Genomic DNA, 48,204 nt, shown 5'->3' on the forward strand with positions numbered 1-48,204 from the left:
GCTGTCCTTCGCAACGCACGCGCTGTGCGAGAATGGCAGACGGACCCCGGCGCCCCGAGGCGCCATACCCGACCGACGGAGTGACACCCATGAGCAAGCGCGCCCGCAAGCGTCGCTCGCGCAAGGGCAACGCGGCCAACCACGGCCGCAAGCCCAACGCCTGAGCCCGCGCACGACGCACCACAAGGGGCGGGGACCGATCAACTGATCGGTCCCCGCCCCTTGTGTGTCGGTCGCGCCGCGACTCGCGCGGTGCCGTCGCTCAGTCCGTCAGCCTGACCTGGATCGTGGTGATCCGAGCCATGATCTGGGTCCGCAGCTCGACCGGAGCCTCCTCGCAGGCACACGAGCGCTTCACGAGCGCCTTGAGCGCCTGGTCGAGGTCGTACTCCTTCAGGCAGGGACCGCAGGCGTCGAGGTGCTGCTTGATCTTGGCGGTGTCGTCGGAGGTCATCTCTCCGTCGAGGTACTCGTAGACGCGGTGCAGGACCTCAGAGCAGTCGGAGGCGTTCGGGTCGCTGGCGCTGCTCATGAGTCCGCTCCCTGCGTGGCGAAGCCGCGCTCGGCGGCATACTCGGTGAGCAGCTCGCGCAGCTGACGGCGGCCGCGGTGCAACCGCGACATCACGGTGCCGATGGGGGTGTCCATGATCTCCGCGATCTCCTTGTACGCAAATCCCTCGACGTCTGCGAGGTAGACCGCCATCCGGAAGTCTTCGGGCAGCTCCTGGAGAGCACGCTTGACCTCGGTGTCGGGCAGGTGGTCCAGGGCCTCGGTCTCGGCCGAGCGCAGGCCGGCCGAGGTGTGCGACTCGGCGCGGGCCAGCTGGTAGTCCTCGATCTCGGAGGCGTCGGACTGCAGTGGCTCGCGCTGCCGCTTGCGGTAGGTGTTGATGTAGGTGTTGGTGAGGATGCGGTACATCCACGCCTTGAAGTTCGTCCCGGGCCGGTACTGGTGGAACGCGGCGTAAGCCTTGGCGTAGGTCTCTTGGACGAGGTCCTCGGCGTCCGCCGGGTTACGGGTCGTGCGCAGGGCGGCCGAGTAGAGCTGGTCCAGCAGGGGCATGGCCTCGCGTTCGAACCGCGCCTGCCGGTCCTCGCGGGACTCGGAGGCCACGTCGACGGTGGCGTCGGAGGCGGAGATGTCAGTCATTACCCTCCAGCCTAACGCGGGCGCACCACTGTCGACGGCGGGAGACGCAGCGCGCACGGGACGCTCGTCGGTGAGCACGGGCACAGCCTGCTCCTTCGTCCTGGACGGGTGGTGGGTGTCCTGAGATTCAACCGTGCGGCGCCGCGCCTCATTCCCCGGCCGTATGCCGCGCAGCCGCGCGGCATACGGCCCCGGCCCTGCGCGGGAAGTTTCACAGGCTCCACACAGGCTGACGTCATCGATAGTCCAGCGTCTGCGCCCACTCTGTGCACGACCAACAAAGGAGTGCACGTGCGACGGTGGGTGTCCGGCAGGAAGAAGTGGGTCCCAGCGGTGGCGGCGGTGGTGCTCGTGGCGGCCGGCGTCGGCGGCTGGGCCCTGGTGCGCCCGGGCCAGAGCCAGGCCACGACGACGACGTCGATCACGGCCACGGCGACCGTGGGGACCGTCCGTCAGACCATCGCGACGACCGGGACGCTGGCGCCGGCACAGCGGGCTGACCTCACCTTCCAGGTGTCGGGAACGGTGACGAGCGTGCCAGTGGCGGTGGGCCAGCATGTCGCCGCGGGTGCGACCCTCGCCACGGTGGGCAACACCGACCTGCGCACCTCCGTCGACCTCGCCACGGCCAGCGTCACAGCCGCCGAGGACCAGGTCACCAGTGCGGCCACGGGCACGGCGGCGCAGCAGGCATCCGCGGCTGCCCAGCTCGCGGCGGCTCGCAGCACCCTCGCGCGAGCCCAGGCCAGCCTGGCCGAAGCGACCCTCACCTCCCCCATCACAGGCACCGTCGCGGCCGTCTCGATCTCGCCTGGTGACGTGGTGAGCGGGTCGAGCAGCTCCAGCGGATCGGGCGGCTCGGGCTCGGGCTCGGGCGGCTCCGGCGCGGGCTCGGGCGTGGGGTCAGGTGGATCGGGGGGCTCGTCAGGGGCGGGCGCCAGCTCCAGCAATGCCACCAGCTCGGCACAGATCACTGTCATCTCGACCACCGCCTGGGTGGTGAACGCCTCGGTGGGTGCCTCCGACCTGGCCTCGGTGCACCCGGGCCTGCAGGTGGTCATCACGCCTGACGGCACCAACCAGCAGGTGTTCGGCACGGTGAGCTCGGTCGGCATCATGGCGAGCTCGGGCTCCGCCGGGACGGCTGCCTTCCCCGTGGTGGTCAAGGTGACCGGCAACCCGCCAGGCCTGTATGCCGGTGCCGGCGTCAGTGCCGCGATCGTCGTCAAGCAGCTGGACAACGTCCTGACCGTGCCGACCGCCGCGGTGACCTCGGACAGCAACGGCACCTACGTGACCGTGGTGAAGAACGGTCACAACACCAAGACCAAGATCGTCATCGGCACCGTGCTCGGCGGGTCGACGCAGGTCCTGTCGGGGATCAGCTCCGGCGACCAGATCCTCGTGCGGCAGCTGAGGTTCAACGGCGGGGGCGGCGGCACCACCCAGCGACTGCGCGGAACCGGCGGCGGGGGCGGCGCCGGCGGGTTCGGTGGGGGTGGCTTCGGGGGCGGTGGCTTCGGGGGCGGCGGCGGAGGCGGTGGCGGGCAGGCTCCCGCCGGCAGCGGGGGGAACGGCTGATGAACGCCACCGCCCCGGTGATCCTCAGCCTCCAGGACGTGCGGAAGACCTATGCGACCGGCGCCGTGGCCGTCGATGCCCTTCGTGGGGTGTCGATGGAGGTCGACTCGGGCGACTACGTCGCCATCATGGGTCCGTCAGGGTCCGGCAAGTCGACCCTGATGCACATCATCGGGTGCCTGGACGTGCCGACATCCGGCCGGTACGAGCTGGCCGGCCAGGACGTGAGCGGCATGAGCGAGGCCCAGCTCGCGCACGTCCGCAACGCCCAGATCGGCTTCGTCTTCCAGCAGTTCAACCTCCTGCCGACGCTCACGGCCTGGCGCAACGTCGCCCTCCCCCTCTGTTATGCCGGCGTCCCCGCGGCCCAGCGACGCGCCCGCGCCGTCACGGCCCTGGAGCGCGTCGGCCTCGCCGACCGCGTCGACCACCGCCCGGGCGAGCTGTCCGGCGGCCAGCAGCAGCGCGTGGCCATCGCCCGCGCCCTGGTGACCGACCCCTCGCTCCTGCTCGCCGACGAGCCCACCGGCAACCTCGACAGCACCTCCACCGAGGAGGTGCTGCGCCTGCTCGACGACCTGCATGACAGCGGGAGAACCATCCTGCTGATCACCCACGAGGAGGACGTCGCGCACCGCGCCCAGCGCACGCTGCGCATCCGGGACGGCGAGCTGGACCACCTGCTCCCGGCGGGAGCGCGGGAATGAGCTGGCCAGAGACGTTCCGAGCGGCCATCGAGGCCATCGGATCCCGCCGTCTGCGATCGGTGCTCACGACACTGGGCATCCTCATCGGCATCGCCGCGGTCATGCTCACGGTCGGACTCGGGCAGGGCGCGCAGAACACGGTGCGCGACCAGATCGGCAAGCTCGGCTCCAACCTGCTGATCGTCTCCCCCGGCAGCGTGACGAGCGGCACCGGCCTGCGCGGCGGTCGCGGTTCGGCCTCGACACTGACGACCCGCGACGCGGCGATGTTGAGCGACCGGTCCGTAGCTCCCGACATCTCGAGCCTGGCGCCGGTGAGCAGCGGCTCCTACTCCGTGGTCGCGGGGAGCACCAACTGGACCACCACCGTCGTCGGCACGACCACCGACTGGCCCACAGTGCGATCCCGGACGGTCGACCAGGGCCGCTTCTTCAGCAGCGCCGAGGCCGCCAACGCAGCCGAGGTGGCGGTCATCGGGACGACCACGGCCACCGAGCTCTTCGGAGGGCGCAATGCAGTCGGCCAGAGCATCAGCATCGACGGGTCGACCTTCACGGTGATCGGCGTCCTGGGCTCCGTGGGCTCGACGACGAGCGTGGACGAGGACGACCAGGTCGTCATACCCGGCACGACCTACGCAAGCCGCCTCAGCTCCTCGGGCAACGCCGCGTCGGTCAGCACGCTCTATCTCAAGGCGAGCTCGCAGGACTCGCTCTCCGCGGCATACCAGGAGGCGCACGCAGCGCTGCTTGTCTCCCACCGGGTCACGGCCGCCTCCGCGGACTTCACCATCAGCAGCCAGCAGTCGCTCGTCCAGACCGCAACGTCGACCGACCGCACGCTCACGATCCTGCTGGGCGGCATCGCGGCCATCTCCCTGCTGGTCGGCGGCATTGGCGTCATGAACATCATGCTCGTGTCCGTCACCGAGCGGATCCGGGAGATCGGCCTGCGCAAGGCTCTCGGCGCGACGCCCGGTGCGGTGCGCCGCCAGTTCCTCGCGGAGGCCAGCATCCTGGGACTGTCGGGTGGGGTCCTGGGACTTGCCCTCGGGTATGTCGGGTCGCAGGTACTCCCGCGGTTCCTCAGCCAACCGGTGTCCATCGAGCCTTGGGTCGCGGTAGGCGCGTTGCTGATCTCCCTCGCGATCGGCGTCGGCGCGGGCGTCTATCCAGCCACCCGCGCGGCCCGGCTTGCGCCGATCGATGCGCTGCGAAGCGAATGACTTTGTCTACCAATAGAACTCAGGAGCACCACGCTATGTCTCGTCTCATCCGGCCCGCTTCAGCCCTCGGTCTCGCCTGCGTCGTCGTGCTGTCCGCATGCGGAGCCGGCAGCGGCACGACCGGCGCGACGTCAGCAGGCACCACGTCGCCCACCTCGGCTGCGGGGAACGGCCAGGGGGCTGCCGGACAGGGCCGCTTCCCGGGAGTCAACGGTCTCGTCGCCGCCGTGGACGGCCACACGCTGCAGGTGCAGGGCAACGGGATACAGACGGCCGTGAACTTCACCAGCGCCACGAAGTTCACCGCCGAGCGGGCGGCCAAGCGCAGCGACGTGACGGTCGGCTCGTGCGTGATGGTGCGCAGCGGCTCCTCCGGCCAGAACGCTCCGTCCACCCCGCCGACCACCCAGGTCGCTGCCAGCGTCAGCATCACGCCGGCTGTGGCTGGGAGCTGCACTGCGGGACGCGCCGGCTCCGGAGGGGGCTTCGGCGGAGGGTTCCCCGGCAGGACGGGTGGCACGCCGCCCACCGGGCAGCGGACCGGCAGCGGTCGGTCCGGTGGCTTCCGAGGTGGCGCCTTCGGTCAGGTCACGGCCGTGACGGCGACGGGCTTCGACGTGAAGACCGCGGTCCGCAACGGTGCCGGGGCCGGGACGGCGACGCCGACCACGCGGGTGGTCCACGTGACGACGACCGCCAGCACGACCTACACCCGCACGGCGGCCGCGACCTTCACGGCGGCCGCCGTGGGTACGTGTGTGACCGCAACGGGCACCTCCGACCAGACCGGCGCCCTCACGGCACGGGTCATCAACGTCCGCCCGGCTGTCAACGGTGCATGCAGCCTGGGCTTCGGACGTCCGGCGGGGGCGACGACCAATGGCTGACGTGATGCGGGGGCGCAGGACCCGGCTGGTCGCCGGGGGTCTGGCCGTCGCGGTCGTCCTCGGCGGGAGCCTGGTCGCCCGCGCGATGGCAGCCAGCAACCCCACGAGCGGCGACCGGACGGCGCAGGCCACGCTGGGCAGCGTGGCCCAACGCCTCGACCTCACCGGAACGGTGGAGCAGGTCGACCTGAGGACGGCCAAGTTCGCGGTCCAGGGGACGGTCTCGTCGGTCGCGGTCTCGCTGGGTCAGAACGTCAGGGCGGGACAGGTGCTCGCCAGGCTCGACCCCGCCGACCTCCAGGACGCCGTCACCCAGGCACGGGCCACCTTGGCGCGCGCCCAGGAGTCCCTGGCCGCCGACGAGAGCGGCACGTCGACCGCGTCCGGGTCCGGAGCGTCCGGGTCCGGGCCTTCGGGGTCCACCTCGTCCGGGTCCGGGGCGTCCGGGGCGTCCGCGGCCGGGGCGTCCGGCACCTCCGCGTCGTCCGCACTACCGACGGTCTTCCTCGCACCAGGGACCCATACGGGCAGCACCAGTGGCGCGGGCTCGCCCACAGGTCGCGGCACCGGCCCCACCACCGGTACGGCGCCGACCTCGACGGCATCCGCGCGCCAGCAGGTCCTCAGCGCCCAGACGTCGGTGCGTTCGGCGGAGCAGGCTGCCACCGCCGCCCAGCGCCTGGCCGAGCAGGCCCTGGCCAAGGCGACCACCACGTGCGCCCCCGTTCTGGGTTCGAACGGGTCAGGCGGCCCCGGCCCCTCCCCGAGCGGCTCCCCGACCGGGTCGCCCTCCCCGACCACCTCGGTCCCGACCGGGTCTCCCACCTCCACGTCGACTCCCACCAGCACCGGCACCGGCGGCGGGGCGAGCACGCCGTCCGCCGCTCAGCTCGCAGCCTGCATCCAGGCCCTCACCGCAGTCCGCAACGCGCAGGCCGCAGTGACCACTGCTCAGGTCGCCGTGACCGCCGCGCAGAGTGGCCTCGACGCCGCACAGCGCGCCTGGGAGAAGGCGCTGACCTCGGTCTCAACCTCGACGGGCACCACCGGCTCGCGATCTGGCACCACCGGCTCCCGTTCTGCCACCGCCGGCACGTCGACCTCCCACCAGGGAACCTCGGGCTCCTCCAGCTCCCGGCTGGGTGGCACGTCCGGCACCTCGGCCCGCTCCACCGGCGGCTCATCCTCGGCGGGCTCGTCCTCGACCGGCAGTGCCGCAGCCGCGGCGGCCCGGGTCGCCTCGGACCAGGCCTCCGTCACTCAGGCGGAGCTGAGCTTGGGCAAGGCCGAGGCCAACCTGGCCGACGCCACCCTGACCGCGCCCATCTCGGGAGTGGTGGCCGCTGTGGGCCTGACTCCCGGCACGGCCTCTGGCGGCAGCATCAGCCTCATCGGCTCGGGCGGCGCCACCGTCACCGTCGAGGTGCCCGCGACGTCGATCGCCCGGGTCGCCGCCGGCGAGCAGGTCGACGTCACCCCGCCCGGTGCGCTCACTCCCGTAGCCGGCACGGTGCAGCAGGTCAGCCTCCTGCCAGCCCAGAGCAGCACCACCTCCTCGGTCACGACCTATCCGGTCGTCATCGCCGTCGCCCAGCCCACGCCCACGCTGGCGGCAGGCTCACGCGCCAGCGCCAGCATCCTGCTGGACACGGCCGACGGGGTCATCACCGTCCCGAACTCGGCGATCACCACGACATCTGCGACCACCGGCGTGGTCACCCTGGTCAGCGGAACGACCACCACCCGCACCCCGGTGACCCTTGGCGTCATCGGGGCCACCCGCACCCAGGTCGTCAAGGGCGTCAAGGTCGGCCAACACGTCCTCCTCGCTGACCCGACCCAGCCGCTGCCGACGTCGAGCAGCACGACCACCCGCTTCGGTAACGGTGGCTTCGGCGGCGCGGGCGGGTTCGGCGGTGCGGGCGGGTTCGGCGGCGCGGGCGGGTTCGGCGGCGGGCGCCGCGTCGTCAGCGGCGGGGGCGGCTGACCAGGAGCGGCTCAGCCGAGCGCGGAGAGGAAGGACCGCGCGGCATCGACCACCTCGCGGGGCTCCCTGCCGAAGCTGTGCGTGCCCTGCACCCCGACGACGTATGCCGGGTCCGGCACCACCGCCTGCACCTCGCCTGGGGTGCCGAAGGGGTCTCGCCGCCCCTGGATGACGCGGACGGGCAACCCAGCTTCTATGGGCAGCAGCAGCTCCGGTGCCCGCGAGCGCTCCGGCTGGCCGGGCGGATGCAACGGGAACGCCAGACACAGCACACCCGCCGCGTCCAGCTCGACGGCAGTACGGCACGCGACGCGCGCGCCCGCACTGCGGCCGCCGACCACCACGGGTCCGGGCAGGGCGCCACGTCCCGAGCGCAGCGAGCGCACGATCGGCACCCACGCCTCGTCCAGGGCCGGCGGTCTGCTGGCGACCTTGCGTCCCGCGAGGCGCCAGGGCTGGTCGACGAGCACCACGGCCCAGCCCAGCGACGTCATGGCCTCGGTCACCGCCACGAGGTCGCCGGTCCACCCGGTCCCTCCCGCGCCGTGTCCCAGCAGGAGGGTCGCCGTGGCGCGCGCCGGTCGATAGACCGTGGCTCGTCCCGGACCCTGTGGCGTCTCGATCTGGGTGACCCGGGTGGGCTTCACGCGGTGCCGCCGATGATCTCTCCGGTCATCGGGTCCACGACCCCGTCCAGCTCGTCCTTCCCCGCCGGCTCGACGAGCTGCGGTCCGTTGCTGCGGTTGGACGACACCGCCCGGCCCACGGGGTGAGCCTCGAACCGGCCCGGCTCGGCATACGCCAGCAGGTGCGCGACCTCGTCGCGGTCGGTCATCGTCGGGTCGAGCCAGGTGGCCCAGTCCCCGGGCTCGAGGACGAGCGGCTGCCGGTCGTGGATGCGGTCGAGTCCTGGTTCGGCGGCGGTCGTGATGATCGTGAAGGTGGTCAGCCAGGCCTCAGGGTCCTCGGGGTCGGCAATCGCGCTGTCCCGCCAGAACTCGTACAGCCCCGCGAACGCCACACTGTGCCCGTCCGCGCGGTGCATGAAGAAGGGCTGTTTGCGCGGGTTGCCCTTGGCGTCCTTGGCCACCGGCGACTTCTGCCACTCGTACCAGCCGAGCGCCGGCACCAGGCAGCGCCGGCTCAGTGCGGCTTTGGCAAAGGCGCCCTTCTCCAGGACGGACTCGGCCCTGGCGTTGATCATCCGGGCGCCGATGGCGACGTCCTTGGACCAGCTCGGCACCAGGCCCCACGTGAGCAGTCGCAGCTGGCGCTCGGGCGCCGGCTCACCGGAATACTCCTCGGTGGGCTTCCCGGACCGCGGCACCCGGCTGAGCACGACCGGAGCCTGCTTGCTCGGGGCCAGGTTGTAGTCGGGGGTGCCGGCCGGCGGCGACTGCGGGTTCTTGAGGATGCTGCGCGCCGGGTCGCCCGTGCGGTCCTGGTCGACCTCGAACTCCTCGACGAGCTCGTCGGGGTTGGCGGTGGCTGCATAACGGCCGCACATGGCGGCAAGACTACGTGGACCGGTTGAGCAGCGACGGCGCCCAGGCCATACGGTAAGAAGGAACCGACGTGTCCATCTGCTTGACAGGAGTGACCATGACGCTCGTCCGCCGCGTGGCCCGGCCCATGCTGGCCGCCATCTTCGTCGTCCAGGGTCTGGAGCAGCTGCGCCACCCGTCGGCCCTCTCCGCCAAGGTCTCGCCGCTGGCGGCCCGGCTGGGACCGCTCGGGGTCCCCAACGACCCTGAGCTGCTCGTGCGGGCCAACGGCGCGACCATGGTCGGCGGCGGCGCCCTGCTGGCCACCGGCCGCGTGCCGCGCATCGCCTCGTGGGCTCTGGCCGGGGCCCTCGTCCCCACGACGTACGTAGGCCACCCCTTCTGGGCCGAGAGCGACCCGGCGGCGAAGCGGATGCAGCGCATCTCCTTCCTCAAGAACCTCGGGCTGCTCGGCGGCCTCCTGCTGGCCGCGGTCGACACCGAGGGCCGTCCCGGCCTGGCCTATCGGGCGGGCATGGTCACCGACGCCGCCAAGCGCAACGCCCGCCGGACCCGCCGTGAGGCGAAGCGCGCCGCCCACGCGGCCCGTCGCGAGGCCAAGCTCGCTGCGACCCAGGCGCACGATGCCCTCACCTGACCCCGCGTCAGCCACCAGCGAGACCTGGGCGGCGCCCACTGCCCCTGGGCCGGTCCACGCCGAGGCGGTCCTGCCCGGTAGCAAGTCCCTCACCAACCGCTATCTCGTCCTGGCGGCCCTCTCAGGCAGCACCTCACGGCTGAGACGCCCGCTGCGCTCCCGCGACACGCTGCTCATGGCGCAGGGCCTGCGGCAGCTGGGTGCCGGCATCGACGACGCCACCTCCGACGTCGCCGGCGGCTCGGACTGGATCGTCACGCCTGCCTCCCTCCGTGGCGGCACTCGGGTCGAGTGCGGGCTGGCGGGCACGGTGATGCGCTTCCTGCCGCCCGTGGCGGCGTTGTGCGACGGGCCGGTCGAGTTCGACGGCGACCCCCAGGCGCGGGTACGACCGATGGGTCCTGTCCTGCAGGCCCTCGGCGCACTGGGTGCGCAGGTGGACGACGGAGGGCGCCGCACCCTGCCCTTCACGGTGCACGGCACCGGCCGTATGCCGGGTGGCTCGGTCACCCTCGACGCCTCCTCCTCCTCGCAGTTCGTGTCGGCGCTGCTCCTGGCCGGCGCCCGGTACGAGCAGGGGGTCACCGTCAGGCACGAGGGCCCGCCGGTCCCCTCCGAGCCGCACATCGACATGACCATCGAGACGCTGCGTGACGCCGGGGCGATCATCGACGACAGCGAGCCCGACGTGTGGCGGGTCGAGCCGTCCGAGCTCGTCGGTCTGGACGTCCTCGTCGAGCCGGACCTGTCCAACGCCGCGCCGTTCCTGGCCGCCGCCCTCGTCACCGGTGGCCGGGTCACCGTCCCGGGATGGCCGCAGCACACCACCCAGGCCGGGGACGCGATCCGGGACATCCTCGACGCCATGGGCGCCGACGTGAGCCTCGCCCGCGACGGCCTGACCGTGTCCGCATCCGGCGGCGTCTCCGGCATCGACGTCGACCTCCACGACGCCAGCGAGCTCACCCCGGTGGTGGCGGCCCTGGCGGCGCTGGCCGACTCGCCCAGCGTGATCCGGGGTGTGGCCCACATCCGTGGCCACGAGACCGACCGTCTGGCGGCGCTGGCTCGCGAGTTCGGGGCGCTGGGCGGCCTCGTCAGCGAGACGGAGGACGGTCTGCGCATCTGGCCGGCAACCCTGTCCGGGGGCCTGTTCCACACGTACGCCGACCACCGGATGGTCATGGCCGGCGCCGTGCTCGGACTGCGCGTCCCGGGCGTCCTGGTCGAGGATGTCGGCACCGTGGCCAAGACCATGCCCGACTTCGTCCCGCTCTGGGAACGCCTGCTCGTCGCCGACCGAGACGCCGCCCGCGCATGAGCCGACGCGCCTCGGACTACGACGAGAGCGACGTCCGCATCCGACCCGGCCGACGGGGGTCACGACCCCGGTCCAAGGACCGTCCGGCGCACGACGACGCCCTGCGCGGCATGGTCACGGCCGTGGACCGCGGCCGTTACACCATCCTGGTGGCAGAGGGCGTCGGCGGCGGCGACCAGCCGGAGCGGGTCGTGACCGCCATGAAGGCGCGTGAGCTGGGCCGCAGGGGAATCGTCGTCGGCGACGAGGTCGGGCTGGTGGGTGACACCAGCGGCAACCCCGACGGGCTGGCGCGGGTGGTCCGGGTCAACCCGCGTCGCTCCGTGCTGCGGCGCTCTGCCGACGACACCGACCCGGTGGAGCGCGTCATCGTCGCCAACGCAGACCAGCTCGTCATCGTCTGCGCGCTGACCAACCCCGAGCCGCGACCCAGGCTCATCGACCGGTGCCTGGTCGCGGCCTATGACGCCGGCCTGGCCCCTTTGCTGGTGCTCACCAAGGCCGATCTCCAGGACCCCGGCCCGTTCCTCGCGAGCTATGCCCCGTTGAACGTCCGCCACGTGGTGACGTCCACCGGCAGGTCGGCCTTCGAGGGACTCGAAGCGTTGTACGACCAGCTCGTGGACCGGGTCAGCGTCTTCGTCGGCCACTCGGGCGTGGGGAAGTCCACGCTGGTCAACGGGCTGGTCCCCGCCGCCGGACGGGCCACCGGCGTCGTCAACGACGTCACGGGCCGTGGGCGGCATACGTCCAGCTCTGCGGTGGCGTTGCGCCTGCCAGGGCGGCATGGATGGGTCATCGACACCCCTGGCGTGCGCTCGTTCGGGCTGGCCCACGTGGACCTCGAGCGGATCATCACGCACTTCCCCGATCTCGAACCCGGCACCGAGCGGTGCCCCCGCGGCTGCTCGCACGACGAGCCGGAGTGCGCCCTCGACGCGTGGGTCGGATCGGGTCAGGCCGGTCCAGCCGGGCCGTCCCGGCTGGAGTCCCTGCGCCGGCTGTTGCGGGCGCGCTCCGGCGAGACCGACTGACCCCACACACGGCCTCACACCAATGGCAGCTGCGCGCCAGTACGGCAGGAACTACCTACCGTTTCGACACGCAGCTGCCGTGGTGTGGGAAGACCGCTTCAGCCCAGGGTCAGGCGTCCAGGCTCTGGTCGGTCAGGTCGACCGTCTCGATGATCTCACGGGGAGCCGCGAAGTGGCAGGCCGACAGGTGGCCGCGCACACCGTCGGGTCGCACCTCCAGCAGCGGGATGTCCACCGAGCACTTGTCCTGAGCCTTGAAGCACCGCGTGTGGAACCGGCAGCCCGAGGGAGGGTTGGCCGGCGACGGCACGTCGCCGTACAGCATGATCTGCTCGCGCTTGTCGCGCAGGGTGGGGTCCGGCACGGGAACGGCTGACAGCAGCGCCTGGGTGTAAGGGTGCGTCGGACGCGCATAGATCTCGTCCTCCTCGCCCAGCTCTGCCATCTTGCCGAGGTACATGACACCCACACGGTCGGAGATGTGCCGCACCACCGACAGGTCGTGGGCGATGAACACATAGGCGAGGCCGAGCTCGTCCTGGAGCTTCTCCATCAGGTTGACGACCTGTGCCTGCACCGAGACGTCGAGCGCGGAGACCGGCTCGTCACAGATCAGCACCTTGGGGTTGAGCGCGATACCGCGAGCGATGCCGATGCGCTGCCGCTGTCCACCGGAGAACTGGTGGGGGTATCGGTTGATGTGCTCGGGGTTGAGACCCACCAGGTCGAGCAGCTCCTGCACCGCCTTGCGACGCCCCTTCTTGGGCACGACGTCCGGGTGGATGTCGAAGGGCTCGCCGACGATGTCGCCCACGGTCTTGCGGGGGTTGAGCGACGTGTAGGGGTCCTGGAAGACGATCTGGATGTCACGACGCAGGCGACGCATCGCGCGACCACGCTGGGCGAACATGTCGACGCCGTCGAACGTCACGGTGCCCGAGGTCGGCTCCTCGAGCCGCATCAGCAGGCGGCCCAGGGTCGACTTGCCACACCCCGACTCACCGACGATGCCGAGCGTCTCGCCCTTGTGGAGCTCGAAGCTGACGCCGTCGACGGCCTTGACATGCCCGACGGTGCGACGCAGGACGCCGCCCTTGATGGGGTAGTACTTGACCAGGTCGGTCGCGGTCAGAATGGCCTCAGCCATTGAGGACCTCCTCGGCAAAGTGGCAGGCGGACTCGCGCCCCGGAGCGACCTCACGCAGCGGCGGGCGCTCCGCCGTGCAGATGTCCTGGGCGAACTTGCACCGCGGGTGGAACGCACAGCCGGACGGGATGCGCATCAGGTTCGGGGGAAGCCCGCCGATGGCGGCGAGCTGCTGGCCCTTCTGGTCGAGGCGTGGGATCGACTCGAGCAGGCCCTTGGTGTAGGGGTGACCCGGCTTGCGGTAGAGGTCGAAGACATCCGCCCGCTCGACGATGCGCCCGGCGTACATGACCGCGATCTTGTCGGCCACGTCCGCCACCACACCGAGGTCGTGCGTGATGAGGATGAGCCCCATGTGGCGCTCCTCCTGGAGCTCCTGGAGCAGGGCCATGATCTGAGCCTGCACGGTGACGTCCAGGGCCGTCGTGGGCTCGTCGGCGATGAGCACCGCAGGATCGAGGGCGATGGCCATCGCGATCATGATGCGCTGGCGCATGCCGCCGGAGAACTGGTGCGGGTAGGCCCGCACCCGCTCCTTGGCCGCGGGGATCTGCACGCGCTGCATGAGCTTGACGGCCCGCTCGAGGGAGTCGGACTTGTTCATGCCGCGGTGCTTGCGGAACATCTCCGCGATCTGCCAGCCGACCGGGAACACCGGGTTGAGCGAGGACAGCGCGTCCTGGAAGACCATCGAGATCTCCGGACCCCGGGTCTTGCGGCGCTGCTCGGCCGGCATCGTGAGCAGGTCCTGCCCGCAGTAGCGGATCTGACCCTGCGGGATGACTGCCGGCGGCATGTCGAGGATGCCCATGATCGCCTGGGCGGTCACCGACTTGCCTGAGCCGGACTCGCCCAGGATCGCCAGAGTCTCGCCCTGGTAGAGGTTGAAGTCCACCCCGTTGATCGCCCGGGCGATGCCGTCAGGGGTGTGGAACTCGACGTGGAGGTTGTCCACCTCGAGGAGCAGGCCGTCCTTGGCCTCGTAGGCCGAGTCGGCAGAGGTCTTGGCCGACCTGGATGCAGTAGTCGTCATGGTGTGGGGGTCTCTCCTGCCTCAGCGGGACTTCGGGTCGAAGGCATCGCGCACCGCGTCGCCGAGCATGATGAAGGCCAGAACCGCCAGGCTCAGGAAGAGGCTGGGGAACAGCAGGATGTGCGGGGTGGTGCGCAGCGCGTCGAGGGCATCGGAGATGGCCACGCCCCACGACACCGCGGGAGGCGTCAGGCCGATGCCGAGGAAGCTCAGCGTGGCCTCGACGGAGATGAACACACCCAGGTTGATGGTCGCGACGACGATGACCGGAGCCACGGCGTTGGGCAGCACGTGAGCACGGATGATCCGCCACGGGCTCGCACCAAGGGCTCGCGCCGCCTGGACGTAGTCGTTGGGCTTGACCTGCAGGACGGCCGAGCGCATCAGCCGGGCGATGCTCGTCCAGCCGAAGATCGACAGCACCAGGACGACCTTGCCGACGACGACGAGGTAGGGGCTGTCGGCGTTGTTGGGGAACGTGGCCATGAACAGGATGCCGCCGAGCAGCAGCGGGATCGCGAAGAACACGTCCGTGATCCGCGAGACCACCGCGTCGAGCCAGCCACCGTAGTAGCCGGCGATGGTGCCCATGGCTCCGCCGACCAGTGTGGTGACCAGCGTGGTGAAGACACCCACCAGGATCGAGGCCCGAGCGCCGTAGATGGTGCGCGAGTAGATGTCGTAGCCCTGGATGTCGCGACCGAACCACGCCTTGGAGCTGGGCGTGGCCCGGGCGTCCGCGAGCACGGCGTTGTTGGGGTCGATGTGAGTGAACAGCGACGGCCACGCCGACATCAGCACGAACAGCACGATGAGGATGACCGACACCCAGAAGATCGGGTTCTTCTTCAGGGAACGCCAGGCATCGCTGCCGAGCGACCGCGCGACGTCGTCGCTCTGGGTGGGGCCGGCCTCGGCCGAGACGGCAATCGTCGATGACTCAGTCATGGCTGATCCTCGGGTCGAGCACGCCGTACAGCAGGTCGACGAGCAGGTTGACGAGCAGGAACACCAGCACGAGGATCGTCACCGTGCCCACGACGGACACGCCGTCGCGGTTGTGGATGCCCTGGAACAGGTAGCCACCGACGCCCTGGATGTTGAAGATGCGCTCGGTGACGATGGCACCACCCAGCAGGCTGCCGAAGTCGGCGCCGACGAAGGTGATGACCGGGATGAGGGAGTTCCGCAGCGCGTGGACGCCGATGGTCCGACTGCGGGTCAGTCCCTTGGCGACGGCCGTCCGGATGTAGTCAGCGCGCAGGTTCTCGACCAGGTTGGTGCGGGTCAGCCGCGCGGCATACGCGATCGAGGAGCTGCCGAGCACGAAGGCGGGCATGATCAGCTCGTAGATCGTCCCGTCCGAGGACGTGACGGGGAAGAGGTTCCACTGCACGCCGAGGTAGTACTGCATCGTCTCGCCGATGACGAACACCGGGATCGCGATGACGAAGAGCGTGCTCACCAGGACGAGGTTGTCGATGAACTTGCCCTTGCGTATGCCGGCCAGGACGCCGGCCAGGACGCCGATCGCCCCCTCGAAGATGATGGCCATCAGGGCGAGCTTGGCGGTCGTCGGGTAGCGCTGCGTCAGCTCGTCAGACACCTGCTGGCCGCGGAAGGTCGTGCCGAGGTCGCCCTTGGCCAGGTTGGTCATGTACTTGGCGTACTGGGTCGGCAGGGGGTCGTTCAGGTTGTGCTCGGCGCGAAACGAGGCCACGAAGCCCGGTGAGCACGGTCGCTCACCGCACATGCCGGCGGTCGGGTCACCCGGCAGGGCGAAGACCATGGCAAAAATGATGAACGTGGAGCCAAGCAGCACGGGGATCATCTGAAGGACTCGCCGTATGACGTACTTGTACACGTCACCTCCTCTGGGTTGGCGCCCACGGGCGGGGGTGGTCCCGGTGGCGAAGCTGGACAGAGCCTGACGGGTGCTCTACACCCGAGACGCTCATCACAACATAGTCGTACGAACAGGGAACACACACAGACCCGGGGGTGACCAGTCCGTGCGCGTCCCTGTCATTGGACAGGCCATCGGCCTGCCGGCACTGGGCCGGCAGGCCGACGACGCTGTTTTGCCAGCTCGAGGTGAGCGGGCCAGGTGACCTTACTTCAGCGAGAGGCTGGCAAGGTCGATGGTGCCGAACGCCGTGATCTTGACGTTGGTGACCTTGTTGGACCAGCCGAAGGTGGCGGTGGAGTACCACATGGGGATGACCGGCATGTCGGTCGCCAGGATGGCCTCAGCCTGCTGGTACTTGGCGTTGGCCTGGGCCGGGTCGGTCTGGGCGGCAGCCTCCTGGATGAGCTTGTCGAACGCCGGGTTGCTGTAGTCGCCGTCGTTCGAGGAAGCCTTGGTCTCGTACAGCGGAGCCAGGAAGTCCTCGATGGACGGGTAGTCCATCTGCCAACCGGTGCGGAACATGCCCTTCATCTTGTGGGCGGTGATGAGGCTGCGGAAGGTGGCGAAGTCGACGACCGGGGTCGCGACACAGTCGACGCCGAGCGCGCTCTTGATCGAGTTGCAGGTCGCCTCCGTCCACGCCTTGTGCGAGGAGTCCGCGTTGTAGGAGAGCGTCATCTTCGAGCCCTTGAAGCCACCGGCCTCGTCGAGCAGGGCCTTGGCCTTGGCCGGGTCGTAGACGCAGTACTGACCACAGGCGTTCGCCTTGTAGCCGTCAACGACCGGGGAGACCCAGCCGGTGGCGGGCACGCGGGTGTTGTTGAAGATCTGCTTGACGATCGTCTTGCGGTCGATCGCCTCGGAGATCGCCTGGCGGATCTTCGGGTTGGCGTAGTTCGGGTCGACACTCGTCGGCGCGAACGTGATCGTCTGGATGACACCGACGGGCCGCTGGCTGTTGCGGTTCGGGAGGTCGGTCTTGTACTTGTCATCGATCATGGCGCTGGTCGGGACCGAGTCGGTCACGTCGAGCTGGTTGGCGATCACGTCGTTGTAGGCGGCGTTCTCGTCCTGGTAGATCTTGAACGTCACGTTGTCGAGGTGGGCCGGCCACTTGCCTGCGTAGTCCTTGAACTTCGCGAGCTTGATCTCGGTGTTCTTGGTCCACGAGACGAACGAGAACGGACCGGCGCCGATCGGGTGCTCACCGAACGCCTTGGGGTCGGAGAAGAACGAGTCGGGCAGCGGCGCGAAAGCCGTGTAGCCCAGGCGAACCGGGAGGTTGGAGACCTTGTCGGTCGTCTTGATGGTGAAGGTGTAGTCATCCTTCACGACCAGACCGGACATCTTGTCGGTCTTCGGCTTGGTCTTGCACGCGGCGTCTGCGCACTGCGTGTCGTTGAAGCCGTCGATGGGCTGGAAGAAGTAGCTGTTCTGCTGGGCGTTCGGACCGTAGGCAGCCCAGTTCCAGGCGTCGACGAAGTTCTTGGCCTTGACCTCGGTGCCGTCCTGGAACTTGTAGCCGTGCTTGAGCGTCACGGTGAAGTTCTGGTTGTCGGTCGTCGCGATCTTGTCAGCGATGTCGTTCTCAGGGGCGCCCGTCTGAGCGTTGTAGTGGACGAGCTTGGCCGTGATGGCGTCGATGACGTTGCCGCCGCAGGTCTCGTTGGTGTTGCTGGGAACGAGCGGGTTCTGCGGGTTGCACCCGTGGACCGTGACAGAGCCGCCGGTCTTGGCAGCGGCACTCGAGCTGGAGCTGGAGCTCGAGCCGCCGTTGTTTCCGCCACACGCTGCAGCAAGCAGCGCGACTGCGGAGACACCGGCAACCAAAGCCGCCGTGCGAGCAGTTCCTCGCATTGATGTCCTCCTACTTAGGGGTCAGATCGTTCAGATGAACGTCGGTCCGAGCCACGCACCGGTTTGAGCGCAGCCCTGTAACGCCCAGGGCGTCGTGTTGTGGCACCCATGAAAGAGCACTTGCCGCGCAAACGCGACGATATGAGGCAAGCCGAGACAGAAACGTGATCGTCTTGTAGCAGGGGCGAAGAGAATTCTTCGGCCGATGTCCGTTTTGCCGCCGTATGCCGTCATTTCAGACACATGCGGCCCCTTCACCTCAGTCTCCGAGCTCCGGCGCCCGTCGATGCCGGCACCGCGCGCACGGCGCGTGGGGGGCCGCCGCGACCATCCGACGGGCTAGCGTGAGCGCGTGCCCTCCTATGACGACGACCTGCGCCTCGCCCACGTCCTGGCGGATGCCGTCGAGCGGATCACCATGTCGCGGTTCCGGGCAGAGGACCTCACGGTGGAGTCCAAGCCCGACCTGACCCTGGTCAGTGACGCGGACAAGTCGGCCGAGGAGCTCGTCCGGGCGCAGCTCAAGCGCACCCGCCCGCGCGACGCGGTCGAGGGTGAGGAGTTCGAGACGACGGGGCACGGTCCTCGTCGCTGGGTCATCGACCCGATCGACGGTACGCACAACTTCGTCCGGGGGGTCCCGGTGTGGGGCACCTTGATCTCGCTGGTCGACAACGAGACACCCGTGCTGGGGCTGGTCGCCGCTCCGGCGCTGGGCCGGCGCTGGTGGGCCGCCAACGGGTCGGGTGCGTGGTCCGGCCGCAGCCTCGCCGCGGCCAAGCGCATCCATGTCTCCAAGGTCAGCCGCATCGAGGACGCCTCGCTGTCGTACTCGAGCCTGAAGGGCTGGGGCGCCCTGGAGCGACAGGATGAGTTCCTCGACCTGGCGGACGACTGCTGGCGCACTCGCGCCTACGGCGACTTCTGGTCCTACATGCTCGTCGCCGAGGGCGCCGTCGACATCGCCGCCGAACCCGAGCTCGCCGTCTACGACATGGCCGCCCTCGTGCCCATCGTCACCGAGGCCGGGGGTCGCTTCACCTCGCTGGCGGGCAAGGACGGCCCGTGGGGCGGGAACGCGCTCGCCACCAACGGCATCCTGCATGACGAGGTGCTGGCGCGGATCGGCACGCAGGCGCGCTCCAACCACTGACGCGGTGGGTCAGGCAGGGACGACGCTCACGTCGCCCACCCCGGCGGCACGCAGGCCATCGGCATACGTGGCAGCGTCGCCCACAACCACGATCGTCCACTCCCCCGTGACCCACCGGCCATAGGCACGAGTCAGCGCAGCGGCGTCGAGCTCCTGCATGGCGAGCAGCGTCTGGGTCGTGAAGTGGGTCGTGAGGCCCTCGAGAGCGAGGTTCGCGGCCTCGTCGGCGACGGCGTCGGCCACGGCGAACCGGCCGGGCGCCGTCTTGCTCATGAAGTCGATGCCCGCGCGGACCTCTGCGTCGTCGAAGCCGTCCCTGGCGCCGTTGAGGATGCCGACGAGCAGCGCCACGGACTCGACCGTCGAGTCCGCGCGGACCGAGCCAGAGGTGAGGAACAGCCCACCCACCCGCCGCGGCCGGAAGCCCGAGCGGATCCCGTAGGTGTAGCCCTTCTCTTCGCGCAGCACCGCGTCCACCCGCGCGTTCGGTGACCCACCCACGACGAACGACAGGACCGGGTATGCCGCCCAGCCGCCCTCCGCCCGGCGGTCCGGACCGGACCAGCCGACGACCAGCTCGCTCTGGACCGACCCCGGGCGGTCGACCAGCACCACGCGTGCTGCGTCGCTCGCGCGTCGTGCGAGGGTGGGCGCAGGCGCGATCACCTGGCCGTCGGGCAGCCACGCGCCCAGGGTCGACTCGGCGAGCGCCCCGATGTCGAGGCCCGACAGGTCACCCGCCACCACCAGCGTCGCCCCGAGAGGGCCGACATGACGTCGGTGGAAACCGACGATGTCCCGCCTGGTCATGGCGCGGATCGTCTCGGGCGTGCCGGCGGTGGGACGCGAGGCGCGCTCGCCGGAGTCGTAGTGCGTGGCGAGGAACTCGCGGCCGGCCCGCTGAGGCGCCAGGGCACGCTCCTGCTCGATCTCGGCCAGGCGCGTCTTGAGGTGACGGTCCACCTCGGCCTGGGGGAAGACGGGCTCCGCGAGCGTCTGGCGGAGCAGGTCGAGCGCCTCGGGCAGCTTGGCCTTGGGGACGTCCAGCGCGACCCCCAGGCCGTTGTCACTGACGGAGGCGCCATAGGCGATCCCCTTGCGCTCCAACAGCTCGGCGAACTCCTCGGAGCTGTGCTCGGCCGTACCCTCGTCGAGCAGCCGGGACATCAAGGTCGCCACGCCCTCCACGTCGCGCGGCTCCTCGGACAGCGGGAACGGCACGACGGCGCGCACCGACACGACGTACTGGCCGGGAATGTCGTAGACGAGCAGACCGACGCCGTTGGCCAGCGTGCGACGGGCCGGCTCGGGGAAGGTCCACGGCTCCGGGGGCAGCACCGGCGGGCGCTCGATGGTGGGAACGGTGCTCATGCCGCGTCCTCCTGACGGTCGACGAGGTGGGCGACGACGACGCGGCTCGATGGCCGCAGCCACCGTGCTGCCGCGTCCTGCACCTGGCGCGCGGTGACCGATCTCAGCCGGTCGAGATAGGTGTTGACGAGGTGCGGGTCGCCGTGGAGCAGGGCGTGCTGGCTGATGAGATCCGCACGCTCCTCCTGGCTGGCCAGCGCCGAGAGCCAGCCGCGCTCCGACTGCGCCAAGGCGGACTCGAGCTCGACCTCGGTCGGGCCCTCCTGGGCCAGCCCCTCGAGCTCCTCCAGCACCGCCCGCTCGAGCGCGTCCGGGTCATGCCCTTCGGCCACGTCGATGACGACGAAGCCGAGGGACACCCCGTCGACGAAGCCCATGGCGTGGGCTTGGACGCTGTTGGCAGCCTGCTCGCGCCGGACGAGGCGCTGGACCAGGCGAGAGGTGGTCAGACCCCCGAGGACGTCGACCGCGAGCGAGGCCGCGAAGAACTCCGTGGTGTTCGCGACGGGCAGCCGGAAGGCGAGGTGCAACCGGTCGTTCGGCACGTTGCCGGGGCGGTCGACGCGAACCGGCCCCTCGATCGGCGGAAGCTGCGGCAGGGCCGTGCGGGGAGGCTCAGCGGAGGCGGGCAGAGAACCGAAGTAGCGCTCCGCGGCAGCGAACCCCTCCTCGGCCGTCAGGTCGCCGACGAGGGTGAGCACCGTGGTGTTCGGACCGTAGAACCGGCGGTAGAACGCGTGCACGTCCTCGAGGCTCGCCGCATCGAGGTCCTCCATCGAGCCGATCGTCGGGTGGTGGTAAGGATGCTCGGGCGGGAACACCGCGGCATACACCTCGATCAGGGCCTTGCCGTAGGGGACGTTGTCGTAGCGCTGACGCTTCTCCTCCTTGACCACGTCCCGCTGGTTGTCGAGGTTCGCCTGGGTGACGGCGTCGAGCAGGAACCCGTGCCGGTCGGCCTCCATCCACAGCGCCAGCTCGTAGGCGCCCTTGGGGACCGTCTCGAAGTAGTTGGTGCGGTCGAACCACGTGGTGGCGTTGAGCCGACCACCCTCGGCCATCAGCCGGGTGAAGTGCTCACCCCCTGCGACGTTGCGCGACCCCTGGAACATCAGGTGCTCGAAGAGGTGAGCGAAGCCGGTGCGGCCCGGCGACTCATGGCGAGACCCGACGTTGACCCACAGGTTGACCGTCACCACCGGAACACTGCTGTCGGGAGAGACGACCACCCTCAGGCCGTTGTCGAGGGTGCGCTCGTGGATCGGATAGTCCAGGGGCATGGCGACACCATAGGCGACCGACCCGGCACTAGAGGGTGCGTCCAGCCTCCTCGCGGGCCTGGGCCACCGACTGCGCCGAAGGCCGCTTGTCGGCGGCCACCCGGGGTAGTGAGGGCTGGTAGTCGTCGCCGAGCTTCTCGATCGCGGTGCGGGCGAACACCTGCTGCTCGGTCACGGTCCGCTCCGACCGGCCGCGTCCGACGAAGCTGACCGACCAGTGGAGCAGCGTCGTGATGCGGCTCTTGAACCCGATGATGTAGACGAGGTGCACGGCCAGCCAGAGCACCCAGGCGATGAGCCCGCTGAAGTGGAACCTGCCGATGGAGGCCACCGCGCTGAACCGCGAGATGGTGGCCATCGACCCCTTGTCGTGGTACTCGAACGGCCCCTGCTCGGGCTGGCCCGCCAGGCGTCGCTTGATCTGCTCGGCCGCGTAACGCGCGCCCTGGATGGCGACCTGCGCCACGCCGGGGTAGCCCTTGAGAGAGGCCATGTCGCCGACGACGAACACCTCCGGACGCCCCGGCAGCGTGAGGTCGTCGTTCACCTGCACGCGACCGGCTCGATCGACGGTGGCCTCCGACTGCTCGGCCAGCTGGGCGCCGAGCTCGGACGCCTGCACCCCTGCGGCCCAGACCTTGCAGACCGCCTCGATGCGGCGCGTCGAGCCGTCGGAGTCGCGGACGTCGATGCCGGTGGCGTCGACGCCGACCACCATGGCTCCGAGCTGCACCTCGACGCCCAGCTCCTTCAGCTTGGCGGTGGCCTTGGCACCGAGGTGGTCGCCGAACGCCCCGAGCACCGTCGGCGCTGCGTCCAGCAGCACGATGCGGGCCCTACGGGTGTCGATGCTGCGGAAGTCACGGGGAAGGGTGCGGCGCGACAGCTCGGCGATCTGGCCCGCCATCTCGACTCCGGTGGGGCCGGCCCCGACGACCACGAAGGTCATCAACCGCTCGATCTCCTTGGGGGTGCTCGCCAGCTCGGCCCACTCGAAGGCGTTGAAGATGCGACCCCGCAGCTCCAAGGCGTCGTCGATCGACTTCATGCCGGGGGCGAACTGGGCGAAGTGGTCGTTGCCGAAGTAGGACTGACCTGCACCGGCGGCTACCAGGAGGGTGTCGTAGCGCGTGACGGTCTCGCGGTCGAGCACCTTGGAGGTGACTGTCCTGGCCTCGAGGTCGACCGACGTGACGTTGCCCAGCAGGACGCGCGCGTTGCGCTGGCTGGCCAGCACCTCACGGGTGGCGGGCGCGATCTCGCCCTCGGACAGGATGCCGGTCGCGACCTGGTACAGCAGTGGCTGGAAGAGGTGGTGTGTCGTCTTGGCGATCAGCGTGACGTCCACATCGGCGCGCTTGAGGGCCTGGGTGCCGAAGAGGCCCCCGAATCCGGACCCGATGACGACCACCTGGTGACGGCGTGACTGGGCAACCTCGTGCGTCATGACGAAACACTCTCCTGTCCGGCAAAGCACAACCCTAGCGTGGGCGGCAAGGGTGTCGCGCGCCCGCTACGGGGTCTGGACAGTCATGGTCGGCACGGTGGTCGTGCTCGTGATGGTTCCCCGGGGAGGGGACGTGACCGGCACCCCGGCATGGACGACGGGTATGGCGCGCAACGCGACCATGCCCGGCCAGATGAGCACTCCGGCGGCCGCCGCCGCCGGTGCAACCGAGCCCTACGCACCAGTCAGGTCCCCTTCCCGGGGGAATAGTGCCTCCGACCTGGGATCTCGTACTCCAGCTGCCGCCGAAGCAGTCCAAAAGGACGAGGAGATTTCGGTCAGCAGCCCCAGAGCGCTCACGGGTCCCAGGCACCCGACAGCAACACCCTGGAGAGGCCCTCAGAACAGGCGGTCGGCCCGAGCGGCCTCGGGCTCCTCCAGGGCCAGCAGGAACCGCTTGCGATCCAGGCCGCCCGCGTAGCCCACCAGGCTGCCGTCGGAGCCGATCACGCGATGACACGGCACGATGATGCCGATGGGGTTGCGGGCGTTGGCCGACCCCACAGCCTGGCTCAGGTTGACGTCGCCCAGCGCTCGAGCCAGCTCGCCGTAGGTGCGCGTCTGGCCGTACGGGATCTCGCGCAGCAGCGCCCACACCCGCTGCTTGAACGAGTCACCGTGCGGTGCGAGCGGCACCTCGAAGGTCGTGCGCTCGCCGGCGAAGTACTCCCCCAGCTGCTCACGGACCGCCGCGAAGCCACGGTCGTCGCGCTCACCCTGGTCGGCGGATGGTGGCGCGTGCCTCTGGCTCTCCATCGTGAGCCGCACGAGGGCGCCCTCCTCGGCGACCAGGGTGAGGTCGCCGACGGGTGAGGACACCACGCTGTAGGTGGTCCGCATGCGGTGATGATGCCAGCCGGTGGTGACAGTCAGCCGAGGGGCGCGGGCACCGCACCGGCGACGCGCGCGGCATACTCGCTGGCCTCGTCCGGGGAGGCATAGGTGGTGCGCGGCCAGAAGAAGCCGCGCAGGCCGTCGCCCTTGGTGCGTGGCACCACATGGACATGCAGGTGAGGCACCGACTGCGAGACCACGTTGTTCATCGCCACGAACGAGCCTTGCGACCCGAGCCCGTCCACCATCGCCCCGGCCAGTCGCTGGGCTGCGCCCATGAGGACGGGCAGCAGCTCGCCGGGCAGGTCGACCAGCGTGGGCACGTGGATACGAGGGACGAGCAGGACGTGCCCCTTGAACACCGGCCGGGTGTCGAGGAAACCCAGGGTCAACGGCTCGTCGAGGACCACATGGGCCGGCTGCGACCCGTCGACGATCCGGCAGAAGAGGCAGTCCACGCGGGCGACTCTAGCCCCGCGAGACCGACCGCTTCGGGGGACGCGGGAGGAAGTAGCTCGTGCGCTGCTGGTACGCCTGGTAGCCGGGCCGCTCGGCCATGTGGCGCTCGAGGAGCCGCGCGCCCGTCGCGAACACCAGGAAGTAGGTCATGGCGACCGGCGAGAGGATGGTGAGCACCCCCGGCCATGCACTCGCGGCGACAAGGAAGATGCCCCACCAGACACAGGAGTCACCGAAGTAGTTGGGGTGACGGGTCCACGACCAGAGGCCCCGGTCCATCACGGTGCCCCGGTTCGAGGGGTCGGCCTTGAACGACGCGAGCTGACGGTCACCGAGCGCCTCGAACGCCAGGCCGACCGCCCACAGGAGCGCGCCGATGACGGCGACGAACGGCAGGCCGCGACCCGAGCTCGCACTCACCTGGATGGGCAAGGACACGAACCAGACCGCCAGACCCTGCACGGCGTAGACCTTGCGGACGGCGACGAGGAACGGGTCGCCCGGCTGGTCTGCGAGCATCGCGGCGTAGCGCGGGTCCTCGCCCTTCCCGGCGTTGCGCCGGTGCATGTGGGACGAGAGCCGAAGGCCCCAGGCTGCCACCAGCACCAGCATCACGAGCCTGCGCCACAGCGGTCCGTCACCCACCAGGGCGGCGACCGCGGCCACGACGACGAAGCCCAGACCCCAGGCGGTGTCGACGACGCTGACCCGCCCTTGCCGCCGGCCCTCCACCGCGGTGACGGTCATCATCAGCACCACCGCGACGAACGAAAGCCCAGTGACGGCAAGGAAGTTCGACATCATGAATGTCATGACCACGTACCTGGACGAACGGGCTCGAGCTCGGCGCGGCCCGTATCCGGACGGACCGCGAGGATCTGGTCGACCCCCATCCGGCCGTCCCGGAAGGCCATGGCCCCACCGACGAGATAGAGGCGCCACACCCGAGCGACCTCCAGACCCACCAGCTCGACCGCCGCGTCCCAGTTCGCCTCGAAAGTGTCGTGCCAGGCCTGCACCGTGCGGACATAGTGCTCCCGCAGCGCATGCACGTCGCGCACCTCCAGGCCCGAACCCTCAATGAGGGCAATGGTTTCACCGACCGGACGCATGTGCATGTCAGGCGCGATGAACCCCTCGATGAACGGACCGCCACCGGGGTACCTGCCCCGTCGCGACATCTGCTGGACGAGGACCCGACCGCCGGGACGCACCCTGTCGTGCAGGACCTGGGCATAGGTCGGGTAGTTCCCCTGGCCGACGTGCTCGCCCATCTCGAGGGAGACCACTGCGTCGAAGCCGTCGTCGGGCACGTCACGGTAGTCCTGGAGCCGGATCTCGACCCGGTCCTCGAGACCGCGTTCGCGGATCCGCGCGTCGATGAAGCGCTTCTGCTCGGCCGCGATGGTGACGCCGGTGACCTGCGCGCCGAAGTGCTCCGCGGCATACAGGCTCATAGACCCCCAGCCACACCCGATGTCGAGCAGGCGCGCACCCGGCCGCAGCCCCAGCTTGCGCCCGACGAGCTCCAGCTTGTCGCGCTGGGCGTCCTCGACGGTGTACGACGGGTCGTCCGAGCGCCAGTACGCGCAGGAGTAAGCCATCTGCGGGTCGAGGATCAGCTCGTAGAAGTCGTTGGACAGGTCGTAGTGGTGGTGGATCGCCTCGCGGTCGCGGGCGAGGCTGTGCAGTCGCCCCTTGACCACCGCCTGGCTGGCGGGAGGCGCCAGCGGTCGGCCGAGTGCGCCATGCCGAACAGCGATGCGCAGCAACGTCGCCAAGGCACCAGGCGTCGGCCGTATGCCGGCCAGCCCACGCTCACGCGCGACCTCCCACACGTGCGTCAGGGCCTCCTCGAGCGAGCCGTCCACGTCCACCTCGCCCGTGACGTACGCCTGTGCCGCGCCGAGCTCGCCCGGATGCCTGAGCAGGCGCCGCAGTGCCCGCGCCGACCTCAGCGCCACCTGGGGCGCCCCCAGCGGCCCGGCGGCGCTGCCGTCCCAGGCCGTCAGGCGCACGGGCAGGTCGCCGCCCAGGAAGGGCGCGAGCGCCTGCGCCAGCTCCGGCGCCACCCCGGTGCGCGTCTCGGACCGCGAGCTGCGGACCTGCTCCACGGCGGTCATGCCGCGGCCCGCTCGAGGGTGACCTGCTGGACGTCGAGGTAGCCGGAGCGGAAGCCCGCCCGCGAGTACTCGAGGTAGAAGTGCCACATCCGCACGAACACGTCGTCGAACCCGAGCCGGTGGACCTGAGCGAGCCCGCTGCGGAACCGCTCGTCCCACAGGCGCAGCGTCTCGGCGTAGTGCTGGCCGAAGGAGAGCCGCTCAACCACGCGCAGGCTGGTGTGCTCGGCGGTCACGTCGGTGATCGCCTCGGTCGAGGGCAGGAAGCCACCGGGGAAGATGTACTTGGTGATCCACGTGTAGGTGTACCGCGTCGCCAGCATGCGGTCGTGGGGCATCGTGATCGCCTGGATGGCCACCTTGCCACCAGGAGCCAGCACCCGGTCGATGGTCTGGAAGTACTCCTTCCAGTACTCGTGACCGACGGCCTCGATCATCTCCACCGAGACCACCGCGTCGAACTCGCCCTGGACCGCGCGGTAGTCGAGCAGCTCGACGTCCACGGCGTCCGCGAAGCCGGCCGCGGCCACGCGCTCACGGGCCAGCGCCTGCTGCTCGCTCGAGAGCGTCACGGTGAGCACTGTCGCGCCGCGCGCGGCCGCTCGGATCGCGAGCTCGCCCCAGCCGGTGCCGATCTCGAGCACGCGCGAGCCGGACGCGACCCCAGCCTGGTCGAGCATCCGCTCGATCTTGCGGGCCTGGCCGCTGGCCAGGGCCGACCACTCGGCGGGCTGGGTGGGCCGGCTCTGTTGGACGGACTCGCCGGCCACAGCGACACCGGGTCGCTGGTCGCCGTCGAACAGCGCGGACGAGTAGCTGAGAGTCTCGTCGAGGAAGGTGGCGAACAGCTCGTTGGACAGGTCGTAGTGCCGCGCGATGTTGCCACGCGTGTTGGTGGCGGTGTTGCGTTCGGTGCGTGGCGCCCGGGCGACGTAGAGGGCGCGCAGCCGCTGCAGCGGGGCGGGCACCAGGGTCGCCATCTGGGCCGCGAACACCTGGAGGAGACCGCTGAGGTCCTCGGCCTCCCAGTCGCCGGCCATGTACGACTCGCCGAACCCGATGAGGCCCTTGGCTCCCACCGCGGCGAAGAAGGCGTCCGGACGGTGGATGACCATGAGGGGTGCGCCGTCGTCGCCGCCCCCGATGAGGGCCGTGCCGCCCAGGTCGACGCGCACGGGCAGGCGGTCAGCAGCGGAGCGGAAGACCCAGCGGGCGACCCGAGCCGCGACGCTGCGTCGAGCCCGCGCCCGTGAGTCCGTCAGGTCGGGCCAGCGTGTCGAGTCGATGATGGGGCGCGCGGCGAGACCGGCGGTGGCGGTGGTCACTGGACTGCCTCCTGGGAGTGGGTGGGTCGGGGCTGGACTGGGAGTCGGCGCAGCCACAGGCGTATGCCGTGCCAGCGGATCCGGGCGGAAACGGCGAGGGGTTCGAGGGGCTGGGTGAGCGCGAGCCGCAGGACGGTCCGCGTAGTAGGCGGAAGGGCGCGTCCGGTCAGGCCGGCGACGAACGGGTCGTGGCCTGGGCGCTCGAGGACCACCTGCACCCGCAGCCGGTCGCCGGGGACCGGCACGGTGAGCCGGTAGCTGCCGGACACGTCGTGGAACGGGCTGACATACAGGGCCTTGGCGACCTCGGCGCGTCCGTCCGGGCCCGTGCGGACCAGGTAGGCGTGGCGGTCTCCGTAGGTGTTGTGCACCTCGACCACCGTGCAGACGAGCGCTCCGCCCGGCCCATGGCACCAGAAGACGGAGATGGGGTTGAACACCGCGCCGAGCACCCGCGGCATCGCCAGCATCAGGATGCGGCCGCCTTGGAGGTCGACGCCCTGGGTCTGCAGGAAGGTGTCGATGTTCTGTCGCAGGGTGCGCCGGGGGTCGCCGAGGTGGTCGCGGGACTGGAAGCGGGCCAGTGGGCTCAGCATGCCGAGCCGCGGGAGACGGTCGAGGTCCACGAGCCAGGTGTGGCTGCGGTGGTGGAAGCGGTGCACCAGGGGGTCGGTGCGGGAGTGCGACACGCTCGTCGCATAGATCCGCGTCGCGGGAGAGGCCCTCATGATGCCGCGACCTCGAGCCGCTCGTCGGCGGCGGCCACCTGCCACTTGGCCCCGAGGTGCGCGGCGGCGGCCACGCCCGAGCGCGCCCCGTCCTCGTGGAAGCCCCACCCGTGGTACGCCCCGGCGAAGGCCACGCGGGCCGAGTTCAGCTCGGGCAGACGGCGTTGCGCCGCAACGGAGTCGGGCGTGTAGAGCGGGTGCTCGTACTCCATCGTCTCGATGACGAGCCGCTGGTCGACACAGTCGATGCCGTTGAGGGTCACCAGCAGGCGAGGCCCGTCGACATCCAGCCGCTGCAGCCTCGTCATGTCGTACGTCACCAGGACGCCACCCTCGCGGCCTTCGCGCTGCCAGTAGTTCCACGAGGCGCGCGCACCGGCACTCCTGGGCAGCACCGACTCGTCGGTGTGCAGCTGGGCGACGTTCTGGGAGTATCTGATCGAGCCGAGAACCTCGCGGTGCAGCGGCGTCGCCTCGGCCAACATGGCCAGGGCCTGGTGCGGGTGGACGGCGATGACGACGGAGTCGTAGGCCTCAACCGAGTGGTCATCCTGGACCAGGACCTCCCCGTCCCGCTCGGTGACGGCGCGGACGGGCCTCCCGAGGCGGATCTCGTCGATACCGGCGGCGACGCGCTCGACATACCGCGCCGAGCCACCGGTGACCGTGCGCCAGGTGGGAGACCCGAAGACGGTGAGCATGCCGTGGTGGTCCAGGAACTCGAACAGGTACCGCGCCGGGTACTCCAGGGCCTTGTCGGGGTCACAGGACCAGACCGCCGCCACCAGGGGCTCGAGGAAGAACCGTGCGAAGTAGTCGCTGAACCGGCCGCGCCTCACGAACGACGCCAGCGTCTCGTCCGAGGCCCGGCCGCTGCGCAGCAGCCCCCTCGCCTCCCGGTGGAACCGGCGCACCTCCCCCAGCATGCGCAGGTATGCCGGGTTGGCCAGGTTGCCCGCCATGGGGAACAGTCCGCGCGCACCCTTGGCACCGGCATACTCGAGGCCCTCGTCGTCGCAGCGGACCGACATGCTCATGTCGGACTCCTGGGTCTGCACCCCGAGCTCACGGAACAGCCGGAGCAGCGTGGGGTAGGTGCGGTCGTTGTGCACGATGAAGCCGGTGTCGACCTTGACCACCCGACCGCCCACCTCGACCTCATGGGTGTCAGCGTGGCCGCCCAGCCGGCCGTCGGCCTCGTACAGCGTGACCGGTCCGTGCGCGCTCAGGACGTGAGCGGCCGTCAGTCCGGCGACTCCGCTGCCGATGACGGCGCGGCGTGGTGCGCGCATGAGTACTCCATCTGGGCTGGGTGGGCTGGGTGCAGGGACGAGAGTGGTTCGGCATGAGGGCTCGAACGGATTGGGCCGACCACACCCGACTGCCCTCGACCCCGCGATGGGGTGCTCGCAGGATCGAGGACAGCGTTTGGAGGGGCCGACAGACGTCGGAGCGGTACAGTCAATGTTCAAGGTTTGTCTAAGGTTCTTCCTCGATCATGGCGCAGATTCTGAGACTTGTCCACTGTTTGTCGAGGGTTTGACGCTACGCTGGCCCGATGTACTCCATCCGGCACGCGGCCGCCCTCACCGGGCTGCCCGTGGCGACGCTGCGCGCGTGGGAGCGCCGCTATGGTCTCGTGCAGCCCGGGCGCAGCGAGTCGGGCTACCGCATCTACGACGACCGGGACTTGCAGCTACTCAACGCCATGAAGGCGCTCGTCGCCGCCGGGTGGTCGCCGCGGCTGGCCGCCGAGCACCTCCAGGCCCCCGCTGTCGAGCTCGACGGCCGCGCGTCCGCCGAGCTCGACGGCGACCCGCGCGCCGACACATCCCTCCCCCCACAGCCGGGCGGAGTCCCCATCGACGCACTCTGCGCGGCCGGAGCCGGCCACGATGCCCTGGCTGCGGAGAGGGCGCTCGACGAGACCCTGGCGCTGGCGCCGCTCGACGCGGTGGTCGACCACTGGCTCATGCCTGCGCTGCGGCTCCTGGGCACCGGATGGCAGGACGGGCTCGTCGACGTGGCCGGTGAACACCTCGTGAGCGCCGTCGTGCAACGGCGGCTGGGCGCCGCGCTCGACGCCGCCGGACGAGCGAGCGGGGCGCCCCGCGCTCTGGTCGGGCTGGCACACGGCTCACGGCACGAGCTGGGCATCCTCGCCTTCGCGGTCGTACTGCGGCGAGCCGGGCTCGACGTGGCCTACCTCGGCGCGGACGTGCCCCCCGAGAGCTGGGTGGCCGCCACCCGCAGCCACCGGCCCGCCGTCGTGGTCCTCGCGGCGCCCACGCGCAGCGACGTGGTGCCGGTGCGCGAGACCGTCGCCGCACTGGCTGCCAGCTGCCCCGAGACGCCCGTCTACGTCGGCGGGTCGGCACAGGAGGAGGTCGGGGGCGCGGGCCGACCACTCGGCCACTCGATCCGTCGGGCAGTCGAGGACCTGAGCGCCGCGATCCCGCGACGCTGACCGGTCGGGGGCCTCGCACTTATGTGTGCGAGCGCAATCATTGCGTGATATAGCTGGTCCAGACCCACCAACCCGAAAGGCGGACCTCCATGGCTCCCCAACACCGACGTGTCATCGCCGTCACCGGCGCCTCCGGAGGCATCGGCCGTGCCACGGCCAAGGCCTTCGGGGCGCGCGGGGACACCGTCGCCCTCCTCGCCCGGGGCGAGGAGGGGCTGCGAGCGGCCTGCGCGGAGGTGGAGGCCGCCGGCGGTCGCGCCCTGGCGGTGCCCGTCGACGTGGCCGACCCGGACCAGGTCAACGAGGCGGTGCAGCGAATCGAGGATGAGCTGGGGCCCGTCGACGTGTGGGTCAACGTCGCCTTCACCTCGGTCTTCAGCCCGTTCGACCAGATCACGCCGGCCGAGTTCAAGCGGGTCACGGAGGTGAGCTACCTCGGGTACGTCTACGCCACGATGGCGATCCTGCCCCGGATGAAGTCGCGTGGCCGAGGCACGATCGTCCAGGTCGGCTCCGCCCTCGCCTATCGCGGCATACCCCTGCAGACCGCCTACTGCGGGTCCAAGCATGCGATCCAGGGCTTCCACGAGTCCCTGCGTTGCGAGCTGCTCCACGAGAAGAGCCCGGTCCACGTCACCATGGTGCAGATGCCGGCGGTCAACACCCCCCAGTTCTCGTGGGTGCTGTCCCGGTTGCCGCGGCGCCCGCAGCCGGTGCCGCCCATCTACGAGCCGGAGGTAGCAGCCCGAGGCGTGGTGTATGCCGCGGACCACCCCAAGCGTCGCGAGTACTGGGTGGGTGGCACGACGGCCATGACGCTCATCGCCAACGCGGTGGCCCCTGGCGTGCTCGACCGCTACCTGGCCAAGACCGGCTTCAGCTCCCAGCAGACCGACGAGCCGCAGCCGGCGGACGCCCCGGACAACCTCTGGGAGCCCGCCGACCGGGACCGCGACTTCGGGACGCACGGCCGGTTCGACGGGAAGTCGACCCCGCGAAGCCGCCAGCTGTGGCTGTCACAGCACCACGGCGCGCTCGGGGCCGCCGCGGCGGCCCTGTCCGCCATGGGCGGCCTCTCCTGGGCAGCCGCCCGGCGCAGCCGTTGACGAGGCGGGGCAGCCGGGTGGCCACTGTGAGTGAGGTGGTCCGGCTGGGCTACGGCGTGGCCCTGCTCGTGGACCCCGAGGGGACGGGCCGGAGGATGACGGGAGGGCCGCTCGACGCGCGGGCCACGCTGGCCGCACGGGTCCTCGGAGCTCGCCACGTCGTACAGGCTCTGGTCTCTCTCAGCCACGGCACTCGGCTCGTGCGCCGCATGGGCCAGGCCACCGACCTCCTCCATGCGGCCAGCATGGGCGCCCTGGCGGCATACGACCCCGCACGGCGACGGCAGGCGCTGACCGACGGCACGGTCGCGCTCGCCTTCGCGGCCGCGGGTCAGGTGGGAAGCCCGAGCACGTAGGCTTCCTCGCCGCGCGAGGGCTCACCCGCCGCCTCGGCAAAGGCGCCCAGCGCGGCCGCCAGGGCCTGGCGGCGGCCGGCCGGCATCTCCTCGAGCACCGACTCGATCGCCCCCCGCCGGTAGGCCATGACCCGCTCCACGATGTCCTGCCCCTGCGGGGTCAGCTTCAGGACGAGATAACGACGGTCGGCGGGGTTCTCGGCGCGCTCGACCAGCCCTGCGACGACCAGCCGCTCCACCGTCCGAGTGGCGTTGGAGGGGTGGACGCCGAGTCCCTCGGCCACCTCGCCGAGGTTCAGGCTGCCGCGGGTGGCGACCATCACCAGGACCCGGAACTGGGTGATCGACACCTCCTGCTCCACCTCGGTGATCGACCGGGCAATGATCCCGACCAGGACACGGGTCGCGCGCATGACGGCATCCGCCTGTCCCGCCGTCTCGTTCGGCCCCGTCTCTCGCACCGCCATCCCCGCAGTATGCCAGCCGTTGCGCCCTCACAACGCTTGCGAATCGAAAGATGTCGTGCCACTGTGGAAGTAGTTGCACAAACGCAACGACTGCGCCCTGGACCTAGGAGGCCGAAGTGTTCGGACGCCACAGCTCCCCGACGCCCGCTCGCGTGCCAGTGGTGCAGGGCGAGGTCGCCCACGGCATCGACCGGATGGTGCGCAACGTGCAGACCGGCCACTTCGAGCGCAGCCTCTCCGGGCTGACCGCCGTCGCGGCTCTGGTCACGGCGGCCGAGATCTACTTCGAGCACGACAAGGCCAGCTTCGGCAACCGGCTCATGTGGGCTCCGGTCCTCCTCGGGCCGGTCGGTGCGGTCGCCGGAGTCGCCGGGGTCGCGAGCCACCGTGCCGCCAAGACCGCACTCCCCATCGCCTCCGCGGCCATCGTCGCCAACGGGCTCCAGGGCACCTACCTGCACGCACGAGGGATCAGCCAGAAGCCTGGCGGCTGGTCGAACTGGCGCTACAACATGGAGATGGGGCCACCGCTGCTGGCGCCGCTGCTGGTCACCGTCGTCGGGGGAATGGGCCTGCTGGCAGCGATCCTGCGGAGGGAGCGGTGAGCCGGCGCGAACCGACCCCTCGCCTCCCCCTGGCCGGCCGGGACGAGCGATTCCCGGGGTTCGACGTCCTCGACCAGTCGTCCAGCTGGGACCCCGCCACCTCCTCGGTCGTGTTCGCCCGGCTCGGCAGGTCCCCCGCCGTCCGGTTCTTCGACGAGCACCAGGAGGCCGTTGCGACCGCCCTCTTCGACCAGCTGCTCGACCAGCGGGAGGAGCCCCGGGTGCCCGTCGTGCAGATGGTGGACGCCAGGCTTGCGGAGGCGCAGACCGACGGCTGGCACTTCGACGGTATGCCGCGAGACCAGGACGCCTGGCCGCGGACGTTGGCGTGGCTGGACCGCGACAGCGAGGAGCTCTGGGGCGTTGACTTCGCGCGGGCGGAGTGGGACGACCGCGCGCGTGTGCTGCGACAGGTCCAGCAGCTCGGCGCCGAGCCGTGGCACGACTGGCCTGCGACCCACACCTGGAGCCTGTGGACGCGCTACGCCTGTACCGCCTTCTACTCGCATCCGTACGCGTGGAACGAGATCGGGTTCGCGGGCCCGGCCTACCCGCGGGGCTACAAGAACCTCGGCATCGACCGCCGAGAGCCCTTCGAGGTGGCCGACCACCACCCCGACGACGACCCGATCCAGGAGTGGACCCGGTGAAGGACTCGGCCGTCCGCGGCCGCAACGAGTCGGCGTGGCTTCTCCCGACCTCCCCGGGCACCAACCACGGACTGCGTGAGGGGATGCGCCGATTCGCGGACCACGACGAGGTCGACCTGGTGGTGGTCGGGTGCGGTGCGGGCGGTTCGACGCTCACCCAACGGCTGGCCCGCCAGGGCTGGAGCGTCGTCGTCATGGACGCCGGCCCGTTCTGGGACCCCGAGACCGACTGGGTCAGTGACGAGGCAGGCTCGCACCACCTCTACTGGACCGAGCCGCGGGTCATCTCGGGAAACGACCCAGTTCCCTTGGGCTCCAACAACTCCGGCCGCGGGGTGGGCGGCTCGATGGTCCACTACGCCGGATACACGCCCCGCTTCCACCCGAGCGACTTCCAGACGCAGACGCTCGACGGGGTCGGCGCGGACTGGCCCTTGCGATACGAGGACCTGCGCCCCTACTACGAGGACATCGAGGGTGAGCTCCCCGTCGCCGGAGAGGACTGGCCCTGGGGCGACCCGCACAGCTACCCCCACTCACCGCATCCGGTCTCGGGCAACGGCGAGGTGTTCCAGCGCGGAGCTCTCGCAGCCGGCATCACGACCAAGGTCGGCCCGGTCGCGATCGCCAACGGCCGCTTCGGCCATCGCCCCCACTGCATCTACCGCGGCTTCTGCCTGCAGGGGTGCAAGGTCAACGCCAAAGCCTCTCCCCTGATCACCCACATCCCCGACGCACTGGCCCACGGCGCCGAGGTACGCGCCGACTCGATGGTGACCCGGGTCGAGACGGACGACCGCACCGGACTGGCCACCGGGGTGCACTACGTCCATCGGGGCACCCAGCGCTTCCAGCGAGCGCGCATGGTGGCGGTCGCCGGCTACTCGATCGAGACGCCCCGACTGCTCCTCAACTCCGCGTCCGCCCGCTTCCCCGACGGGCTGTGCAACGAGTTCGACCAGGTCGGGCGCTACCTCATGGTGCAGGGCGCACCACAGACCGCAGGGCGCTTCGAATCCGAGATCCGGATGTGGAAAGGGCCCCCGCCCGAGGTCAGCTCCGAGGAGTTCTACGAGACCGACCCGTCCGCGGCATACAAGCGGGGCTTCTCCATCCAGACCGTGTCGCCGCTTCCCATCACGTGGGCGGAGCACGTCACCGCCCAAGGCCACTGGGGATCCCAGCTGCGGGAGTACATGAGGGACTACGTCCATTGGGCCTGCCTGGGCGCGCTGTGCGAGTTCCTGCCCCAGCCCGACAACCGCGTCACCCTGGCGTCCGAGACCGACCGACACGGTATGCCGGTCGCGCACTTCTCCTACTCCCAATGCGACAACGACGGGCTGCTGATGAAGGCGGCCCAGAGCGCGATGGAGCGGATCCTGCGTGCCGCCGGGGCCCAGGAGGTCATCACCATCGACCGGTTTGCCCACCTGGTCGGCGGGGCACGAATGGCTGCAGACGAGTCGGCCGGTGTGGTCGACGCGTCCTGCCGGACGTTCGCGGTCCCCAATCTGTACATCACGGACGGCAGCGTCCTGCCGACGCAGGGCAGCGCCAACCCGGCTCTGACGATCATGGCGCTGGCCGCCCGGTCGGCGGACCTGCTGGCTCGAGGAGCCCGGAGGGGAACCCCGACCAGCCACCGGTGAACCGACGACGGCTCGCCGCGAACGAGAGGAGAGGTCATGGCTGCACAGACGGTCGCCGACTACCTGCTGGAGCGCCTGCGCGCGTGGGGGGTCCAGCACGTCTTCGGGTTCCCCGGTGACGGCATCAACGGGGTGCTGGCCGCCTTCGGCCGTGCCGACAACACCCCTCAGTTCGTGCAGTCGCGGCACGAGGAGATGTCGGCGTTCGAGGCAGTCGGCTACGCCAAGTTCGGCGGGTCGTTCGGCGTGTGCATGGCAACGTCCGGGCCCGGTGCCGTGCACCTGCTCAACGGCCTCTACGACGCCAAGCTCGACCACGTGCCCGTCGTCGCCATCGTCGGCCAGACCGCCCGCAGCGGCATGGGCGGGGCGTACCAGCAGGAGATCGACCTGCTCAGCCTGTTCAAGGACGTGGCAAGCGAGTACGTCCAGATGGTCACCGTGCCCGAGCAGCTCCCCAACGTCCTCGACCGCGCCATCCGCATCGCGCTGGCGGAACGGGCACCCACGGCCATCATCATCCCCTCCGATGTGCAGGAGCTGGAGTACTCAGCACCCACGCACGCGATGAAGATGGTGCCCTCCAGCCTCGGGATGCAGTGGCCCCGAGTCGCGCCGGACGAGGCGGGCGTCCGTCAGGCCGCCGAGATCCTGTCCAGCGGCACCAAGCCCGCCATCCTCATCGGACAGGGCGCGCGCGGGGCCGCGGCCGAGATCGAGGAGGTCGCGGAGATCCTCGGCGCCGGAGTGGCGAAGGCCCTGCTGGGCAAGGATGTCCTCTCCGACGAGCTGCCCTGGGTCACCGGCTCGATCGGGCTGCTCGGCACGCGGCCCAGCTACGAGCTGATGATGGGCTGCGACACCCTCCTGACGGTCGGGTCGAACTTCCCCTATACGCAGTTCATGCCGCCGTTCGGGCAGGCTCGGGCGGTGCAGATCGACCTCGACGGCAAGCTCGTCGGCATGCGGTACCCATACGAGCTCAACCTCGTCGGGGACGCCGCCACCACGCTGCGCGCGCTCATCCCCCACCTGCGCCGCAACGAGAGCCGCGAGTGGCGGGCCGGCATCGAGTCCAACGTGTCGGACTGGTGGGAGGCGATGGACCGAGAGGCCGAGGTCGAGGCTGAGCCGGTCAACCCGCAGCTGCTCTTCCACGCCGCCTCGGCGCAGCTGCCGAGCAATGCCATCGTGGCCGCTGACTCCGGGTCGTCAGCCAACTGGTACGCCCGGCAGCTGAAGTTCAGGGGCGACATGCGCGGCTCGCTGTCCGGAACTCTGGCGACCATGGGTCCTGGGGTTCCCTACGTCATCGGGGCCAAGTTCGCGCAGCCCGACCGCCCAGCCGTGGCCTTCGTCGGCGACGGGGCGATGCAGATGAACGGCCTGGCGGAGCTCATCACCGTCAAGCACTACTGGCAGCAGTGGTCCGACCCGAGACTGGTCGTGGCGGTGCTGCACAACAACGACCTCAACCAGGTGACCTGGGAGATGCGGGCGATGGAGGGGTCTCCCAAGTTCGCGGAGTCGCAGACCCTGCCCGACGTGGACTATGCGGCGTTCGCCGCCAGCCTGGGACTGCAGGCCATCACGGTCGACGACCCCGCCCAGCTGGAGGACGCCTGGCGGCGGGCGCTCTCGGCCGACCGGCCCACCGTCCTCGACGTCCACGTCGACCCGAACGTGCCACCGGTGCCGCCGCACGCCACGTTGGCGGAGATGAAGGCGACCGCGCGTGCGCTCATGCACGGCGACGAGGACCGATGGGGCGTGGTCAAGGAGGGCGTGAAGACCAAGGTGGCAGAGCTCCTCCCGGGATCCGACTGATGCCGGCAGGGCCGGCCTGCGTCGACACGCCGGTCGGCGAGGTGAGGGTCACGGCCTACACGGTGCCCACCGACGCACCCGAAGCGGACGGCACCATCGCCTGGGACTCCACCACGCTCGTGCTCGTCGAGGCGAGCGCCGACGGGGTCACCGGAACCGGCTGGACCTATGCCCCCAAGGCAGTCGCGCCCCTGGTCGAGGAGCTGCTGGCTCCCGTGGTCACGGGCTCGGACGCCCTCGACATCTCCAGCACGTCCCAGGCGATGTTCCGCGCACTGCGCAACGCCGGGCGCCCCGGGATGGGGTCGTATGCCGTCGGCGCCGTCGACGTCGCCCTGTGGGACCTCAAGGCGCGGCTGCTGGAGCTGCCACTGCACCGGCTGCTCGGCGCCGCTCGCGCGTCGGTGCCGGTCTATGGCAGCGGCGGTTTCACGACCTATGACGACGAGCAGCTGACGAGGCAGCTCGGTGGCTGGGTGGAGGAGGGCATCCCACGCGTCAAGATCAAGATCGGCGAGTCCTGGGGGACGAACACCTCGCGCGACCTGCACCGGATGCGCCAGGCCCGCCTGGCGGTCGGAGAGGACGTGGAGCTGTTCGTCGACGCCAACGGCGGATACCGCGCCAAGCAGGCCATCCGGGTGATGCACGAGGCGGACGAGCTGGACGTGCGGTGGTTCGAGGAGCCGGTCAGCTCCGACGACCTCGAAGGGCTCCGCGAGGTGCGACAGGCGGTGAGTGCTGACGTGACGGCGGGCGAGTACGGCAACGACATCTACTACTTCCGCCGGATGTGCCAGTCGGGGGCCGTGGACTGTCTCCAGGTCGACCTGTCGCGCTGCGGTGGCATCACCGAGTGGTTGCGCGCCGCAGCGGTGGCCGCTTCGTTCGGCCTGGAGGTGTCTGCGCACTGCGGTCCGCACCTGCACGCGCATGCCGCGGCCGCGACGCCCAACCTGCGACACATCGAGTGGTTCCATGACCACGTCCGCATCGAGTCGATGTTCTTCGACGGCGCCCTCGACCCCAGCGGCGGGAGCATCACCCCGGACTCCTCCTCGCCGGGCACCGGGCTGACGCTGCGCCGGCAGGACGTCGAGCGCTACCGCGTCCGCTGAGCGGGCGACCCTCGGCTGTTCGCCGGCACCCGGCGCCCACGGGTCGCCCGGGCGCGACTCAGGTCAGGGCAGGTGGTGGTCCAGACGCCGGAAGACCGGCCTGAGCACCGGCCACCCCGGTATCCCCCGACGCATGGCCAGGCGCCGAGCCAGCCCGAGGCCACGGCGAGCTGTCACCGCTGGGGTACGCACTCGCGCCCGCTGGCGCTCTCTCGCTCGCGCCCTCGGTCGCTCCCAGAGACGTCACCCGCTCGCGGGCGCAGGTCACTACCGTCCCGAGGTCGAGCCCGTACGTCGTATCCTCCGCCGCGGCATACGCCTCCAGGCGGCCGACGCCCCGCTCGAGCAACCGGCCGGCTCCGACGTGGTTGCCACGGGCCGCATGGGTGAGCGCGACGCAGAGCTGTGCCAGCCCCTGCCACAGGTCTCGCTCCTCGTGCGGCCCCGCCTTCCAGCGGGCCTCGAGTACCTCGTGGGCCGAGAACGGGCGCCCCTCCTCCACGAGCGCACGGGCCATCTCGATCGTCTGCTCCGGTGGCAGCGGCTCCTCGGAGACCGGCTCGACCCCGGTGGCGCCGTACGGCAACGGCCTCCCGAGCGCGTCACGCGGCCGGGCCTGACGCGCTCGACCTCCCCGGTCGCGATCGCGGCCAGAGTCGCGACCGCCGCTCACGGCAGGCGTCCTGGGAGAACCTGCCGGACCCCTCGCGTCGCCATGGCTCCAGCGTAGGCGCGTCGACCACGATGCCGACACGGTGCGATTAAGCCTCGAGGTTCTCCCCACCAGAGGGCATGGCACAGGAGAATGCCCACATGACGCTTCGGCAGGACCCAGGAAACGGCGCACCAGGCGCGCAGGCCAACCCCATCGAACGCGAGCACTACGGCGCCCAGACCCTCGCCGTGGAGCCGGGAGGGGTCGACGTGATCCCCCTCAGCTCCCGGCACGGCACCGCGCGCCAGCTGCTCTGGACGTGGACCTCGCCCAACCTGGAGTTCGCGACCATCGCCGTGGGCATCCTCGGGGTCCTGTTCTTCGGCCTGACGTTCTGGCAGTGCTTCGCGGCCATCGTGCTGGGGACGGTGCTCGGATCGGTGACACACGCCATCCTGTCGTCCTGGGGACCGGATAGCGGCATGTGCCAGATGGTCCTGAGCCGCACTGGCTTCGGCTTCTTCGGTAACGCTCTGCCTGCCGGCATCAACGCAGCCGTGGCGGGCATCGGCTGGTTCGCGGTCAACAGCATCAGCGGCGCCCTCGCCCTGCACGCTCTCCTGACCGCTCTCCCGACCAGCCTCTGTCTCGTCATCGTGGTGGCGGCGATGCTGCTCGTTGCCTTCATCGGCCACAACCTCGTGCACGCCTTCGAGCGCTACGCCCTCCCCCTGCTGGGTGTCGTGTTCGTCGTGGGAGCCGTCATCGTGTTCAGCAAGTCCCACCCGGGGCAGGCAGCACTCAGCGGCGGCCCGCCCCCGCTGGGTGGCTTCCTGCTCATGACCGGCGCAGCCTTCGGCTACGCGTGCGGGTGGAACCCCTACGCCTCCGACTACACGCGGTACCTGCGACCGGGCACCGGCCGTGCCGCCGGGACCAACGCCGGACTCGGCATCCTGGTGTCCTGCGTGCTGCTCGAGACGGCCGGCGCGGCAATGGTGTCCGCGGTCGGCAAGAGCGCCGCGCTGGACCCGGGCGTCTACACCTCCGTCATGCCGAGCGTGCTCGCCAAGCTGACGCTGCTGTGCATCGCGCTCGGTGCGATCGCTGCCAACGCCCTCAACATCTACTCGGGTGCAATGTCGTTCCTGTCATTGGGATTCTCCTTGCCCACCCACCGTGCCCGCGCCATCGTCGCCGTCGTCTTCGGTGTGGCCGGCCTCGTGCTGGCCCTCGCCGGGCTGGGTAACGCGGGCGCGAACTACGAGAGCTTCCTGCTCGTGATCTCCTACTGGATCGGCCCGTGGCTCGGGGTCGTCCTCATGGACCGCTACCTGCGCCGGGGCTCCGACATCACCGGCCTGCTCACCGACCGCACCTTCCGCAACTGGGCCGGCCCCATCGCCATGGGGGTCGGCATGGTGCTCTCGATCTGGCTGTTCTCCAACCAGCAGAAGTACACCGGCCTCGTACCGACCGCACACCCCAAGGCCGGCGACCTCACCTTCGAGGTGGGCTTCGTGATCGCCGCCGTGCTGTATGCCGTGCTGGTCAAGGTCCTCCCTGCCCGCATCGGCTCCGACACCGCCGCGCCCGCGGAAGCCGCGACGCATGGCTGACACCCGAGCCTTGGCCGACGACCTGGCACGCCTGGCCGTCGCGGTGGAGGAGGCGCGAGCCGGACTGGCCGAAGGCGGCATACCTATCGGTGCAGCGCTCTTCGGCGTGGACGGACGCCTCCTCGGTCGCGGACACAACCGGCGGGTGCAGAACGACGACCCCGCCACCCACGCCGAGACCGACGCGTTCCGCAACGCCGGGCGGCAGAGGTCCTACAGCGGCACCACCATGGTCACCACGCTGTCACCGTGCTGGTACTGCAGCGGCCTGGTGCGCCAGTTCGGCATCTCCCGCGTGGTCATCGGCGAGGCGCAGACCTTTCACGGCGGGCATGACTGGCTGGCCGAGGCCGGCGTCGAGGTCATCCTGCTCGACGACCCCGACTGCGTCTCCATGATGACGACCTTCATCGAGGAGCGGCCCGACCTCTGGAACGAGGACATCGGCGAGGGCCCCGTCGCCGAGGTCACCAGCTAGCGAGGTCAGCAGCGGGCCCGAGACCGGCTGCGGTCAGAACGCGGCCGCAGCCGGGATCACCTTCTCACCCATGAGATCGAGGGCCTCCGGGCTGGTGACGTTGGCCAGGGTGCCGTGCGCCACCTCGATGCCCAGCTCGGCCAGCTCGTGGAGGTGCTCGATCGTCTGCTCCACGTGCTCGCCGCGCGGACCGAGGTCGAAGCGCAGCTGGGCCGTCTTCTCGATGTCGTCATAGTTGCGCCCGAGCCGCTCGCAGTGCTCGCGCAGCACCTGGAGCTTGTGGCCGAGCTCAGGCGAGTCGAAGATGTTGCAGGAGTCGGCATACTGGGCCACCATCCGCAGCGTCTTCCGTTCCCCGGCGCCGCCGATGAGGATCGGCGGGTGCGGCCGGCTCAGGGACTGCGGGGAGTTCAGCGTCCGCTCGAGCCGGTAGTGCTTGCCTTCGTACGGCCCGTCGTCGTCGCTCCACATCTGAAGGCAGATCTGCAGCGCCTCCTCCAGCCGCTCGAACCGCTCGGCGGTGGAGGGGAAGAACAGGCCCAGCCCGCGCGACTCCTCCTCATTCCACGCCGCGCCGATGCCCAGCATCGCTCGGCCGCCGGAGAGCACGTCGAGGGTGGTCACAGCCTTGGCCAGCAGGCCGGGCTCGCGATAGACGACGGCGGTCACCACGGTGAGCAGCTTGAGGCGCTCGGTCTTCGCGGCCAGGTAGCCCAGCGCGGTGTAGGCCTCGAGCATCTCGTGCTCCGGCGGTCCCAGGTGCCCGATCTGCCACACATGGTCCATGACGCTGACCCGGTCGTATCCCGCGTCCTCGGCGCGTGTGGCGATCTCACCCAGGTGCCCCCTCAGGGCGGCGGCGCCGCCGTCCCAGGTGAAGTCCGCGATGTGCAGTCCCAGCTTCATGCCACTCCTCGTCAACGGTGTCCGGCCAGCAGTCCCCACCATCCTCTCCCCTATCGGCGCGGGAAGCACGCGGTGGTCCCACGACTTTGATGCGTTCAGCGCAGCGGCGAGCCCCGGCCACCTCTGCGGTGACCGGGGCTCGCCGACCCAACGCGGTTCAGACGAGGTCGAACCGGTCCAGGTTCATGACCTTGACCCATGCTGCGACGAAGTCCTGCACGAACTTCTCGTCCGCATCGTCGCTGGCGTAGACCTCGGCAATGGCGCGCAGCTGGGAGTTGGAGCCGAAGACGAGGTCGACGGCCGTGGCGGTCCACTTCGTCTCGCCACTGGCGGCGTCCCGGATCTCGAAGGTGTTCTCCTCCGACTGCGCCGCCTTCCACTCCATGCCCGGCGCTAGCAGGTTGACGAAGAAGTCGTTGGTCAGCGCCTCGGTGCGGTCAGTGAGCACACCGTGCGGAGAGCCGCCGACGTTCGTCCCCAGTGCCCGCATTCCGCCCACCAGCACGGTCATCTCGGGGGCGGTGAGACCCAGCATGTAGGCCCGGTCGAGCAGGAGCGTCTCCGCAGGCACCTTCTCGCCGGCGCGGACGTAGTTGCGGAACCCGTCGGCCCGCGGCTCGAGCACGCTGAACGACTCGACGTCGGTCTGCTCCTGGGTGGCGTCGGTGCGGCCGGGCGTGAAGGGGACCGTGATCTCGTGGCCTGCGTTACGGGCAGCCTGCTCGACCGCGGCGACCCCGCCGAGCACGATGAGGTCGGCCAGTGAGATCCGGCGACCGCCGCTCTGCCCCTCGTTGAACTCCCGTTGGATCCGCTCGAGCATCTCGAGCGTCTCGCCGAGCTGCTCGGGCTGGTTCACCTCCCAGCCGCGCTGCGGCTCCAACCGGATCCGCGCACCGTTCGCACCACCGCGCTTGTCGGTGTTGCGGAACGACGCGGCCGACGCCCACGCCGTCGAGGCGAGCTGCGCCACCGACAGACCGGAACCGAGGAGGGTGGCCTTGAGTGCGGCGACATCGGAGTCGTCGACGAGCTCGTGGTCCACGGCCGGCAGCGGGTCCTGCCACAGCTGCGCCTCGGGCACCCACGGCCCGAGATAGCGCGAGACCGGGCCCATGTCGCGGTGCAGCAGCTTGTACCAGGCCTTCGCGAAGGCGATCGCGAACTCGTCGAGGTTCTCGTGGAAGCGGCGCGAGATCTTCTCGTATGCCGGGTCCTCACGCAGGGCAAGGTCGGTGGTCAGCATCGTGGGCCGGTGCTTGCGGTTCGGGTCGTGTGCGTCCGGCACCGTCTCGTCGGCATCCTTGGCCACCCACTGCCAGGCGCCGGCGGGGCTCTTGACGAGCTCCCACTCATGGCCGAAGAGGTTGTCGAAGAATCCACTACCCCACTGGGTCGGCGTCGAGGACCAGGTCACCTCGAGCCCGCTGGTGATGGTGTCGGCGCCCTTGCCGGTGCCGTAGGTGTTCTTCCACCCCAGGCCCTGGTGGTCGACGGGGCAGGCTTCGGGCTCAGGGCCGACGTGGTCAGCCGAGGCCGCACCGTGGGTCTTGCCGAACGAGTGTCCGCCCGCGATCAGGGCGACGGTCTCCTCGTCGTTCATCGCCATGCGCCGGAACGTCTCACGGATATCGCGAGCGGCCGCCACTGGGTCAGGGTTGCCGTTGGGCCCCTCCGGGTTCACGTAGATCAGGCCCATCTGCACCGCGCCCAGGGCGCCGGCGAGCTCACGGTCGCCGCTGTAGCGCTCGTCGCCCAGCCAGGTGTCCTCGGGGCCCCAGAAGATCTCCTCCGGCTCCCACACGTCCTCTCGGCCGAAGCCGAAGCCGAAGGTCGCGAACCCCATGGACTCCAAGGCCACATTGCCCGCGAAGACGAGCAGGTCGGCCCACGAGATCTGCTGGCCGTACTTCTTCTTGACCGGCCACAGCAGGCGACGAGCCTTGTCCAGGTTGGCGTTGTCCGGCCAGCTGTTCAGCGGCGCGAACCGCTGGGCGCCGTCGCCCGCACCGCCGCGGCCGTCCTCGATGCGGTAGGTACCCGCCGAGTGCCAGCTCATGCGGATGAAGAGGCCGCCGTAGTGCCCGAAGTCAGCGGGCCACCAGTCCTGCGAGTCGGTCATCGCCGCCGTGATGTCGCGCTTGAGTGCCTCGACGTCCAGGCTGGCGAACGCCTTCTTGTAGTCGAACGACCCGCCCAGCGGCGTGGCGCGAGACTCGTTGTGGTGCAACACCTGCAGGTTCAGCTGGTTCGGCCACCAGTCCTGGTTCGTGTGGGGCCGGGACGAGGAAGGGCTGGGCGGGGGGATTACCGGGTTTTCGCTCTCGGACACGTCGGTCGATCTCCTGTCTTGGTGTTCGGGTTCGGGGGTCTCGTCGGGTCAGCTGGGCACGGGCCGGGCGGCACACTCGGGGCACGTGCCCCAGTAGGTCACCTCGGCCTCGTCGATGGCGAAGCCGTGGTCATCGGAGGCGGTCAGGCAGGGAACGTGCCCGACCGCGCAGTCGATGTCGGCGATGATGCCGCACCTCCGGCATACGACGTGGTGGTGGTTGTCGCCCACCCGCGACTCGTAGCGCGCCACGGAGCCCGATGGCTGGATGCGCCGCACGAGGCCGCCTGCGGTGAGCGCACGCAGGACGTCGTAGACCGCCTGATGCGACACACCGGGCAGCTCCTCGCGCACGGCGCCGATGATCGAGTCGGTGTCGGCATGCGGATGCGAGTGGACCGCGGCCAGCACAGCCAGCCGTGGACGCGTCACCCGCAGAGACGACTCCCGCAGCAGCTGCTGGAAGTCGGCGGTGACAGGCACGTCGCGAGTATGCGCCATTATCTTGAGTCGATCAAGATCCGCCGGGCCCGAACAGCGGGCCGCATGCATATGCGGGGTAGCCGGCAGGGGCTCAACGGGCGGCCACGAGGGCGAGAGCATCGGCCAGCCGTCCGATGGCCATGCTGGCCAGCTCCCTCTGGCGCCCACTCACAGTCTCCGGCCCAGCCGAGCCGGCTACCTCACCCACGACGGAGCTGACCCGCTCGCGGGTGTCTGCGACGGAGGCGGCCAGCTCCCCCGACGCGGGCAGGGCACCGACCTCAGCCAGCCGACGGGCCTGGGCGGCGAGATCCGCACACGCTGCCGCGAGCTCGTGCGAGACGAGGTGGCCCTCCCACACCAGCGACGCCAGCGCCCGACCGTGGGTTCCGCAGGCGCCCAGGAGGCTGAGCCGGTGTCGGAGCCTCCCCCGGTCGACCCTGACGAGACCACCGCGCGTCACCGCGCGGAAGGTGCGCACGACCTGACGGCCCCACGCGTCCAGACCCACGCTGAGGGCGAGGAGGTCGGCGTCGGTGCCGCTGACAGCGTCGCCTCGAAGGCGAACGGCGCAGCCGTCGAGCAGGTCGGCCAGCTGTCGCAGGAACCCGGCGCGGGCGGCCCGCGCCGTCGCGCGAGTCCCGGTCGGGAGGACGAGGAACGAGACCACCACACCGATGGCCGCACCCGCCGCCGTCTCCTCGAGCCGCAGCACCAGCACGGCATCGGTGAACGTGTTGAGCAACGTGTACATCTGCCCGAGCATCAGCGTGATGAAGAAGATCATCGCGGCATACGAGATCTGCTGGAGGTAGAAGGCCAGGAAGATGCACGAGAACAGCCCGACGACCGTCGCGACCTGGTGTCCGGCGGTCAGGTGGGCCAGGCCGATCGCACCGACCAGGCCCGCCATCGTCCCGGCGACCCGGGCGATACTCCGCCGCACGGTCTCGCCGGCGTTGGAGGCGCCCGTGAAGGCGATGAACGCCGCGATGACCGCCCAGTAGTAGCGCTGGGCCGAGATCGACTCGCCGGCCACGATGGCGAGCGCGGCAGCAACCGCGGCCTGGAGCGCCTGCCGGGTCGTCAGGGCCCACCGTGACGGGGACCAGCGGGACCGACCCACGGTGTCGCCACCGATGTTCGACGCGGCCATCGCCGACCCGGGCAGGTTGCCGCCGAACAGGGTGACCACTGGTTCGAAGGGCACCTCGGCCAGGTCGAGCGGGTCGTCCGTCTGACCGGGACGCGCCGGGTCCTCGAGGTCCCCGCTCTCCCAGCGTTCGACAAGGAGCAAGAGCTCGGCGGCGGCCCACGCGAGCCTGCGGACCGCGGGGATGCTGGGACCAGGCGCGCGGTTCAGGGCGGCGACCCACTCGTGGCCGCGTGGCCCCTCGCCCCACCCCAGCGCGTGCAGCAGCTGCCGGACGTCAGCATCGACCTCGCGCGGCAGCTCGTGCCGCTGCTTGAGCCGAGCCAGCTCCACGACCGCGCCTGCCGCGTCGTCCATGGCGATCTCGATGTCCACGGCCCACCGCCGCACCTGCCCAGGCCGCAGGCCAGGGGGCAACGCACGGGAGTCGGCGAGCTGCCCGTCCATGAGCAACGCGATCTCGGACAGCTGCACCATCTGACCGCGCAGCCGCTGCCTGGGTTTCACCGCCTCGGGCTCGTCGAGGACCTCGATCATCACCGAGATGCCGGCCCGCGCCCGCGCCCGCAGTGCCTGGACCGTGCGCCGCAGCCGCACCTGCGGGTCACCCCACAAGAAGGTCAGCAGCAGCAGGCCGACCCAGACGGAGGCCACCAGGATCGCTCCCACGAGGTACGGCAGAGCCCTCAGCGGCGGGTGCAGGAACAACGCGAAGAAGAAGCCCTGCCAGGCCAGGAAACCGTAGGTGAACCAGCGTGGCCCGAACCGCCGCACCCACACCGCCACGAAGGACACCACCACGAAGGTGGTCAGGCCCAGGAGGTGATGCGCCGAAGTGACCACGCCCAGCCCTGCGCCCACCGAGGCGGCGACGGGCACACCGCCCATGGTGAGCAGCGTCGCCTGCCGCGACGGCTCGCTGACGGAGGTCGAGGCCAGCATTGCCACGATCGCCCCCATCAGGAGGGCGAGGATCGGCGGCACCCCGAGCGCCTGCGCGTACAGCTGCTCCACGAGCACCGTCGTGCCGACCGCGAGCACCGCCCGAAGCCCCTGCCGAAGCCGTCCCAGGCCGGGGTCGGAGGCGATCAGACGGTCTCGGCCGTCCCGAAGTGCCACCCGCAGCCGTGCGGTTCCCCTCGCCGGTAACGCCCTCGTCCAGCCGGTGACGGTCGCGGCGGGCTCCATGGGGACCGATCCTCCCAGAGCCCAGGTCGCCCCCGCTCGCGGGCGGTCCACCCGACCCCGCTGCCGGGGCCGGAACGAGCGCTCGGGTTTCACCTTAGGCAGGTTAGTTAGTACGCTTGAAGCAAATGACTGACATCACCTCACCCCGGTACAAATGGGTCGCCCTGTCGAACACGACGCTGGGCATCCTCATCGCGACGATCAACTCCTCGATCCTGCTCATCGCACTGCCCGACATCTTCCGCGGCCTGGGGATCAACCCCCTCGCCCCCGGCAACTCCAGCTACCTGCTGTGGCTGATGATGGGCTACCTCGTCGTCACCGCCGTGCTCGTGGTGAGCTTCGGCCGACTCGGAGACATGTACGGCCGAGTGCG

Annotated in this window: 45 protein-coding genes and 1 pseudogene; 21 read left to right on the forward strand and 25 right to left on the reverse strand. The window is 70.3% G+C overall.

The genetic code is table 11. The features are described from left to right. Window positions 1-89 precede the first annotated feature (89 nt). Window positions 90-164 (forward strand): 50S ribosomal protein bL37, encoded by a 75-nt coding sequence (locus tag VGN50_RS13175; RefSeq protein ID WP_369791897.1) that lies wholly within the window; start codon window positions 90-92, stop codon window positions 162-164. Window positions 165-262: 98 nt separating this feature from the next. Here the strand turns inward: VGN50_RS13175 and rsrA are convergent, their stop codons facing one another. Then, on the reverse strand, window positions 263-532 hold the full coding sequence (rsrA, locus tag VGN50_RS06995; protein WP_327443997.1) for a mycothiol system anti-sigma-R factor: 270 nt from the start codon (window positions 530-532) through the stop codon (window positions 263-265). Beyond that, window positions 529-1,236, reverse strand: a complete 708-nt coding sequence (locus tag VGN50_RS07000) for a sigma-70 family RNA polymerase sigma factor (RefSeq protein ID WP_414694572.1) — start codon at window positions 1,234-1,236, stop codon at window positions 529-531. The genes rsrA and VGN50_RS07000 overlap by 4 nt, the downstream gene beginning before the upstream one ends. Before the next feature lie 207 nt (window positions 1,237-1,443). On the opposite strand from VGN50_RS07000, the gene VGN50_RS07005 reads away from it, so the two are divergent. The 5 genes from VGN50_RS07005 to VGN50_RS07025 are packed head-to-tail and all read left to right on the forward strand — an operon-like array spanning window position 1,444 to window position 7,540. After that, window positions 1,444-2,733, forward strand: coding sequence for an efflux RND transporter periplasmic adaptor subunit (locus VGN50_RS07005; protein WP_327443999.1), 1,290 nt, complete (start codon window positions 1,444-1,446; stop codon window positions 2,731-2,733). Next, entirely contained in the window at window positions 2,733-3,440 is a 708-nt protein-coding gene (locus VGN50_RS07010) for an ABC transporter ATP-binding protein (RefSeq protein WP_327444000.1), read from the forward strand. Before VGN50_RS07005 ends, VGN50_RS07010 begins: the two co-directional genes overlap by 1 nt. Continuing rightward, window positions 3,437-4,666: an ABC transporter permease gene (locus tag VGN50_RS07015; protein WP_327444001.1), complete on the forward strand. Its 1,230-nt coding sequence runs from the start codon at window positions 3,437-3,439 to the stop codon at window positions 4,664-4,666. Before VGN50_RS07010 ends, VGN50_RS07015 begins: the two co-directional genes overlap by 4 nt. 35 nt (window positions 4,667-4,701) lie before the next feature. Continuing rightward, entirely contained in the window at window positions 4,702-5,553 is an 852-nt protein-coding gene (locus VGN50_RS07020; protein WP_327444002.1) for a hypothetical protein, read from the forward strand. Next, window positions 5,546-7,540 carry a biotin/lipoyl-binding protein gene (locus VGN50_RS07025; protein ID WP_327444003.1) on the forward strand — a complete coding sequence of 665 codons (1,995 nt, stop codon included), beginning with the start codon at window positions 5,546-5,548 and terminating at the stop codon, window positions 7,538-7,540. The genes VGN50_RS07020 and VGN50_RS07025 overlap by 8 nt, the downstream gene beginning before the upstream one ends. 11 nt (window positions 7,541-7,551) lie before the next feature. On the opposite strand, the gene VGN50_RS07030 is transcribed toward VGN50_RS07025, so the two are convergent. Next, entirely contained in the window at window positions 7,552-8,187 is a 636-nt protein-coding gene (locus VGN50_RS07030) for an alpha/beta family hydrolase (protein WP_327444004.1), read from the reverse strand. Continuing rightward, a complete protein-coding gene (locus VGN50_RS07035) occupies window positions 8,184-9,047 on the reverse strand; it encodes an SOS response-associated peptidase (protein ID WP_327444006.1) in 864 nt (287 codons plus the stop codon). Before VGN50_RS07035 ends, VGN50_RS07030 begins: the two co-directional genes overlap by 4 nt. A 95-nt stretch (window positions 9,048-9,142) precedes the next feature. Here VGN50_RS07035 and VGN50_RS07040 point away from each other — a divergent pair, with 95 nt between their 5' ends. The 3 genes from VGN50_RS07040 to rsgA are packed head-to-tail and all read left to right on the forward strand — an operon-like array spanning window position 9,143 to window position 12,037. Next, on the forward strand, window positions 9,143-9,682 hold the full coding sequence (locus VGN50_RS07040) for a DoxX family protein (RefSeq protein WP_327444007.1): 540 nt from the start codon (window positions 9,143-9,145) through the stop codon (window positions 9,680-9,682). Then, on the forward strand, window positions 9,669-11,003 hold the full coding sequence (aroA, locus tag VGN50_RS07045; RefSeq protein WP_327444008.1) for a 3-phosphoshikimate 1-carboxyvinyltransferase: 1,335 nt from the start codon (window positions 9,669-9,671) through the stop codon (window positions 11,001-11,003). Before VGN50_RS07040 ends, aroA begins: the two co-directional genes overlap by 14 nt. Then, window positions 11,000-12,037, forward strand: a complete 1,038-nt coding sequence (gene rsgA / locus VGN50_RS07050; protein ID WP_327444009.1) for a ribosome small subunit-dependent GTPase A — start codon at window positions 11,000-11,002, stop codon at window positions 12,035-12,037. The genes aroA and rsgA overlap by 4 nt, the downstream gene beginning before the upstream one ends. Window positions 12,038-12,146: 109 nt before the next feature. Here rsgA and VGN50_RS07055 read toward each other — a convergent pair whose 3' ends face one another. The 5 genes from VGN50_RS07055 to VGN50_RS07075 all read right to left on the reverse strand — a co-directional run bounded on the left by VGN50_RS07055 (window position 12,147) and on the right by VGN50_RS07075 (window position 17,983). Beyond that, complete coding sequence (locus VGN50_RS07055; protein WP_327444010.1) at window positions 12,147-13,184, reverse strand: dipeptide ABC transporter ATP-binding protein; 1,038 nt, start codon at window positions 13,182-13,184, stop codon at window positions 12,147-12,149. Continuing rightward, window positions 13,177-14,217, reverse strand: a complete 1,041-nt coding sequence (locus VGN50_RS07060) for an ABC transporter ATP-binding protein (protein ID WP_327444011.1) — start codon at window positions 14,215-14,217, stop codon at window positions 13,177-13,179. Before VGN50_RS07060 ends, VGN50_RS07055 begins: the two co-directional genes overlap by 8 nt. Window positions 14,218-14,238: 21 nt before the next feature. Beyond that, on the reverse strand, window positions 14,239-15,165 hold the full coding sequence (locus tag VGN50_RS07065) for an ABC transporter permease (RefSeq protein WP_327444012.1): 927 nt from the start codon (window positions 15,163-15,165) through the stop codon (window positions 14,239-14,241). Further along, the gene (locus VGN50_RS07070) at window positions 15,158-16,081 is read right to left on the reverse strand and encodes an ABC transporter permease (RefSeq protein WP_327444013.1); all 924 of its coding nucleotides are present in this window, start codon (window positions 16,079-16,081) and stop codon (window positions 15,158-15,160) included. Before VGN50_RS07070 ends, VGN50_RS07065 begins: the two co-directional genes overlap by 8 nt. 249 nt (window positions 16,082-16,330) lie before the next feature. Beyond that, the gene (locus tag VGN50_RS07075; protein WP_327444014.1) at window positions 16,331-17,983 is read right to left on the reverse strand and encodes an ABC transporter substrate-binding protein; all 1,653 of its coding nucleotides are present in this window, start codon (window positions 17,981-17,983) and stop codon (window positions 16,331-16,333) included. Between the two features lie 352 nt (window positions 17,984-18,335). Here VGN50_RS07075 and hisN point away from each other — a divergent pair, with 352 nt between their 5' ends. Beyond that, complete coding sequence (hisN, locus tag VGN50_RS07080) at window positions 18,336-19,136, forward strand: histidinol-phosphatase (protein ID WP_327444015.1); 801 nt, start codon at window positions 18,336-18,338, stop codon at window positions 19,134-19,136. 9 nt (window positions 19,137-19,145) lie between these two features. Here hisN and VGN50_RS07085 read toward each other — a convergent pair whose 3' ends face one another. The 10 genes from VGN50_RS07085 to VGN50_RS07130 all read right to left on the reverse strand — a co-directional run bounded on the left by VGN50_RS07085 (window position 19,146) and on the right by VGN50_RS07130 (window position 30,055). Further along, window positions 19,146-20,507: a pitrilysin family protein gene (locus tag VGN50_RS07085; RefSeq protein WP_327444016.1), complete on the reverse strand. Its 1,362-nt coding sequence runs from the start codon at window positions 20,505-20,507 to the stop codon at window positions 19,146-19,148. Beyond that, entirely contained in the window at window positions 20,504-21,787 is a 1,284-nt protein-coding gene (locus VGN50_RS07090; RefSeq protein ID WP_327444018.1) for a pitrilysin family protein, read from the reverse strand. Before VGN50_RS07090 ends, VGN50_RS07085 begins: the two co-directional genes overlap by 4 nt. 28 nt (window positions 21,788-21,815) lie before the next feature. Then, on the reverse strand, window positions 21,816-23,234 hold the full coding sequence (locus tag VGN50_RS07095; protein WP_327444019.1) for an NAD(P)/FAD-dependent oxidoreductase: 1,419 nt from the start codon (window positions 23,232-23,234) through the stop codon (window positions 21,816-21,818). Window positions 23,235-23,633: 399 nt separating this feature from the next. Next, complete coding sequence (locus VGN50_RS07100) at window positions 23,634-24,134, reverse strand: methylated-DNA--[protein]-cysteine S-methyltransferase (RefSeq protein WP_327444020.1); 501 nt, start codon at window positions 24,132-24,134, stop codon at window positions 23,634-23,636. Between the two features lie 29 nt (window positions 24,135-24,163). Further along, window positions 24,164-24,586 carry an HIT family protein gene (locus VGN50_RS07105; protein WP_327444022.1) on the reverse strand — a complete coding sequence of 141 codons (423 nt, stop codon included), beginning with the start codon at window positions 24,584-24,586 and terminating at the stop codon, window positions 24,164-24,166. Window positions 24,587-24,596: 10 nt separating this feature from the next. Further along, the gene (locus VGN50_RS07110; RefSeq protein WP_327444023.1) at window positions 24,597-25,400 is read right to left on the reverse strand and encodes a DUF1295 domain-containing protein; all 804 of its coding nucleotides are present in this window, start codon (window positions 25,398-25,400) and stop codon (window positions 24,597-24,599) included. Further along, entirely contained in the window at window positions 25,397-26,710 is a 1,314-nt protein-coding gene (locus tag VGN50_RS07115) for a cyclopropane-fatty-acyl-phospholipid synthase family protein (RefSeq protein WP_327444024.1), read from the reverse strand. The genes VGN50_RS07110 and VGN50_RS07115 overlap by 4 nt, the downstream gene beginning before the upstream one ends. Further along, entirely contained in the window at window positions 26,707-28,035 is a 1,329-nt protein-coding gene (locus tag VGN50_RS07120) for a class I SAM-dependent methyltransferase (RefSeq protein ID WP_414694573.1), read from the reverse strand. The genes VGN50_RS07115 and VGN50_RS07120 overlap by 4 nt, the downstream gene beginning before the upstream one ends. Continuing rightward, window positions 28,032-28,763 (reverse strand): DUF1365 domain-containing protein, encoded by a 732-nt coding sequence (locus tag VGN50_RS07125; RefSeq protein WP_327444025.1) that lies wholly within the window; start codon window positions 28,761-28,763, stop codon window positions 28,032-28,034. The genes VGN50_RS07120 and VGN50_RS07125 overlap by 4 nt, the downstream gene beginning before the upstream one ends. Continuing rightward, window positions 28,760-30,055: an NAD(P)/FAD-dependent oxidoreductase gene (locus VGN50_RS07130; protein ID WP_327444026.1), complete on the reverse strand. Its 1,296-nt coding sequence runs from the start codon at window positions 30,053-30,055 to the stop codon at window positions 28,760-28,762. Before VGN50_RS07130 ends, VGN50_RS07125 begins: the two co-directional genes overlap by 4 nt. 266 nt (window positions 30,056-30,321) lie before the next feature. Between VGN50_RS07130 and VGN50_RS07135 the strand changes: the two genes are divergently transcribed. The 3 genes from VGN50_RS07135 to VGN50_RS07145 all read left to right on the forward strand — a co-directional run bounded on the left by VGN50_RS07135 (window position 30,322) and on the right by VGN50_RS07145 (window position 32,692). After that, a complete protein-coding gene (locus VGN50_RS07135) occupies window positions 30,322-31,230 on the forward strand; it encodes a MerR family transcriptional regulator (protein WP_327444027.1) in 909 nt (302 codons plus the stop codon). Window positions 31,231-31,319: 89 nt separating this feature from the next. After that, window positions 31,320-32,336 carry an SDR family oxidoreductase gene (locus tag VGN50_RS07140; RefSeq protein WP_327444029.1) on the forward strand — a complete coding sequence of 339 codons (1,017 nt, stop codon included), beginning with the start codon at window positions 31,320-31,322 and terminating at the stop codon, window positions 32,334-32,336. Between the two features lie 17 nt (window positions 32,337-32,353). Further along, a complete protein-coding gene (locus VGN50_RS07145; RefSeq protein ID WP_327444030.1) occupies window positions 32,354-32,692 on the forward strand; it encodes a hypothetical protein in 339 nt (112 codons plus the stop codon). Here the strand turns inward: VGN50_RS07145 and VGN50_RS07150 are convergent. Next, on the reverse strand, window positions 32,668-33,159 hold the full coding sequence (locus tag VGN50_RS07150) for a MarR family winged helix-turn-helix transcriptional regulator (protein ID WP_327444031.1): 492 nt from the start codon (window positions 33,157-33,159) through the stop codon (window positions 32,668-32,670). The two genes, VGN50_RS07145 and VGN50_RS07150, sit on opposite strands and share 25 nt — an antisense overlap. 116 nt (window positions 33,160-33,275) lie before the next feature. On the opposite strand from VGN50_RS07150, the gene VGN50_RS07155 reads away from it, so the two are divergent. From VGN50_RS07155 to VGN50_RS07175, 5 genes are read left to right on the forward strand one after another with little or no spacing between them, the layout of a single operon-like run. Beyond that, entirely contained in the window at window positions 33,276-33,764 is a 489-nt protein-coding gene (locus VGN50_RS07155) for a hypothetical protein (protein WP_327444032.1), read from the forward strand. Further along, window positions 33,761-34,414 carry a gluconate 2-dehydrogenase subunit 3 family protein gene (locus VGN50_RS07160; protein ID WP_327444033.1) on the forward strand — a complete coding sequence of 218 codons (654 nt, stop codon included), beginning with the start codon at window positions 33,761-33,763 and terminating at the stop codon, window positions 34,412-34,414. Before VGN50_RS07155 ends, VGN50_RS07160 begins: the two co-directional genes overlap by 4 nt. Continuing rightward, window positions 34,411-36,066 carry a GMC family oxidoreductase gene (locus tag VGN50_RS07165; protein ID WP_327444034.1) on the forward strand — a complete coding sequence of 552 codons (1,656 nt, stop codon included), beginning with the start codon at window positions 34,411-34,413 and terminating at the stop codon, window positions 36,064-36,066. The genes VGN50_RS07160 and VGN50_RS07165 overlap by 4 nt, the downstream gene beginning before the upstream one ends. A gap of 36 nt (window positions 36,067-36,102) precedes the next feature. Next, entirely contained in the window at window positions 36,103-37,893 is a 1,791-nt protein-coding gene (locus VGN50_RS07170; protein ID WP_327444035.1) for a thiamine pyrophosphate-requiring protein, read from the forward strand. Further along, complete coding sequence (locus VGN50_RS07175; protein ID WP_327444036.1) at window positions 37,893-39,011, forward strand: enolase C-terminal domain-like protein; 1,119 nt, start codon at window positions 37,893-37,895, stop codon at window positions 39,009-39,011. The genes VGN50_RS07170 and VGN50_RS07175 overlap by 1 nt, the downstream gene beginning before the upstream one ends. 58 nt (window positions 39,012-39,069) lie before the next feature. Here VGN50_RS07175 and VGN50_RS07180 read toward each other — a convergent pair whose 3' ends face one another. Beyond that, a complete protein-coding gene (locus tag VGN50_RS07180) occupies window positions 39,070-39,684 on the reverse strand; it encodes a DUF309 domain-containing protein (RefSeq protein WP_327444037.1) in 615 nt (204 codons plus the stop codon). Between the two features lie 140 nt (window positions 39,685-39,824). Here VGN50_RS07180 and VGN50_RS07185 point away from each other — a divergent pair, with 140 nt between their 5' ends. Both VGN50_RS07185 and VGN50_RS07190 read left to right on the forward strand, forming a co-directional pair. Then, on the forward strand, window positions 39,825-41,285 hold the full coding sequence (locus VGN50_RS07185) for a purine-cytosine permease family protein (RefSeq protein WP_327444038.1): 1,461 nt from the start codon (window positions 39,825-39,827) through the stop codon (window positions 41,283-41,285). Then, window positions 41,278-41,763: a nucleoside deaminase gene (locus VGN50_RS07190; RefSeq protein ID WP_327444039.1), complete on the forward strand. Its 486-nt coding sequence runs from the start codon at window positions 41,278-41,280 to the stop codon at window positions 41,761-41,763. Before VGN50_RS07185 ends, VGN50_RS07190 begins: the two co-directional genes overlap by 8 nt. 33 nt (window positions 41,764-41,796) lie before the next feature. Here VGN50_RS07190 and VGN50_RS07195 read toward each other — a convergent pair whose 3' ends face one another. The 4 genes from VGN50_RS07195 to VGN50_RS07210 all read right to left on the reverse strand — a co-directional run bounded on the left by VGN50_RS07195 (window position 41,797) and on the right by VGN50_RS07210 (window position 47,828). Further along, window positions 41,797-42,669, reverse strand: coding sequence for an LLM class F420-dependent oxidoreductase (locus VGN50_RS07195; RefSeq protein ID WP_327444040.1), 873 nt, complete (start codon window positions 42,667-42,669; stop codon window positions 41,797-41,799). 157 nt (window positions 42,670-42,826) lie between these two features. Then, window positions 42,827-45,004, reverse strand: a complete 2,178-nt coding sequence (gene katG, locus VGN50_RS07200) for a catalase/peroxidase HPI (protein WP_327444042.1) — start codon at window positions 45,002-45,004, stop codon at window positions 42,827-42,829. A gap of 48 nt (window positions 45,005-45,052) precedes the next feature. After that, a complete protein-coding gene (locus VGN50_RS07205) occupies window positions 45,053-45,487 on the reverse strand; it encodes a Fur family transcriptional regulator (RefSeq protein WP_327444043.1) in 435 nt (144 codons plus the stop codon). Window positions 45,488-45,578: 91 nt separating this feature from the next. After that, window positions 45,579-47,828, reverse strand: a complete 2,250-nt coding sequence (locus VGN50_RS07210) for an FUSC family protein (protein WP_327444044.1) — start codon at window positions 47,826-47,828, stop codon at window positions 45,579-45,581. 125 nt (window positions 47,829-47,953) lie between these two features. Here VGN50_RS07210 and VGN50_RS07215 point away from each other — a divergent pair. After that, window positions 47,954-48,204, forward strand: a pseudogene (locus tag VGN50_RS07215) (MFS transporter); the annotation flags it as partial.

This window comes from Pedococcus sp. (genome assembly GCF_036000045.1).
Classification (GTDB): domain Bacteria; phylum Actinomycetota; class Actinomycetes; order Actinomycetales; family Dermatophilaceae; genus Pedococcus.

What these genes read in the sequence shown, in the direction of transcription:
- rsrA (WP_327443997.1), bottom strand. Translation starts at nt 532, where the DNA reads ATGAGCAGCGCCAGCGACCCGAACGCCTCCGACTGCTCTGAGGTCCTG.
- VGN50_RS07010 (WP_327444000.1), top strand. Translation starts at nt 2,733, where the DNA reads ATGAACGCCACCGCCCCGGTGATCCTCAGCCTCCAGGACGTGCGGAAG.
- VGN50_RS07015 (WP_327444001.1), top strand. Translation starts at nt 3,437, where the DNA reads ATGAGCTGGCCAGAGACGTTCCGAGCGGCCATCGAGGCCATCGGATCC.
- VGN50_RS07020 (WP_327444002.1), top strand. Translation starts at nt 4,702, where the DNA reads ATGTCTCGTCTCATCCGGCCCGCTTCAGCCCTCGGTCTCGCCTGCGTC.
- VGN50_RS07025 (WP_327444003.1), top strand. Translation starts at nt 5,546, where the DNA reads ATGGCTGACGTGATGCGGGGGCGCAGGACCCGGCTGGTCGCCGGGGGT.
- VGN50_RS07035 (WP_327444006.1), bottom strand. Translation starts at nt 9,047, where the DNA reads ATGTGCGGCCGTTATGCAGCCACCGCCAACCCCGACGAGCTCGTCGAG.
- VGN50_RS07040 (WP_327444007.1), top strand. Translation starts at nt 9,143, where the DNA reads ATGACGCTCGTCCGCCGCGTGGCCCGGCCCATGCTGGCCGCCATCTTC.
- aroA (WP_327444008.1), top strand. Translation starts at nt 9,669, where the DNA reads ATGCCCTCACCTGACCCCGCGTCAGCCACCAGCGAGACCTGGGCGGCG.
- rsgA (WP_327444009.1), top strand. Translation starts at nt 11,000, where the DNA reads ATGAGCCGACGCGCCTCGGACTACGACGAGAGCGACGTCCGCATCCGA.
- VGN50_RS07055 (WP_327444010.1), bottom strand. Translation starts at nt 13,184, where the DNA reads ATGGCTGAGGCCATTCTGACCGCGACCGACCTGGTCAAGTACTACCCC.
- VGN50_RS07060 (WP_327444011.1), bottom strand. Translation starts at nt 14,217, where the DNA reads ATGACGACTACTGCATCCAGGTCGGCCAAGACCTCTGCCGACTCGGCC.
- VGN50_RS07065 (WP_327444012.1), bottom strand. Translation starts at nt 15,165, where the DNA reads ATGACTGAGTCATCGACGATTGCCGTCTCGGCCGAGGCCGGCCCCACC.
- VGN50_RS07075 (WP_327444014.1), bottom strand. Translation starts at nt 17,983, where the DNA reads ATGCGAGGAACTGCTCGCACGGCGGCTTTGGTTGCCGGTGTCTCCGCA.
- VGN50_RS07085 (WP_327444016.1), bottom strand. Translation starts at nt 20,507, where the DNA reads ATGAGCACCGTTCCCACCATCGAGCGCCCGCCGGTGCTGCCCCCGGAG.
- VGN50_RS07090 (WP_327444018.1), bottom strand. Translation starts at nt 21,787, where the DNA reads ATGCCCCTGGACTATCCGATCCACGAGCGCACCCTCGACAACGGCCTG.
- VGN50_RS07095 (WP_327444019.1), bottom strand. Translation starts at nt 23,234, where the DNA reads ATGACGCACGAGGTTGCCCAGTCACGCCGTCACCAGGTGGTCGTCATC.
- VGN50_RS07100 (WP_327444020.1), bottom strand. Translation starts at nt 24,134, where the DNA reads ATGCGGACCACCTACAGCGTGGTGTCCTCACCCGTCGGCGACCTCACC.
- VGN50_RS07110 (WP_327444023.1), bottom strand. Translation starts at nt 25,400, where the DNA reads ATGACATTCATGATGTCGAACTTCCTTGCCGTCACTGGGCTTTCGTTC.
- VGN50_RS07115 (WP_327444024.1), bottom strand. Translation starts at nt 26,710, where the DNA reads ATGACCGCCGTGGAGCAGGTCCGCAGCTCGCGGTCCGAGACGCGCACC.
- VGN50_RS07125 (WP_327444025.1), bottom strand. Translation starts at nt 28,763, where the DNA reads ATGAGGGCCTCTCCCGCGACGCGGATCTATGCGACGAGCGTGTCGCAC.
- VGN50_RS07130 (WP_327444026.1), bottom strand. Translation starts at nt 30,055, where the DNA reads ATGCGCGCACCACGCCGCGCCGTCATCGGCAGCGGAGTCGCCGGACTG.
- VGN50_RS07135 (WP_327444027.1), top strand. Translation starts at nt 30,322, where the DNA reads ATGTACTCCATCCGGCACGCGGCCGCCCTCACCGGGCTGCCCGTGGCG.
- VGN50_RS07140 (WP_327444029.1), top strand. Translation starts at nt 31,320, where the DNA reads ATGGCTCCCCAACACCGACGTGTCATCGCCGTCACCGGCGCCTCCGGA.
- VGN50_RS07150 (WP_327444031.1), bottom strand. Translation starts at nt 33,159, where the DNA reads ATGGCGGTGCGAGAGACGGGGCCGAACGAGACGGCGGGACAGGCGGAT.
- VGN50_RS07170 (WP_327444035.1), top strand. Translation starts at nt 36,103, where the DNA reads ATGGCTGCACAGACGGTCGCCGACTACCTGCTGGAGCGCCTGCGCGCG.
- VGN50_RS07175 (WP_327444036.1), top strand. Translation starts at nt 37,893, where the DNA reads ATGCCGGCAGGGCCGGCCTGCGTCGACACGCCGGTCGGCGAGGTGAGG.
- VGN50_RS07185 (WP_327444038.1), top strand. Translation starts at nt 39,825, where the DNA reads ATGACGCTTCGGCAGGACCCAGGAAACGGCGCACCAGGCGCGCAGGCC.
- VGN50_RS07190 (WP_327444039.1), top strand. Translation starts at nt 41,278, where the DNA reads ATGGCTGACACCCGAGCCTTGGCCGACGACCTGGCACGCCTGGCCGTC.
- VGN50_RS07195 (WP_327444040.1), bottom strand. Translation starts at nt 42,669, where the DNA reads ATGAAGCTGGGACTGCACATCGCGGACTTCACCTGGGACGGCGGCGCC.
- VGN50_RS07210 (WP_327444044.1), bottom strand. Translation starts at nt 47,828, where the DNA reads ATGGAGCCCGCCGCGACCGTCACCGGCTGGACGAGGGCGTTACCGGCG.